At 58.6% G+C, this 57,252-nt stretch carries 51 protein-coding genes and 1 tRNA gene (2 of these 52 cut by a window edge); 24 read left to right on the forward strand and 28 right to left on the reverse strand.

Annotated elements, in window-relative coordinates; translation table 11 throughout:
• The 3 genes from AC2FF8_RS12470 to AC2FF8_RS12480 form a co-directional block, all read left to right on the forward strand.
• Positions 1-6 carry the end of a phenylacetate--CoA ligase family protein gene (locus AC2FF8_RS12470; protein WP_170345772.1) on the forward strand. Its footprint begins 1,212 nt before the window's first position, so only the last 6 of its 1,218 coding nucleotides appear in the window; its start codon lies off the left edge, out of view; it ends in the stop codon at positions 4-6.
• A 122-nt stretch (positions 7-128) separates the two neighbouring features.
• Positions 129-1,793 carry an ABC transporter permease gene (locus tag AC2FF8_RS12475; RefSeq protein WP_480685587.1) on the forward strand — a complete coding sequence of 555 codons (1,665 nt, stop codon included), beginning with the start codon at positions 129-131 and terminating at the stop codon, positions 1,791-1,793.
• A gap of 73 nt (positions 1,794-1,866) precedes the next feature.
• Positions 1,867-2,217 carry a DUF2794 domain-containing protein gene (locus AC2FF8_RS12480; protein WP_480685588.1) on the forward strand — a complete coding sequence of 117 codons (351 nt, stop codon included), beginning with the start codon at positions 1,867-1,869 and terminating at the stop codon, positions 2,215-2,217.
• On the opposite strand, the gene AC2FF8_RS12485 is transcribed toward AC2FF8_RS12480, so the two are convergent.
• The 3 genes from AC2FF8_RS12485 to AC2FF8_RS12495 all read right to left on the reverse strand — a co-directional run bounded on the left by AC2FF8_RS12485 (position 2,214) and on the right by AC2FF8_RS12495 (position 4,783).
• Positions 2,214-2,951, reverse strand: a complete 738-nt coding sequence (locus AC2FF8_RS12485; RefSeq protein WP_425079423.1) for a C40 family peptidase — start codon at positions 2,949-2,951, stop codon at positions 2,214-2,216. The two genes, AC2FF8_RS12480 and AC2FF8_RS12485, sit on opposite strands and share 4 nt — an antisense overlap.
• On the reverse strand, positions 2,948-4,330 hold the full coding sequence (locus AC2FF8_RS12490) for a leucyl aminopeptidase family protein (protein WP_496879841.1): 1,383 nt from the start codon (positions 4,328-4,330) through the stop codon (positions 2,948-2,950). The genes AC2FF8_RS12485 and AC2FF8_RS12490 overlap by 4 nt, the downstream gene beginning before the upstream one ends.
• 63 nt (positions 4,331-4,393) lie before the next feature.
• The gene (locus AC2FF8_RS12495; protein ID WP_170345768.1) at positions 4,394-4,783 is read right to left on the reverse strand and encodes a hypothetical protein; all 390 of its coding nucleotides are present in this window, start codon (positions 4,781-4,783) and stop codon (positions 4,394-4,396) included.
• Between the two features lie 144 nt (positions 4,784-4,927).
• Here AC2FF8_RS12495 and AC2FF8_RS12500 point away from each other — a divergent pair, with 144 nt between their 5' ends.
• Together AC2FF8_RS12500 and AC2FF8_RS12505 are read left to right on the forward strand one after the other, a co-directional pair.
• Positions 4,928-5,578, forward strand: a complete 651-nt coding sequence (locus AC2FF8_RS12500; protein WP_170345767.1) for a carbonic anhydrase — start codon at positions 4,928-4,930, stop codon at positions 5,576-5,578.
• Between the two features lie 101 nt (positions 5,579-5,679).
• Positions 5,680-6,216, forward strand: a complete 537-nt coding sequence (locus tag AC2FF8_RS12505; RefSeq protein ID WP_496879842.1) for an SRPBCC family protein — start codon at positions 5,680-5,682, stop codon at positions 6,214-6,216.
• A 47-nt stretch (positions 6,217-6,263) separates the two neighbouring features.
• On the opposite strand, the gene AC2FF8_RS12510 is transcribed toward AC2FF8_RS12505, so the two are convergent.
• Complete coding sequence (locus tag AC2FF8_RS12510; RefSeq protein ID WP_425079420.1) at positions 6,264-7,181, reverse strand: endonuclease/exonuclease/phosphatase family protein; 918 nt, start codon at positions 7,179-7,181, stop codon at positions 6,264-6,266.
• 284 nt (positions 7,182-7,465) lie between these two features.
• Here AC2FF8_RS12510 and AC2FF8_RS12515 point away from each other — a divergent pair, with 284 nt between their 5' ends.
• Positions 7,466-8,656 carry a S41 family peptidase gene (locus AC2FF8_RS12515; RefSeq protein ID WP_496879843.1) on the forward strand — a complete coding sequence of 397 codons (1,191 nt, stop codon included), beginning with the start codon at positions 7,466-7,468 and terminating at the stop codon, positions 8,654-8,656.
• A gap of 104 nt (positions 8,657-8,760) precedes the next feature.
• Here AC2FF8_RS12515 and AC2FF8_RS12520 read toward each other — a convergent pair whose 3' ends face one another.
• The 3 genes from AC2FF8_RS12520 to AC2FF8_RS12530 form a co-directional block, all read right to left on the reverse strand.
• Positions 8,761-9,783, reverse strand: coding sequence for an aspartate-semialdehyde dehydrogenase (locus AC2FF8_RS12520; protein WP_170345763.1), 1,023 nt, complete (start codon positions 9,781-9,783; stop codon positions 8,761-8,763).
• A gap of 95 nt (positions 9,784-9,878) precedes the next feature.
• Positions 9,879-10,934 (reverse strand): glycosyltransferase family 4 protein, encoded by a 1,056-nt coding sequence (locus AC2FF8_RS12525; protein WP_496879844.1) that lies wholly within the window; start codon positions 10,932-10,934, stop codon positions 9,879-9,881.
• Positions 10,935-10,953: 19 nt separating this feature from the next.
• Positions 10,954-12,126, reverse strand: coding sequence for an MFS transporter (locus tag AC2FF8_RS12530; protein WP_496879845.1), 1,173 nt, complete (start codon positions 12,124-12,126; stop codon positions 10,954-10,956).
• Positions 12,127-12,267: 141 nt separating this feature from the next.
• On the opposite strand from AC2FF8_RS12530, the gene AC2FF8_RS12535 reads away from it, so the two are divergent.
• Positions 12,268-13,410 (forward strand): DUF3095 domain-containing protein, encoded by a 1,143-nt coding sequence (locus AC2FF8_RS12535; protein WP_496879846.1) that lies wholly within the window; start codon positions 12,268-12,270, stop codon positions 13,408-13,410.
• A gap of 4 nt (positions 13,411-13,414) precedes the next feature.
• Here AC2FF8_RS12535 and AC2FF8_RS12540 read toward each other — a convergent pair whose 3' ends face one another.
• Positions 13,415-14,185, reverse strand: coding sequence for an HpcH/HpaI aldolase family protein (locus tag AC2FF8_RS12540; protein ID WP_496879847.1), 771 nt, complete (start codon positions 14,183-14,185; stop codon positions 13,415-13,417).
• A gap of 233 nt (positions 14,186-14,418) precedes the next feature.
• On the opposite strand from AC2FF8_RS12540, the gene hpaR reads away from it, so the two are divergent.
• Both hpaR and AC2FF8_RS12550 read left to right on the forward strand, forming a co-directional pair.
• A complete protein-coding gene (gene hpaR / locus AC2FF8_RS12545) occupies positions 14,419-14,853 on the forward strand; it encodes a homoprotocatechuate degradation operon regulator HpaR (RefSeq protein ID WP_170345758.1) in 435 nt (144 codons plus the stop codon).
• A 608-nt stretch (positions 14,854-15,461) separates the two neighbouring features.
• Positions 15,462-16,160, forward strand: coding sequence for a fumarylacetoacetate hydrolase family protein (locus AC2FF8_RS12550; protein ID WP_496879848.1), 699 nt, complete (start codon positions 15,462-15,464; stop codon positions 16,158-16,160).
• A gap of 3 nt (positions 16,161-16,163) precedes the next feature.
• Here AC2FF8_RS12550 and AC2FF8_RS12555 read toward each other — a convergent pair whose 3' ends face one another.
• On the reverse strand, positions 16,164-17,384 hold the full coding sequence (locus AC2FF8_RS12555; RefSeq protein WP_496879849.1) for a winged helix-turn-helix domain-containing protein: 1,221 nt from the start codon (positions 17,382-17,384) through the stop codon (positions 16,164-16,166).
• A complete protein-coding gene (locus AC2FF8_RS12560) occupies positions 17,381-18,406 on the reverse strand; it encodes a LacI family DNA-binding transcriptional regulator (protein WP_496879850.1) in 1,026 nt (341 codons plus the stop codon). Before AC2FF8_RS12560 ends, AC2FF8_RS12555 begins: the two co-directional genes overlap by 4 nt.
• A 115-nt stretch (positions 18,407-18,521) precedes the next feature.
• Between AC2FF8_RS12560 and AC2FF8_RS12565 the strand changes: the two genes are divergently transcribed.
• Positions 18,522-18,598: transfer RNA gene (locus AC2FF8_RS12565), tRNA-Arg, on the forward strand.
• Between the two features lie 464 nt (positions 18,599-19,062).
• Here AC2FF8_RS12565 and AC2FF8_RS12570 read toward each other — a convergent pair.
• Genes AC2FF8_RS12570 through AC2FF8_RS12590 form a run of 5 tightly spaced genes read right to left on the reverse strand, consistent with a single transcriptional unit; the run spans position 19,063 to position 24,826 of the window.
• Entirely contained in the window at positions 19,063-20,079 is a 1,017-nt protein-coding gene (locus tag AC2FF8_RS12570) for an Ldh family oxidoreductase (RefSeq protein WP_496879851.1), read from the reverse strand.
• 11 nt (positions 20,080-20,090) lie between these two features.
• Positions 20,091-20,720, reverse strand: coding sequence for a DUF3726 domain-containing protein (locus tag AC2FF8_RS12575; RefSeq protein WP_496879852.1), 630 nt, complete (start codon positions 20,718-20,720; stop codon positions 20,091-20,093).
• Positions 20,717-22,405, reverse strand: a complete 1,689-nt coding sequence (locus AC2FF8_RS12580) for a hypothetical protein (protein WP_496879853.1) — start codon at positions 22,403-22,405, stop codon at positions 20,717-20,719. The genes AC2FF8_RS12575 and AC2FF8_RS12580 overlap by 4 nt, the downstream gene beginning before the upstream one ends.
• Positions 22,406-22,409: 4 nt before the next feature.
• On the reverse strand, positions 22,410-23,384 hold the full coding sequence (locus tag AC2FF8_RS12585; protein WP_170345751.1) for a membrane dipeptidase: 975 nt from the start codon (positions 23,382-23,384) through the stop codon (positions 22,410-22,412).
• Complete coding sequence (locus AC2FF8_RS12590; protein WP_170345750.1) at positions 23,384-24,826, reverse strand: aldehyde dehydrogenase family protein; 1,443 nt, start codon at positions 24,824-24,826, stop codon at positions 23,384-23,386. Before AC2FF8_RS12590 ends, AC2FF8_RS12585 begins: the two co-directional genes overlap by 1 nt.
• A 103-nt stretch (positions 24,827-24,929) precedes the next feature.
• Here AC2FF8_RS12590 and AC2FF8_RS12595 point away from each other — a divergent pair, with 103 nt between their 5' ends.
• The 3 genes from AC2FF8_RS12595 (at position 24,930) to AC2FF8_RS12605 (ending at position 30,391) form a co-directional block, all read left to right on the forward strand.
• Positions 24,930-25,823 carry a LysR family transcriptional regulator gene (locus AC2FF8_RS12595; protein WP_425079408.1) on the forward strand — a complete coding sequence of 298 codons (894 nt, stop codon included), beginning with the start codon at positions 24,930-24,932 and terminating at the stop codon, positions 25,821-25,823.
• Between the two features lie 108 nt (positions 25,824-25,931).
• On the forward strand, positions 25,932-29,207 hold the full coding sequence (locus tag AC2FF8_RS12600) for an adenylate/guanylate cyclase domain-containing protein (RefSeq protein WP_496879854.1): 3,276 nt from the start codon (positions 25,932-25,934) through the stop codon (positions 29,205-29,207).
• Between the two features lie 20 nt (positions 29,208-29,227).
• Positions 29,228-30,391 (forward strand): hypothetical protein, encoded by a 1,164-nt coding sequence (locus AC2FF8_RS12605; protein WP_170345747.1) that lies wholly within the window; start codon positions 29,228-29,230, stop codon positions 30,389-30,391.
• Here AC2FF8_RS12605 and AC2FF8_RS12610 read toward each other — a convergent pair.
• Both AC2FF8_RS12610 and AC2FF8_RS12615 read right to left on the reverse strand, forming a co-directional pair.
• Positions 30,388-33,987: a flavoprotein gene (locus AC2FF8_RS12610; protein ID WP_496879855.1), complete on the reverse strand. Its 3,600-nt coding sequence runs from the start codon at positions 33,985-33,987 to the stop codon at positions 30,388-30,390. The genes AC2FF8_RS12605 and AC2FF8_RS12610 overlap by 4 nt on opposite strands.
• 331 nt (positions 33,988-34,318) lie before the next feature.
• Positions 34,319-35,896, reverse strand: a complete 1,578-nt coding sequence (locus AC2FF8_RS12615) for a DUF5928 domain-containing protein (RefSeq protein ID WP_496879856.1) — start codon at positions 35,894-35,896, stop codon at positions 34,319-34,321.
• Between the two features lie 143 nt (positions 35,897-36,039).
• On the opposite strand from AC2FF8_RS12615, the gene AC2FF8_RS12620 reads away from it, so the two are divergent.
• Positions 36,040-36,858, forward strand: a complete 819-nt coding sequence (locus AC2FF8_RS12620) for a sulfotransferase family protein (protein ID WP_496879857.1) — start codon at positions 36,040-36,042, stop codon at positions 36,856-36,858.
• Positions 36,859-37,057: 199 nt separating this feature from the next.
• Here the strand turns inward: AC2FF8_RS12620 and ilvD are convergent, their stop codons facing one another.
• Complete coding sequence (gene ilvD, locus AC2FF8_RS12625) at positions 37,058-38,890, reverse strand: dihydroxy-acid dehydratase (protein ID WP_170345744.1); 1,833 nt, start codon at positions 38,888-38,890, stop codon at positions 37,058-37,060.
• 107 nt (positions 38,891-38,997) lie between these two features.
• Between ilvD and AC2FF8_RS12630 the strand changes: the two genes are divergently transcribed.
• The 4 genes from AC2FF8_RS12630 to AC2FF8_RS12645 all read left to right on the forward strand — a co-directional run bounded on the left by AC2FF8_RS12630 (position 38,998) and on the right by AC2FF8_RS12645 (position 41,937).
• Positions 38,998-39,561 carry a helix-turn-helix domain-containing protein gene (locus AC2FF8_RS12630; protein WP_496873162.1) on the forward strand — a complete coding sequence of 188 codons (564 nt, stop codon included), beginning with the start codon at positions 38,998-39,000 and terminating at the stop codon, positions 39,559-39,561.
• Positions 39,558-39,827, forward strand: a complete 270-nt coding sequence (locus AC2FF8_RS12635) for a CBU_0592 family membrane protein (RefSeq protein WP_496879858.1) — start codon at positions 39,558-39,560, stop codon at positions 39,825-39,827. Before AC2FF8_RS12630 ends, AC2FF8_RS12635 begins: the two co-directional genes overlap by 4 nt.
• A 71-nt stretch (positions 39,828-39,898) precedes the next feature.
• Positions 39,899-40,753: a 3-mercaptopyruvate sulfurtransferase gene (gene sseA, locus AC2FF8_RS12640; RefSeq protein WP_480685610.1), complete on the forward strand. Its 855-nt coding sequence runs from the start codon at positions 39,899-39,901 to the stop codon at positions 40,751-40,753.
• A complete protein-coding gene (locus tag AC2FF8_RS12645) occupies positions 40,753-41,937 on the forward strand; it encodes an amino acid aminotransferase (RefSeq protein ID WP_496879859.1) in 1,185 nt (394 codons plus the stop codon). The genes sseA and AC2FF8_RS12645 overlap by 1 nt, the downstream gene beginning before the upstream one ends.
• A 70-nt stretch (positions 41,938-42,007) precedes the next feature.
• On the opposite strand, the gene AC2FF8_RS12650 is transcribed toward AC2FF8_RS12645, so the two are convergent.
• Both AC2FF8_RS12650 and AC2FF8_RS12655 read right to left on the reverse strand, forming a co-directional pair.
• Positions 42,008-43,330 carry an ammonium transporter gene (locus AC2FF8_RS12650; protein WP_170345739.1) on the reverse strand — a complete coding sequence of 441 codons (1,323 nt, stop codon included), beginning with the start codon at positions 43,328-43,330 and terminating at the stop codon, positions 42,008-42,010.
• 34 nt (positions 43,331-43,364) lie between these two features.
• The gene (locus AC2FF8_RS12655; RefSeq protein ID WP_170345738.1) at positions 43,365-43,703 is read right to left on the reverse strand and encodes a P-II family nitrogen regulator; all 339 of its coding nucleotides are present in this window, start codon (positions 43,701-43,703) and stop codon (positions 43,365-43,367) included.
• Between the two features lie 258 nt (positions 43,704-43,961).
• On the opposite strand from AC2FF8_RS12655, the gene AC2FF8_RS12660 reads away from it, so the two are divergent.
• Positions 43,962-46,136 carry a transglycosylase domain-containing protein gene (locus AC2FF8_RS12660; protein ID WP_496879860.1) on the forward strand — a complete coding sequence of 725 codons (2,175 nt, stop codon included), beginning with the start codon at positions 43,962-43,964 and terminating at the stop codon, positions 46,134-46,136.
• Positions 46,137-46,208: 72 nt separating this feature from the next.
• Here the strand turns inward: AC2FF8_RS12660 and leuB are convergent, their stop codons facing one another.
• On the reverse strand, positions 46,209-47,312 hold the full coding sequence (gene leuB, locus AC2FF8_RS12665; RefSeq protein ID WP_170345736.1) for a 3-isopropylmalate dehydrogenase: 1,104 nt from the start codon (positions 47,310-47,312) through the stop codon (positions 46,209-46,211).
• A gap of 91 nt (positions 47,313-47,403) precedes the next feature.
• Here leuB and AC2FF8_RS12670 point away from each other — a divergent pair, with 91 nt between their 5' ends.
• Complete coding sequence (locus tag AC2FF8_RS12670; RefSeq protein ID WP_496879861.1) at positions 47,404-47,931, forward strand: redoxin domain-containing protein; 528 nt, start codon at positions 47,404-47,406, stop codon at positions 47,929-47,931.
• A gap of 3 nt (positions 47,932-47,934) precedes the next feature.
• Here the strand turns inward: AC2FF8_RS12670 and AC2FF8_RS12675 are convergent, their stop codons facing one another.
• Positions 47,935-48,828 carry a LysR family transcriptional regulator gene (locus AC2FF8_RS12675; RefSeq protein WP_496879862.1) on the reverse strand — a complete coding sequence of 298 codons (894 nt, stop codon included), beginning with the start codon at positions 48,826-48,828 and terminating at the stop codon, positions 47,935-47,937.
• An 84-nt stretch (positions 48,829-48,912) separates the two neighbouring features.
• Between AC2FF8_RS12675 and AC2FF8_RS12680 the strand changes: the two genes are divergently transcribed.
• A complete protein-coding gene (locus AC2FF8_RS12680) occupies positions 48,913-49,821 on the forward strand; it encodes a Rossmann-fold NAD(P)-binding domain-containing protein (RefSeq protein WP_496879863.1) in 909 nt (302 codons plus the stop codon).
• Here the strand turns inward: AC2FF8_RS12680 and AC2FF8_RS12685 are convergent.
• From AC2FF8_RS12685 to AC2FF8_RS12710, 6 genes are all read right to left on the reverse strand, one after another.
• Positions 49,813-50,841 carry an endonuclease/exonuclease/phosphatase family protein gene (locus AC2FF8_RS12685; RefSeq protein ID WP_496879864.1) on the reverse strand — a complete coding sequence of 343 codons (1,029 nt, stop codon included), beginning with the start codon at positions 50,839-50,841 and terminating at the stop codon, positions 49,813-49,815. The genes AC2FF8_RS12680 and AC2FF8_RS12685 overlap by 9 nt on opposite strands.
• Complete coding sequence (locus AC2FF8_RS12690) at positions 50,838-51,668, reverse strand: hypothetical protein (RefSeq protein WP_170345731.1); 831 nt, start codon at positions 51,666-51,668, stop codon at positions 50,838-50,840. Before AC2FF8_RS12690 ends, AC2FF8_RS12685 begins: the two co-directional genes overlap by 4 nt.
• 331 nt (positions 51,669-51,999) lie before the next feature.
• Positions 52,000-52,605 (reverse strand): 3-isopropylmalate dehydratase small subunit, encoded by a 606-nt coding sequence (leuD, locus tag AC2FF8_RS12695; RefSeq protein ID WP_170345730.1) that lies wholly within the window; start codon positions 52,603-52,605, stop codon positions 52,000-52,002.
• A gap of 42 nt (positions 52,606-52,647) precedes the next feature.
• Positions 52,648-53,202 carry an HdeD family acid-resistance protein gene (locus AC2FF8_RS12700; protein WP_170345729.1) on the reverse strand — a complete coding sequence of 185 codons (555 nt, stop codon included), beginning with the start codon at positions 53,200-53,202 and terminating at the stop codon, positions 52,648-52,650.
• Between the two features lie 37 nt (positions 53,203-53,239).
• Positions 53,240-54,643 (reverse strand): 3-isopropylmalate dehydratase large subunit, encoded by a 1,404-nt coding sequence (leuC, locus tag AC2FF8_RS12705; RefSeq protein WP_170345728.1) that lies wholly within the window; start codon positions 54,641-54,643, stop codon positions 53,240-53,242.
• 43 nt (positions 54,644-54,686) lie between these two features.
• Positions 54,687-54,782, reverse strand: a complete 96-nt coding sequence (locus tag AC2FF8_RS12710; RefSeq protein ID WP_224857982.1) for an isopropylmalate isomerase — start codon at positions 54,780-54,782, stop codon at positions 54,687-54,689.
• 115 nt (positions 54,783-54,897) lie between these two features.
• On the opposite strand from AC2FF8_RS12710, the gene AC2FF8_RS12715 reads away from it, so the two are divergent.
• From AC2FF8_RS12715 to rlmH, 3 genes are all read left to right on the forward strand, one after another.
• Complete coding sequence (locus AC2FF8_RS12715) at positions 54,898-56,250, forward strand: mechanosensitive ion channel family protein (protein WP_496879865.1); 1,353 nt, start codon at positions 54,898-54,900, stop codon at positions 56,248-56,250.
• A gap of 164 nt (positions 56,251-56,414) precedes the next feature.
• On the forward strand, positions 56,415-56,774 hold the full coding sequence (gene rsfS, locus AC2FF8_RS12720; RefSeq protein WP_217358180.1) for a ribosome silencing factor: 360 nt from the start codon (positions 56,415-56,417) through the stop codon (positions 56,772-56,774).
• A 44-nt stretch (positions 56,775-56,818) separates the two neighbouring features.
• Positions 56,819-57,252 carry the 5' portion of a 23S rRNA (pseudouridine(1915)-N(3))-methyltransferase RlmH gene (gene rlmH / locus AC2FF8_RS12725; protein ID WP_257599796.1) on the forward strand. It continues 37 nt past the right edge of the window, so only the first 434 of its 471 coding nucleotides appear in the window; the start codon lies at positions 56,819-56,821; the stop codon falls past the right edge of the window.

The following is a 57,252-nucleotide window of genomic DNA, read 5'->3' on the forward strand; positions in this document are numbered from 1 at the left end:
GAATAATGGCCTTTTTCAAGTCTGCGGCAGTTTGCGCCGCAGATTTGTTGACCGATGCACTGGTGTTTCCGAGCTTTTTGGTCGATTAAAGGCGGACCCTTCGCCTTTGCCAATCACAAGCCGGGATGATGGCCGAAATCGAGTTTTCACAGAATGGATCGCGCAATCGCGGTGTGCGTGGTACCCGACTGCTGGCGGGGATCGCCTATGTCGTGGCTGCCGCGTGTCTGTTGCCCATGATCGCCGTGGTCCTGGCGGCTGTGACCGGGGGAACGGACACGATTTCGCACCTGATGGAGACGGTGCTGCCCGGCTATATCGTGACGACCCTGATTCTGGTGGTGTTGGTCGCGGCGGGCACGTTCAGTATCGGCACCGGGGCGGCCTGGCTGGTAACGATGACCCGTTTTCCCGGAGTGCGGTTTCTAGAGATCGCACTGGTCCTTCCGCTGGCCTTTCCGGCCTATGTTCTTGCCTATGCCTACACCTTCATTCTGGATCACCCAGGCATCGTTCAAAGCACGCTGCGTGATGTAACCGGTTGGGGCCCGCGCGACTATTGGTTCCCGGAAATCCGCTCGACCGAGGGTGCGGCGGTCATGTTGATCCTGGTGCTTTACCCTTATGTCTATCTTCTTGCGCGGGCTGCGTTCCTGCAACAAAGCGCGACCGCATTTCTGGCGGCGCGGGCGCTGGGCAACAATCCATGGCTGGCGTTTCGGCGCGTGTCACTGCCAATGGCGCGGCCTGCCATTGCAGGCGGCGTTCTGCTGGCCGTCATGGAGACCATCGCTGATTTCGGAACCGTGTCGTATTTCGGCGTGCAGACCTTTGCCACCGGGATCTACACAAGCTGGTTTTCCATGGCCGACCGAGCGGCGGCTGCACAACTTGCGCTGTGCCTGCTGGTCTTTGCCCTGATCATGGCCGTGGCCGAGCGCACCCAGCGCGGCAAGGCAAAATACTATCAGGCCGGGAAACAGCATGTGGCGCAACCGGCGGCAAATCTGACGGGCCTGCGGGCCTGTGGCGCATTCCTGCTTTGCGCGATACCTGTTCTTTTCGGATTCTTGCTGCCTGTCATCATTTTGGTCGAGATGGGCCTGGAATCCGAACAGAACCTGCTGTCGCAGCGCTATATCGGCTTCATTCAGAATTCGCTGATCCTTGCTGGTACGGCGGCGGTCATCACCGTTTTTGCGGCGATCAGCGTCGGGTTCTTTCAACGTCTGAGACCCGGGCGCGCCTCGTCTGCGACCGCCTATATGGCGCGTCTGGGATATGCCGTGCCCGGTGGTGTCATCGCGGTTGGTTTGATCGTCCCCTTCGCGAGCTTTGACAACGCGCTGGATGTGTGGATGCGGCAGACCTTCGACGTGTCCACGGGGCTGTTGGTTACAGGTTCGATCTGGCTGCTGGTCGCTGCCTACATGGTGCGGTTCCTGGCTGCTGCGCTCAGCGCATATGAGGGTGGCCAAAGCACGGTGCACGCCAATATGGATGCCGCAGCCCGCTCACTTGGTCAGACGCCGTTGGGAACACTGCGGCGTGTTCACCTGCCCATTCTGACCCCGTCTCTGTTGACGGCTCTGCTGATCGTGTTCGTTGACGTGATGAAGGAGCTTCCCGCCACGCTGATCATGCGCCCGTTCAATTTCGACACGTTGGCGGTGCAGGCATATCGATTGGCCTCGGACGAGAGATTGGAGGGCGCAGCTGTGCCTTCGCTGGTCATTCTGGCCGTAGGTCTGCTGCCTGTAATCCTGATCTGCCGTCAGGTCGGCCGACGGTAACACTTGTGTCGTAATTGTAAGACAACAGCGCATCAGGCTTGATTCAAATACGATTTCCGGCAAGGCTGAAGGTATGAATATGCAGCCTCCCAGCCGGCTCTCGGCAAGCGCAGCGCAGATGCCCGTGGCTTTCGACCGGCATGAGATGTCTCAAATCCTATCCGTTTACGGTCGGATGGTCGCCGCCGGGGAATGGCGCGACTATGGCATTTCCAACCTGCGCGACATGGCGGTGTTCTCGATCTTCCGGCGCACCGCGGAACACCCGATCTACCGAGTCGAAAAGCATCCGCGCCTGCGGTCGAGACAGGGAATGTATTCCGTCATAGGTATGGATGGCCGCATCCTGAAGCGCGGCCATGATCTGCGAGCAGTCCTGCGGGTATTGGAGCGCAAGCTGATCCGGGCCGTAAACCCGGATTAGAGCCTTTTGTGGGCTGTCACAGGCCCGTCACCCTGATCCATTATGCGGTGGATCGCCTGATCCATTGGCTCGAATACCACCGCCATATGGCTGGCGTTCGCATGCAGCAGCATGTTGTCGCCTGAAACCCAGGCCACATGCCCTTTCCAGAACAACAGATCACCCCGTTGCGCAGGGGTCCCTTCGATCACGGTATTGCCCAAAGCGCGCTCCTGATCGCCGCTGTCGCCGGGGCAAGGCAGGCCGCAAGCCAAAAGCCCTGCCTGCACCAACCCGGAACAATCGATGCCGAACCGGCTGTTGCCGCCCCATAAATAGGGTGTGCCCAGAAACAGCTTGGCCACTTCGACCGGGTCGTCAGGCTTTGCGGTCATCGGCGCCGTGTGTACCTTTGGGATATAACCAAGTTCGGTTTCAACAAACCGGTCCGTCTCGGTCCTGGCTTGGATTCTGCTTCCGAAACTCAGCGACACCAGATCGCGGCTTTTGAAATCCGCTTCCTGGTAGGCATGCGTTGCAGGCGCCGTGATCCAATGGGTCGCAGGCGCATCCGCCGTCAGCTGATCCGTTCGCAACCAGCCGGTATACCCGTCTTTGTCTGCGATGACCCTGTTCCACCCTGACTTTGTTTCCTCGATCCGAACCGTATCACCGAACAACAATTGCCGGTCGCGTGGTCCGTCTGGGCTGCGCAGCAAATCGACAACGGGTGCGGATATGCGGTGGCGTGTCACAGTCCCAATATCTCTGGCAAGGCCGCCAAAACGGCACGTGGCCCCTGACCCAGACCGCCCTTGGTGCGACCGGGCTCTTTACTGGGCTGCCAGGAATAGATGTCGAAATGGATGTAGCGGCATGCGCCCACGAACCTGCGCAGAAACAGGGCGGCTGTGATCGACCCGGCAAACCCGCCCGACGGCGCGTTATCCAGATCGGCGATACCGGGTTCAATCATCGCTTCATACGGCGCGTGGAACGGCATGCGCCAAACCGGATCAGCCGAAGCTTCTGCGGCATGCGACAAGGCAGATGCGCAGTGCTGATCATCGGTGTAGAACGGTGCCAGATCGGGGCCCACCGCCACACGGGCGGCCCCGGTCAGCGTCGCCATCGAGATCACCAGATCGGGCTCTCCTTCAGCCGCCAGCGCCAGCGCATCAGCAAGCACCAGACGCCCTTCGGCATCCGTATTGTTGATCTCGACCGTCAGCCCCTTGCGAGAGGTCAGGATGTCGCCTGGACGGAAGGCATTTCCGGCAAGCGCGTTTTCGACCGCCGGTATCAGGACCCTCAATTGCAGGGGAAAACCCAGCTGCATGATCATCCGCGCCAACCCCAGCACATTGGCCGCGCCACCCATGTCTTTCTTCATCAGACCCATGGATGCGCCCGGTTTCAGGTTCAATCCGCCCGTATCGAAACATACCCCTTTGCCGACCAGAGTCAGCTTGGGGCCGCTGCTGCCCCAATTCAGCTCGATCAGCCGGGGGGCCTGTTCGGCGGCGCGCCCTACGGTGTGGATCATGGGGAAATTCTGTTCCAGCAAGGCCGCGCCGCTGATCACGCTGCACGCGGCACCGAATTCGCCGGCCAGAGCCTCGGCCGCCTGCTGCAACTGCTCAGGCCCCATATCCGAGGCCGGCGTATTCACCAGATCGCGGGTCAGAACTTCGGCATTGGCCATGGCTTCGATACGGTTGGCATCGACACCTTCGGGCGCAATCAACGCCGCGGTTCCAGCGGATTGAGACGCGTAGCGATCAAAGGCGTAGCCTGTCATCAACCAGCCCAAACACTCCATCTCCAGCCGATCGGCGGGAATGCCGGACACGATATGATAGGTTCCTTTAGGCAGCGTCATGGCTGCGGCGGCCAATGGGAACCTTTTTCGCGCGCGCTTGTCTTCTGTTCCATACCCGGCCAGCACCATTTCAACCGCACCATGCGCGCCTGGCACCAGCAGGGTCTGCCCCATCGCACCTGTAAACCCGTTTGCGGCAACCCAGGCCCGGACGGTATCCGGCTGATCCTGCAACCAATTGTCCAGATCCGGCTGCGCAATCACATGAAGCGGTATCGACGGGTCAGAGGATGGGGCGAAGGACAGGGTCATGGGCGTCTCGGCTGATGGTTTCTGCGCACAGACTAGCCGCGCATGATCTGCCCGCAACCCCTGTCAGACGGAAAGGTCCTGCTGGTCCCAGACGGCGGTCAACGATCGTTCGCCCACGCGGATCAAACGCCCAAGCGTCGCACCCGCCGCAACCGCGTCACCGGCATCGACGGTGTGGGCCACGTCACCCGCCACCCGGGCCAGGGCCGTCATCCCGATCTGTTCGGATATTGCGACCAGCGACCTGGCGCATTTGCGCAGGTCCGCCCATTCGCGCTGACGCCAGTAGCGTTCGCAGTTCGACAGGCGCACGGCAAGCTCTTCGACCGTGCGACACAGAACGTCCAGCGCGTTTTTGTCGCCAAGTTGCCGGTACAGCCCGCTCAGCTGATCCGAGTCCAGACGGACGGATTCCTTGTGTTCAAGCGTGATAATCTTTTCCACCACATTCACCCTAATTCAAACGCCCCCACGGCGCGGTCTTGATCCTGGCAGAAAATTCCTTTGCAAAACCTTGCAGGGAAACTGGATAATGGCTCGAATTTTCTTTGAATTCGGTTTAGATCATCCGTCAGCGACAAGAACGGGGACATTGAAATGGAATTTGCCAAACCTCTGCCGAGCTACCTTGTAAAACGGTATCACGGATGGAAGGCCACGACATATTCGGAAAACCAAGTCTGGTATCGCCGTCTTGCCGATGAAGGGCAACGCCCCCGTGCCATGGTCATATCCTGCTGCGACAGCCGGGTTCACGTCACATCCATGTTCGGCGCTGACCAGGGCGATTTCTTTATTCACCGCAATATCGCCAACCTGGTGCCGCCCTATGCTCCGGACGGGGACCACCATGGCACCAGCGCCGCCATCGAATATGCCGTAACGGCGCTCAAGGTCGCTCATTTGATCGTGCTGGGGCATTCGCAATGCGGCGGCGTGCAGGGCTGTATCGACATGTGCAAGGGGCAGGCGCCGCAGCTGGATGCCAAGGACAGTTTTGTTGGTCGCTGGATGGATATTCTCAAGCCGAAATACGAACTGGTCGCGGATATCGAAGACAGTGTCGAACAGGCACGACAGTTCGAACGTCAATCGGTCGTCGCATCACTGGAAAACCTGATGACCTTCCCCTTCGTCTCGTCAGCCGTTGATCAAGGCGCGCTGAGCTTGCACGGCTTGTGGACGGATATCGGTGCAGGCGGGCTTGAAAGCTATGACCCTTACCAAAAAAAGTTCGTCCCGGTCTGACGACAACACATCGACAAATCCGAAACGATACAGATAGCGGCTCTGATTCAGGGCCGTTTTTGGTATACTCTACTCATTGCATTTGAAGATCGGAGCCTGCCATGAAAGTCATCAAGCGCATCTTCGCAGGATTGGTCGTTTGCATTCTGGTTCTGGTCGCGGCTTCCTATCTGTTGCCGGGAAAGGCAGAAGTTTCGCGTAGCATTGCGATCGATGCGCCGCCAAAAGCCATCTTTCCTTACGTGAATTCGATGCAGGAAACCGAAAAGTGGTCTCCGTGGCTGCACCGCGATCCCGAAACCAAACTGACCTATTCCGGCCCTGCCGCCGGGGTCGGGAACACTCTGAACTGGGCGTCGGATCACCCGCAGGTTGGCACGGGATCACAGAAAATCGTCGAGAGCGTGGAAAACCAACGGGTCAGAACGGCGCTTGATTTTGGTCCGATGGGTACTGCCGCAGCGTCCTTCATCCTCGAGCCTGACGGGGCGGGAACCAGAGTGACCTGGGGGTTTGACTCGGATCTGGGTCTCAACCCTATCTCCCGCTGGATGGGGGTGATGATGGATACATGGGTGGGCGAGGACTATGAACGTGGTCTGACCAATCTGAAGGAACTGGTTGAAACCCAAGGCTAGGCCGCTTGTTTGTATGGAAGCATACGGCGGTGTGCTTGACCGAAGTCCTAGCCCAGTCGAAACCGGGCAAGCTTTCCCAGGTGATCGGATCCCATGAAGGGGCGCAGTTCTACCGTTCCGGTTGTGCCTTTGGGGAACAAAAGGTTGTCTATCGGCAATGGGATTTTCCAACTGCCGAGGTTGTGGGTGTTCAGGACGGTTCCAAAGCTCTGGTTGTTTGCGGCCGCTCCGATCCGTCTGACGCTTTCGCCCCAAGGCACCATGTTGAAATCCCCGGCAATCAGAACCGGCCCTTCAAGTTGGCTGATGCGGTCGGCAATCACCTGGCTTTGCCTGGACTGGTCGTAAGGAAATGGCCAGTTCAGATGAACTGATACGACCCAGATCAAATCACCGCCGGGTGCTTTGACCTGTAACCCCACAAGCCCATAACCTTGCAGACAGAATTCGGAGTTCTCGACGATCGGCAAGGTCGTCAGGATGGCGACGTTTTGTTCAGGGCGGAATTCACAGATCGCCTTTTCGGGGTAATGCTCGAACAGGTTGCTCATGTACTTGCGATTGTGGCTGGAGACTTCCTGCAACGTCACGATCTGTGCATTGGACTCAATGATGTCTTCGGCCAGTGAATACCGGGGCCAGGCTTTGCTCATGAGGTTCTTCTGGTACAGCGTCAGGCAGGATCCGTTGCAATCGTCCGAGGGCGCGGCAACGCTGGCGGCGATGGATCCAATGGCCGCCCCGGCAAAGACCAAGGTGGTCAATGCAAGAAATCTGGCACGCATGAAAAGAAGTATCACGGCGCAGGCCAGAAGCAGAACACCAGCCTGAGGACGGAGCAGAGCGATTGAATCTCCTACGGCAAAGACCTGCCCCGTAAAGCCGATGACGATCAGTGCCATCAGAACGCATGTGCATCCGATGGTCAGGGACTTGGCAATCCTGCGTCTGGTCGAAATTTGCATGCCCTGCCTCTTTTACCCTGCACCGGGCAGTATTTTTTCCGGACTTCCGGCATCCGCCACGAACAAGGTTCAGTTTTAGGTGGCAAGCGTGTCTGGTTTTGTCAACAACTTGGCGATTTTCAACGCGCGCAAGACTGTGCGGCTGCACAGGTTTCTTTCGAAGCTACAAGTAGAGGTGAAGTTTGACTGGCAGACAAGACTGAGAGCGAATCCGATTTGGGTGTTGATAGTCCTCTCTTGAGCCCAATCTGGACATTGACGAGCGGCTATGCGCACCGTGAAACATGTCGCTCACGGAAGATCTGAACCAAATTTTGGAAACTGTGCTGCCAACCGATCCCAGCTTTCGGAGGATCGAAAGGGCCGTGATAGACAGTTGTATTTGTGAAACCAGGCGACACGCTTTGGAGGGCTCCAACGAAGCCTTCCTGATGTCAGCGATGCGTCTATTGGCACTTCCCGACAATGGGCACACACGGCTGATCCCGAACGATGCGATCGAGGTGCTGCCGCTGAGGTTCGTGACCGTAGGGCGTTCCGTGCAACTCATCGGCGCGGCACCAGAGATAACCGCACCTCGAGGAGAGCTGATAGCGGTCAATGGCGCAGATCTGAGCCGGATTGAAGCCGCTGCTGAGCAGTTTCTGGCGGGAAGGCGCCAAAGGAAACGGGTCATCGGACCGATTCTTTTGGCTTGGCCGTACGCACTGGCACGTTTGGGTTTTGCGTCAGGCAGCGGAACGACCGAGTATCGTCTGCGGGACGAAAATGGACAGATAACGAACCTGAAAGTGGCCAATGGACACACCGTTCCCGGATCCGTGCTGTACCCCAGAAACGAGCACGGCAAGGATGATCCAACCTGGCAGCCTGAGGCTTTTGTAGAGATAAAGAACTGGCAGGACCTTGGGCTATCAATTGTGTTGCCAAGCTTCTTCGATCCGAACGAAACTGCGCTGCTTGCAGCCATCTCAGCCGCAGTGGAATGCGTGCGCGCCTGCTCGAACAAACCACTCCTAATTGACGTTCGCGGAAACACGGGGGGCGACTTTCTTCTGACGATGCCCTTGATCGACGCGATCTCGGAAAGTGCAATCAAGCAGATTGTTGTGCTTGTCGATAAATTCACGTTTTCCGCAGCGATCGTGTTTGTAGCCATCCTCAAACATCGATTGGGAAACAGGCTCACACTCATTGGAGAGGAGATGGGTGATGGCTTGACGTTCTTTGCAGAGGGCGGGTTGCTCGATCTGCCGGCCAGCAAAGCGGTCGTTCGATATTCATCAGCCTTTCACGATTGGAAGAACGGAACGACTGACGAAACCACCCCGCCCGAAGTTGCGCGCAAAATCGTAGCTGTAGGAGCACTGAATTTGGATTTGGAATGGGTCCAAGGGTCTGCGGCAGAGGATGCGCAAGGCGAGTTCCATCAACGCGTTCTCAAGAGCATGAGCAATTGGATAAACGACCGTTGAATTCGCACGACGGTCGTCCAGCCCGCAAACCTGGCACTTATCAAAAAACCCGCTGAACAATCAGCGGGTTTTCTGGTTTTCAGGCTTTGGCGAAAACCGGGATGTCAGCCCTTTTTCAGAACCTCGCGGCCCAGAAGTTCCGCGATCTGCACCGCGTTCAGGGCGGCGCCCTTGCGCAGGTTGTCGCTGACGCACCACAGGTTCAGACCGTTCTCGATGGTCGAATCCTGGCGGATACGGCTGATGAACGTGGCGAAATCGCCCGCGCATTCGATCGGTGACACGTAGCCACCCGCTTCGCGTTTGTCGATCACCATGATGCCCGGCGCTTCGCGCAGGATGTCGCGGGCTTCGTCTTCGTCCAGAAACTCTTCGAACTCGATGTTCACGGCCTCGGAATGGCCGACGAAAACCGGCACGCGGACGCAGGTCGCGGTAACCTTGATCGACGGGTCGACGATCTTCTTGGTCTCGACGACCATCTTCCATTCTTCCTTGGTCGAGCCGTCTTCCATGAAGACGTCGATCTGCGGGATGACGTTGAAGGCGATCTGCTTCTGGAATTTCTTCGGCGGCACGTCCGTGGTGGGGTTGTAAACCGCCTTGGTCTGATCCCAAAGCTCGTCCATGCCTTCCTTACCGGCGCCCGACACCGACTGGTAGGTCGAGACCACGACGCGCTTGATCTTGGCGCGGTCATGCAGCGGCTTGAGCGCCACCACCATCTGCGCGGTCGAGCAGTTCGGGTTGGCGATGATGTTCTTGTTCTTGTAGTCGTGGATCGCCTGAGGGTTACATTCCGGCACGATCAGCGGAATGTCCGGGTCATAGCGATACAGCGACGAGTTGTCGATCACCACACAGCCAGCCGCAGCCGCCTTGGGGGCATAGGTCTTGGTTGCGTCCGAGCCGATGGCGAACAGGGCCATGTCCCAGCCGGTGAAGTCGAAGGTGTCGATGTCCTGGGTGGTCAGTGTCTTGTCGCCAAAGCTCACCTCGGTCCCCAGCGAACGACGGCTTGCCAGCACGGCAAGTTCATCGACCGGGAACTGGCGTTCCGCCAGGATGTTCAGCATTTCGCGGCCCACGTTACCCGTGGCGCCGGCGACAACGACGCGATAGCCCATTTCATGTCTCCAATGTTAAGGACGCGCGTTCATAGCCGCGTTGCAGCGAAGAAAAAAGGGCTATCACGGGTGAATTGGCCGAATTGACGTCGATTTTAACCCGAATGCGCGTTTTCGCCTGTGTTCAGCAAAGACCGATAGACCCGCACGATGGCCTCGGCCTCACCTTCGATTCGAAAATGCTGCTCGACACGCTGTCTTGCGGCCTGACCGGATTGCACCAGCTTGTCCGGATCACTCAGCATCTGTTCAAGTGCTTTGGCCAGTGCCGCGGCGTTGTCCTTTTCGATCAAGCGGCCGGTTTCCCCGTCCTCGATCTGGGCGCTGAACGCGCCAACCCCGTGGCAGGCGATTGCAGGCACGCCGGAAGCCATCGCCTCAAGCGGTGTGAGGCCGAACCCTTCGTGACGGGCCGGGGCCACGAACAGGTCAAGGGCGCGGTAGGTTTCAACGATCTCCTCCCAGGGACGCTCGCCCAGGAAGTGCACCCGGTCCGACAGACCGGCAGCTTTGAGTTTGGCCTCCTGTTCCCGTTGGAACGCTTCAAATTCTTTGGTGGCGCGCCCGGTGAATACGATGCTGGCGTCGGGATGGTTCGGCAGAACCTCGATCGCCGCATCCACCAGCAGATCGACGCCTTTCTGAGGTCGAATGCGCCCGAAACACCCGATCAAGGTCCCTTCTGGCAGCCCCAGATTCTGTCGCAGGGCGGTTTTGTCCTCGGCCGGGTGAAACAGTTCGGTGTTCACACCGTGCATGATGACGGTTGCGGGATGTTCCAGAAACGACGCCGCTTGCGGCGTTGTGGCGATCAGCGCATCCATCTTCGAGATCAGCCACTTGGTGAACCCCGAGTGATTTCGTTGCGCAGCCGAAGTGAACAGCAGTTTCAGATTGCGTCGCAGCACATGTTTCAGAAACAGACCCATCAGCATTTCGGTATTGCGCCGCGCATGCCACACCCGGGGCGTCCTGTTCGAAAGGAATGGAACTTTGATCAATCGGATGTGGGGCAGATCATCCGGCAGGCCGGGTCCCGTGGCAACGATCCCGATCATATGCTTCTGGATCGGCAGCAGGCGGATGACGGTTGTGGTGACGCCGGAGAGGCTGTGTTTCAGGTTCGGCGCTATAACCTCGATTTCCTGCACGGCTTGCTCCGCAATTGCTTCAATCCACATTATCCCGGCTGAATAGATAAATCACGCAACCGATGGCAAGGGTTACCGCAAAAAACCCGAATATCGCGGTATAGGGCGCGGTTGTCCCGATCTCAGCGGTGGCGGCATGAATGCGCCCGGTGACAAATTGGGCAATGCCGACCCCTCCGATCCCGAAAAGGTTCAACAGGGTCACGCCTCGGCCCACCAGATGGGGGGGGACGAAGGCCCGCCCATGGGCCATGATGACCGGAAAGCTGGCCCCGGTGAACCCAATGACGGCCAACAGCAGAACGGACAGCCATGTGGCATGGTCAATCCACACGCAAAGCAGGGTCAGCGCCACCACGCCCAGCACGTTGCCTGTGAAGATAACCCACTTCCGAGTGCCAAATACGCGATCCAGCGGTCCGTAGACAAAGGTACCGGCAATCATCGCAGACCCCATGACCAGTGTCGCGGTGCCGATCTGGGTGGTGCTGAGCCCGAAGACATCGTTCAGATACGGCCCGGCCCATAGCCCGCGCAGCGCGGCAGAGGGCGCATAGGCCACCAGCATCAAGGGCATGATCAGCCACAGTGCAGGCTCTTTCAACAGGTCCAGAAGTGAACCCTTGTGTTCCGTATCAACCTTCGCGGGATCACGCAGGCTCAGCCAAATACCCAAAGCAATCGCGGCAGATATCACGGCAAGCCCAACCATGGTGGCGCGCCATCCCATCCATTCGACAGCAAGCGCAGTCGGATAGGAGGCCACGAGATTGCCCACCGAGCCGACGCCCAGCATGACGGCGGCCAGTGTCGCGAATTTCGCGGGCGGGTATTCGCGGGCAAAGATGAAATAGGATGCCATCAGAACCGGAGAGCACCCGACGCCGATCAGGCCCATGGCAACGCTGACATGCAACGGTGAGGTCGCGACCGCAAAAATCGCGGATCCTCCTGCACCACCAACCAGAAGAAGCGCGGCTGCGGTCAGCCTGGGCCCAACCTTGTCCAGCGCCCAGCCAACCGGGATTTGCATTGCAGCGAACACAAGAAACCAAAGGCCCGACGCAAAGGCCAGATCTTCGGGTGTGGCGCCGATGTCGCGTTCAAGATCCAGGCTGAGCACAGCCAGAAATGCACGGAAAAACTGGCTGAGCACATAGCCCAGGCACAAAACCACCAAACCCGCCTGCATATCCCGCCTCTTTTCCGCTCATCCGAAGGGAATGCTTGGCACGCAATGATGCAACGCACAAGCATGTGTACTATGTTTCAGTAGCAGGACTTGGGCCGAATTCCGGCTATCATTGTCAGAAGTCTGATTTCGAGGGGGAAAATGAAAGACCTCCATTCTGCATTTTATGAAAACCTGCCCCTGTTGCGGGATTTCACCCGCCTGGCAGACCCGGCGCAGTTTTCGCCGGTGCCCGACGACTGGTTTCTGGGGGTCGCCGACATTGTCGATTCAACCGGCGAGATCGCACGGGGACGATACAAAACCGTCAACACCGTTGGGGCTGCCGTAATCTCGGCGATGATAAACGCGATGGACGGCAAGTTGTTTCCCTATGTCTTTGGCGGCGACGGGGCGGCGTTTGCGGTCCCCCCCAGCGAAGTTGAAGCAGCGCGGGATACTCTTTCAGCTTTGCGGCGCTGGGCGGAAGAGGAGTTTTCCATGCCGTTGCGTGCGGCGCTGGTATCGGTGGCGGAAATCCGAAAAGCGGGCAGGGACTTGCGTGTCGCCCGTTTTGCTCCGTCCTCCGGCGTGGATTATGCCATGTTTTCTGGCGGAGGATTGGCCTGGGCCGAGGCAGAGATGAAGGCGGGTCGTCATATGATCGCGCCTGCCGAACCGGGTGCGCAGCCGAACCTGACAGGCTTGTCGTGTAGATGGTCCAACAGCCCGGCGCGGCATGGTCAGATCGTGTCACTGGTTGTTGAACCCACCGCGTCAGCAACTGAACGTGATTTTGCCGACCTTGCGCAATCGGTTCTGTCCGCGTCAGAAGAGCTGGAGCGCGCAGGTCATCCGGTGCCGATGAATGGCCCACCCATGACGTGGCCGCCCCCCGGCCTCGACATTGACGCGCATGTTTCGCGCAACGGGAGAAATTTGTTTTTGCACAAGCTCGTTCTTCTGATTCAGAACCTGCTGATCGCGATACTCTTCAAGACTGGTAAAAAGCTGGGACAGTTCGAACCCAAACATTACAGGAATATGGTCAGCAGGAATGCCGATTTCCGCAAGTTTGATGACGGTCTGAAGATGACATTGGATTGTGATCCGGCCACTTTGCGACAGATCGAACAGATGCTGGAAGAAGCGCGCGGGCGCGGCAAAATCCGATACGGTTTGCACGTGCAGGACGAGGCGATGATGACGTGTTTTGTCCCGTCGGCCACGCGGGACGATCATGTTCATTTCGTCGATGGTGCCTCGGGCGGATACGCCCAGGCCGCAGCGGCCATGGTCCGTTGAACGTTCAGTCGGCTTTCCATCGTGCGGCGAGATCACGTGCCGTTTGCGTCAGCAGCATCACATCAATGCCAACCGCCAAGAACTGTGCGCCCATATCCAGATATGCCTGCCGGGCCTCGTCATTTGTGGCCAGAATGCCCGGCGCTTTGCCTGCGGCCTTGATCCGGGTCAGTGCATCTCGGATAACCGCTCGCACCTCGGGCGCCGCACTGTTGCCCTGATGGCCCATATCGGTCGACAGATCGGCAGGGCCAATGAATACGCCATCCACGCCGTCAACCTCCAGAATGTCGTCCAGAGCAGCCATTCCGGCGCCGGTTTCAACCTGCAACAACAGGCAAATCTCCTGATCTGCGGTCTGAATATAATCTCCGACCGATCCGTACATCGTCGCCCGCGATGCCATCGCGCCCACGCCGCGGACACCGGCAGGGGGATAGCGGCAGGCCCGAACCAGCTCTTGCGCCTGCGCGGCGCTTTCCACGATCGGAACCAGAATGGTCTGAGCACCCGCATCCAGAACCATCTTGATCAGCCAAGTCTCACCCACGGGGACCCTCACAACCGCATGAGAATTGCTTGCTTCAAGGGCCACAAGCTGGTCTCGGATCGACCGGATATCGTTAGGGGCATGCTCTCCATCGATTACCAGCCAATCAAAGCCCGCGGTTCCCATCATCTCGGCCGCTGCGGGCTCCGCAAAGCTCATCCAGCACCCGATCTGCATTTCTCCCTTTTTTAGAGCCTGTTTGAACGCGTTCTGCTGCGCAGCCATATTGTTTCCTTTTGTTGCAAAACCTTCGGCGCGACGTGGTCGCGAAAGTGGCCGTTTCCTCATCTTCTTCCGTGGCACGAAATTGTCCAGTTTTAATGCAATTATGTGTAATCGGATTCACGGCGAGAAGGGCGCGTCACGCAAGGGTGGCGGCATTCCGGCGGTTCTTGTGCTTCAAACCGAAAACTGAGGGTTCCCTTGCGTAAATCACGGATTTCGGCGATAATTTTGGCATGACCGACGACCTCCCACTGACGTCGCGATCTTTGCCTATTGCGCTTTTGCGGGCGCGGGAAAAGGTTATGGGACCCATCCGAGCAATGCTGGCCGACGCCGGTGTCACCGAACAGCAGTGGCGCGTATTGCGGGTTTTGAATGAAGAAGGCCCGCAGGAGCCCACGCATATTGCCGAACGCGCCTGTCTATTGTTGCCAAGCCTGACACGGATATTGCAGAAGCTGGAGCATCGCGGCCTGATCTCCCGACGATGCCATCCAGCGGACCGGCGTCGCCAGATTGTCGAGATCGGCGAGCGTGGCGTTCAGATCATTCACGCCAATCAGCCCGCCAGCATGGCGCAGGCGGAACGCATTCGATCCCGCTTGGGGCCGGAAAAACACGAACTGTTGCTGGACCTTCTGAACGAGTTGAACGACCTGGATACCTGATGCGCTTCGCAAAACACTTGTGTCATCTGCCAAGACCCCGCCGGAGATTCTAGGGGCGATCTCCGACGGGGTGGCCAGACTTGGATTTGGGTTAGGCCTGGCCTGAGGCCGGTTGCGTCACGCCTTGCCTGACGGTCCGGCCTGCGCATCGGAGTATATGGCGAGCCGGAAATGTGGCTCTGATTAGGGCTATTTGGCCTTTGGGGGAAAGGCCTTGCACCCATGCTCTCCGAAACAGACTTGGGCAATTGCCGAACGAAAACCTGGCCCGCAAGGGATGACTTTGCGTCATACTGGCCGAATGTTCCCGCATGCGCGGTGTTTTGCTGCCTTCGCACCCCTCAAGATGGATGCACCCTGCAATTCCAATTCAAAACCTAGCCCGACTTGCGCCAGAGCCAAGTTAATTTCCGATCTGCCCAAGTTCCGGTGCATCAATAAAGACGGATGTGAAGCCGCTTTGGAACGGCACTGGCCGTTCAGGTCAGAATTGAGCAGGTTCGCGCTGAAACAACTCGTGGATACTGGCGAAATCCAGCGTGCATTCCCCGCTTGCTGGCAGCTCTGGCAGGCGTAAGATGGCAGCGATGAAAAATTCAGGAACCACGATGTCAAACAGCCTGTTTTCCCTTCCCGATCCCATAACCATCCCTGTCGTCAGCGAGACGGCCGGGTACCCTGTCGGTCGCATTTTCTGCGTCGGGCGAAACTATGCCGCGCACGCAGCAGAGATGGGGAATGAGGTGGATCGCGATGCGCCCTTCTATTTCACCAAATCCGCGCCAAACGCGATCCTGTCCGGCGCGACGGTTCCGTACCCGGCGGGGACGAAGAATTACCATCACGAAATGGAGCTGGCGCTGGCAATCGGAAAACCGGTGTTTCGCGCCTCCGGCGCGCAGGCTTGGGATGCGGTTTATGCCTATGGCTGTGCGCTCGACATGACCCGCCGCGATCTGCAATTCCAAGAACGGGACAAACAGCGGCCTTGGGATCTGGGCAAAGATGTCGAAAACGGAGCAGTCTTCGCGCCGCTGACCCCTGCCACGGACTGGTCGCCTGACGATGCCAAACACATCCGGTTGAGCGTGAACGGCGAATTGCGCCAGGACGCTACTTTGGAAGAGCTCATCTGGAAGATCGATGAAATCGTCAGCCATCTGTCCGGTTTCTACCATCTGCGCCCCGGCGATCTGATCCTGACAGGTACACCGGCCGGCGTAGGCCCGGTTGTGCCCGGCGACATCATAACAGGAGAGATTGACGGGCTGGAACCGATCAAACTGACACTGACTGACGCGGAATAGACCCTATTTAGGGTCTTTCAGCCAGCCCCTTGCGAATTCGACCTGTTCAACGCCTGCCAGCCGGCGTATCCGCTCCAGCTCGGCGTTCAGGCGGCGGCTGCGGGCGTCAGACCATCGCACCCCGCGTTCGGGCCAGAGTGCCTTGACATGCAGCAGGTCGCGATCGCGATGCGCCTTCATGTCGATCCGGCCGATCAACCGATCACCTTCAAGCAAAGGGAAGACGTAATACCCATATGTCCGCCTGGCTTCGGGCACGAAAACTTCGATGCGATAGTGAAAGCCAAACAGCCGCTCGGCCCGGTTTCTGTCCCGAAGCATGGGATCAAACGGGCTGAGCACTCGGATCCGTCCGGGCGGTTGCGGCAAGTCGGCCGCCCGATCCATCAAATCAGGGCGGGCAAAGGTTTTGCGCAGGCGTCCATCGGCGCAAGTGATTTCGATCTCTTCGATGTTTCCCTGAGCCAACGCCGTGGCACACCAGTTTTTGGCTTCGGCGGCGCTGACCGTATCCCAGAACGCGGCCAGCTCTCCGGACGTGGCAAACCCCAACCGGTCCAGTGCCGCGTTGCACAGCCAATCCACGGTCGCCGTCGCATCACAGGCCATGTTCCCGGGGCACAGGCGGGTTTCAATCACACGTTCAGTCAGATCATAGCGTTTCTTGAACCCATCGCGACCCACGACGGTCAGGGCCCCGGAACGCCACAGAAACTCCAAAGCGGTTTTTGACGGGTGCCAGTCCCACCAACCGCCCGAGCCTTTTTTTTCATCCTTGCCAACGTCTGACGAACACACTGGTCCGTGGTCGCGGATGTGTTGCAAGACCGTTTCGAACTGCTGTTCGAACCCATCCCGCCGCCAGTTCTTCCATCGCGCCTTCAAGAGATCCGCATCACGCTGAAAGCGCAGATGCCAGTGCGGATAGAATGACATCGGGATCACGGCCGCATCATGTGTCCAGTGTTCGAACAGCGCTTTTTCCCTTTCATAGAGCCTTTTCAGGTTGGCGCTGCGATACGCAGGCCGTCGGGAAAACAGGATCATGTCATGGGCGCGGGCAACCGTGTTGATGCTGTCGAGCTGCACGAACCCCAGCCGCTGGACAAGGTCCAGAAGCCCGGCGCCCTTGGCCGCGCCCGCGGGCTGTTCGGCCAAAGCGTGACGATCCATGAAAATGGCCCGGGCCGTCCGATTGTCGAGCCGTTTCAGGGGGGTGTTCATCGTCGTTTCAGAGTATCGCCATAGCTGATCTTGGGGGTCAGGGTGACCCGTGTCTCGATTTCAGACTCCGGATCCTTCAGGCGTTCAGCGATGATCTGTGCGGCCTGACGTCCTATGTCCAGACGACAGGCATCCATCGTCGCCAGTTTTCGCGGCAGACCCTGCAAAAGTTCCACGTTGTTGAACCCGGCCAGACCGATCTGCCCCGGAATATCCACGCCCTGTTCCAGCAGGTACAACAGACCACCAGCGCCGATCATGTCGTTGGAATAATACAGGAAATCAAGATCTGGCGACCGTTCAAGCATGGCCTGCGTCATCTCGCGCCCTTTGGCCAGGGCAGAGCCGCCGGAATAGAACTCGCGATCTTCGATCTCGATCCCGTGTTTGCCCAGCACTTCGGTAAACCCTTCAAAGCGTTTTCGGGCGCGGTGATCCAGCGGCATCTTGGTACCCATGAAGCCGATATGCTGATACCCGGCCTTCAGAATCGCCTGCGCCATCTCGCGCCCGGCCCGGCGGTGTGAAATGCCCACCATCGCGTCGACAGGTTTGCCGTCGGTATCCATGATCTCGACCACGGGAATGCCCGCTGAATCCAGCATGGCGCGGGCCGCGTCGGTGTGTTCCAGCCCTGCAATGATCACGCCCGAGGGGCGCCACGAGAGCATCTCGTACAGCACTTTTTCTTCTTTTTCGGGCAGATAATCCGTCACTCCAACCACGGGTTGCAACTCGGTATCTTCGAGCACCTGATTGATGCCGGTCATCACCTCGGGAAATACCATGTTCGAAAGCGAGGGGATGATTACCGCGACCAGGTTGACCCGGCTGGATGCCAGCGCGCCCGCGATCTTGTTGGGGACATATCCCAGGTCTTTGGCGGCGGCCAGAACGCGGGTGCGGGTGGCGTCGGAAACATCCCCCCTGTTACGCAGAACCCGGCTCACCGTCATCTCTGAGACACCGGAAGCCTCGGACACATCACGAAGGGTAAGCGGGCGTTTGGTTTCACTGTTCACGGGAGGCACCTGCGTAGTTGTTTTGTCCGATGCTAGCGTGAACAGGTCGGTGTGTACAACAATTGTGCAAAGGCGATGACAACCCGGAAAATCCCGGTTACAGAAGGCAGGGCGCGGCCCCGTGGCTCAACTGGATAGAGCAGCCCCCTCCTAAGGGGCAGGTTGCAGGTTCGAATCCTGCCGGGGTCGCCAGTTTTCCCAAATGCCCATTTTGAGGACAAATATTCCGTGGTGTGGCAATACGGTGGAGTTACACCAACAATCCACACCACATACGAACAAACTCTGAGGAGCGGAAGGAATCCCGAGCAGCCATGCGGTGTGGTGAAACATGGCGGGTTTGGATCTGGCCGGTTGTGTCAACACCAGCACATGACGACAGCCGATAGGACGACCGTGGGACATCGGTCCTGTCGGGTTTCAACGCGTTGCCAGTTTCTTTGTCTGCCGAACGTTTTCGCGCGGCATGGATCTCGCCGTATCGGATTTCACACACGACTTGCGCTTTTTGCGCCCGGGATACAGGCGCATATCCCGTTGCCTTTCAACGCGCCTGCCAACCAGAGACAGGCAAACCCTTTGACCGAATTGTCCGGTGCAGTCTTGGGGATCGCCACCACTTGGCAACTGCACTCAATGGGCGGTGAACCCGTCGCCTAGCCGGAGCCCAAAATCGCTTCAATCTTTGACAGGGTTGCGGAGTTCACTGCGACTCCCGCTTTGCTTGACGAAAGCCGGTTCTTGCGGCGGCCATCGCCGGGCAGATGCGCACCGTCCTGAGCTCTGATCGATTCAACCAGAGTCGCCATGGCGTTCGAAAACGCGCCGCCGGACGACGCTGCGGGATCAATCGCAATGAAAAACTGCCCGGTCTTTGGGGGGCCACCGGCCGTTCCGGAAAAAGGCGATGCGTTCAACCCAAGTGTAGATCCCGTAAGGGCAGCGGCCATGACTTCGGTCAGCAAAGCAACACCCACGCCTTTGTAGCCGCCGGACGGGGCCATGCTGCCTTTCAGACCGACGTTAGGGTCCGTTGTCGGGTTGCCGTCAGCGTCCAGCGCCCATCCGACGGGAATGGCCCTTCCTTCCCGTGCATGCTTCATCACTTCGCTTTTGGCGATGGTGCTGGCGCTTTGATCAATCAGCAGTGCGGGTTGACCATCCGTACCCGGTGCCGCGATCGAGAAAGGATTGGTGCCAACAACAGGTTTCGATCCGCCCGAAGGTGCGATGGATGCTGGCGCATTGGTGAACCCCAATCCGACCAGCCCTGCCTGGGCCAGCCGATACGTGTGATAACCCAGCACACCGCAATTGTAGCTGTTTGTAATCGCCAATGCGGCGATGCCCTGTTCCTGTGCCGCCGGGATCAGCGCCTCGAAACCCAGATCAATGGCCGAATGTGCAAACCCGGTTTTGGCATCGACCCGGATGAGGCCCGGACGCGGGGTTTCAAGGGCTGGTTTTGCCTGACCGTCCACCTTGCCGCATTGAACATGCTCGCAATAGATCGGGATATACGCCAGCCCATGGCTGGCCACGCCGTCCGCTTCGGTCGCGGCTGTGGCAACAGCCAAAGGGCGCGCGTTTTCTTCGCTTGTGCCGGCGGCCACCAGCGCATTGAATGACAGCTCTTCTATTTCGGCAAGCGAGAGAGTTCTGGTTTCGGTCATCGGATCGTCCTTCAATCGTTGTCTGACACGCCTGAACCAGCGCCAAGCAGTCGGGATTGTTCAGTTGCGGGGGCATAGGTGCGATGCGCCACGGTGTTGAGGAGCTTCCACGCCCCCGGATCCGGGGTGGCGCGGCTGTGCATGGAGCGGGCGGGTCTGATTTGGTCGATTTCGGTTATCCCGACGCGGTTTGCCCTGTCCATTCCGAATTCTTCACAGCTGAGATGAACACCATCAGTGGTCGCGGAAAACCCGTCCAAAGTGATTTCCACAGTCGATTTCCGCTTTTTCGCCATGGTGGCGACAAAGGGCAGCAACAGAAGAGGTGCGGCAACATTGGAAATCAGAACTTTGTCTTGTGACAGGGCGTCCGGGAAATCTGATAATGCCGATCCGGTCATAAGGGGACACAGATCCCGGGCACCGGTCCACATACCGTCCCGGGCCTCTGGGACGTGATGTTCCAGGTGCGGCGCAAATTCCTGCTCAAGCAACTGGGCCAGGATCGCTGGTCCGTCAAACCCCTGAACGCAAAGCCATCGGGTTGCTTTCGCGGCTTCTTCCGCCACACCCCAGGCATATCCAGCCCCACGGGTTGCGCGTTTGGCAGTGGCTTCCACTTCGTTCAACGAGAAGGTCATTGCACAACTTCCGGATAAACCCACAGGTCGGCGTTCGCGGTGTTCAGCTCTTCCGGGTAGGGTGCACCTGAATACATGCAGATACGCACCCACCGATCCGAACGCGGGTCGAAATGCGTCGCCCCAAAGAAGGACAGTTTGGCGCGCAGCATATCAATGGGCATCACCTGGGCGCTGATCGTGTTGTCTCGAATTTCACCGTACGGAGCGATGCGGCTGATTTGCGCGCGGCGCACGCTGTGGCGGTGTTCCGGATGGCGCAACAGAAACTCTGCGATCGGAGTGTCATCAGGCCAGTCCTGCATTGCTTCGAAAGCCAGGGTCGCATCCCGTGCCGGTGCAAGAGGTTGTTCATAATCCGAGATCGGTTCTTCGAAGCGTTCCCCCAGCCGGGGTTCCAGCTTTTCTTCGGACACGTACCAAGCCCGCGCGCAGTTTTCGGCGGCGGCCCAATCCAGGTTCAAAGCCCAGTCAAAGCTGTTCCGGATCAACGCACGCACCGCCGATACCGGCATTGCCCCATCAATCACCTGCGCGGCCGTGTTGGTGTCCGCCATGCAACTCGCAAGCCCGTCAACAAGCGTGCCATAAGGTTCAAGGATCAGAGAGGCCAGCAGTTCTTGGCCTTCTTCGGTCAGCGCGGTTTCGGACCAAAGGATCAGACGGTTCCAGGGGTGGTCCTGTGTCAGGTCATCCTTGGCCAGATACTCTTCGATTTTATCCAGATCCGAATTCAGCGCCGCCAGCTTTTCCATCTGCACCGGGTGTTCAGATCGCCACCAGGCGATTGACTGTTTGCAACGTGCAAAGACATCGCAAAAGACACGTGCTTCATCTGCCGAAGCCGTCCCAATGGACCGAACGCGCGAGATTGCTTCTTCGCGCACCATGATCCAGTTGTTGAACAGTACCGGGTGATTGACGATGAACGGGGCCATACCCAGGCCGGTCGAATTCCCGATGCCCAGCCAACGGGCGATGTCTGGATCAAGCTCTGCGGTCCGATCCCCGCCTTTGACCTGCGCCATATGCTGTACCAGATCGCGCACAAAGGCGCGGGTCAGATAGACTGACAGCATCTCGATCTGGAACGGACCACTGACTTCGGCCCGGCCGGCTGTCTTTTCCCGGTCTGCTGCGCCAAATTTGCCCGACCCATAAACGGCCGTGGTCCGCATCAGGTAACCGACTTTGTAGATCTGTTCGAGATCGGGTTGCTGCCCCGCCGCAAGACGATCCACTACATGTGTCCAAAGCCGCACGGAACGGTTGGCCCGAGACAGGGACAGTTCGGCTTCGCTGACACGTCCGGCTTCTTGCAACGGAACATTCTGCGACAGACGGTCGATATCCTGTGCCGTTGGAATGCCGTCAAACAACGCGAAGGTGGCATCCCAGGCCTCGGCAATCACCCGGTCAGATCGCTGTTCGGGGGGCAGGTCATGGGCAAAGGCGACCAGCGAATAGGCCCGATCGGGGCCTTGCGCGGTATAGACCGCATGGCCCACACCCTTGTTGTCAATTTCAAACGCAGGGCGCGAAAAGCTCCAGTTTTCTTCGGCCATGCGGCGGGTCAGCTGCCGCATAAAGCTGAGCCGACATTGGTGCAACGATCCCAACCGTGACAGCCGCATGACCGTGGATGGGTCACGTCTGGCGATCTCTGTCTGCGCGTGTGGTTCCATTTGGTTACCTTTGTGGGACGAAGTTCTCGGCAAAGAACCGGTACCAGTTCCTGCCCATGATCCCGGCCACTTCGTCATCGTTCAGGCCGGTCGCGCGTAACCCTTTTTCGATGTTGCCAAAGTCTCGGTTGTCCTGAAACCAGCCCGGCATCGGTGGGAATCCCGGAGCCGAGGCCGAGCCTTCGCCATAGTCGATTTCTTTTGTCCAACGCCCCACACGCATCCATTCCACGACGCTGTCGGGCTGATCCTGACACAAGTCAGTGCCGATCCCCAGATGTTCGGCCCCGTATTTGTCGGCAGTGCGGGCGATCATTTCGCAGAAGCTCTCCAGCGTGCAATCGGACTTGTCTTTCAGGTGGTGAGGGTAGACCGAAAAGCCCAGCATCCCACCTTTTTCCGTTACCGCGCGGATGACGTCATCCCGCTTGTTGCGCAGGGCCGGGGACCATTCGTGCGGATTGGCATGTGTAATCGCGATGGGCCGGTCCGAGATTTCAGCCGCCTCGATCGTGGAACGGTCTGCCGAATGGCTCATGTCGACCACAAGGCCCACGCGGTTCATCTCTTTGATGACCTGCTTGCCCATGCGGGTGATGCCGGTGTCTTCGGCCTCGTAGCAACCGGTCGCCAGCAGGGATTGGTTGTTGTAGGTCAGTTGCATGAACCGCGCGCCCAGATCGTGCAGGATTTCGACCAGCCCGATATCGTCTTCAATGGGCGACGGGTTCTGAAATCCGAAAAACACGGCGGTCCGGCCCGTTTCGCGTGCCGTGTCGATGTCGCTGGCCCACCGGCCTTTCATGATCAGATCCGGGTATTGCTCGAACCAGCGGTTCCATTTCTCGAAATTCAGAACCGTTTCGCGGAAATTCTCATGATAGGAGATGGTGACGTGGATCGCGTCCACGCCCCCTTCGCGCAGCTGGCGGAAGATCTTTTCCGACCAGTTGGCATATTGCAGGCCGTCGATCCGCATCAGACGGGGCCGGCGCTGATATAGGCGGTTTTGACGGTCGTGTAGAACTCGGCTGCTGCTTTGCCCTGTTCGCGGGGACCGTACGAACTGTCACCCCGACCGCCGAATGGCACGTGGTAATCGGTGCCTGCGGTGGGCAGGTTCACCGTCACCACGCCGGTGCGTGCGTTGCGGCGGAAATGGGTTGCGCGAGCCAGCGACTTGGTCACGATGCCCGAGGTCAGGCCGAAATTGGTGTCGTTCACGACGCTCAGCGCCTCGTCATAGCTGCCGACCTTGATGACACTGGTCAGCGGTGCGAACATTTCTTCACGGTTGATGCGCATATCGTTGGTGGTGTTCAGGAACACGCCCGGCGACATGTAGAAACCGTCATGGGGCATCTCCAGCCGCTGACCACCACAGGCCAACTCGGCGCCTTCGGATTTGCCCAGATCGACATAGGCGAGGTTTTCATTCAACTGCTGCTGGCTGACGACCGGACCCATCTGAACGCCGTCCTCCAGCGCGTGGCCGACTTTCATCGCCTGTGCACCGGCCACCAGCTTTTCGACGAAGGCATCATGGATGCCCGCGTGGACGACCAGACGCGACGAAGCCGTGCACTTCTGACCGGTGCCGCCGAATGCCCCGCCCAGCGCCAGCGTCACCGCCAGATCCAGATCGGCATCGTCCATCACGGCCAGCGCGTTTTTGGACCCCATTTCCATCTGCACCTTGGTCAGGTTCTGGATGGCCGCAGCAGCAATGCCTTTACCCACGGGAACCGATCCGGTGAATGAAATCGCATTGACCTTGGGGCTTTCCACCAGACGCTGACCGATGGAACGGCCCGAGCCCATCACCAGGCTGAACAGACCCTTGGGGATGTCTTGCCGCGCGATGATTTCGGTCAGGGCCACGGCCGAGGCAGGGGTGATGTTGGCGGGCTTCCACACAACCGCGTTGCCATAGCAAAGCGCCGGGGCGATCTTCCACGAAGCCGTTGCGGTGGGGAAGTTCCACGGGCTGATGATGGCAACCACGCCAACAGCCTCGCGGCGCACGTCAACCTCGATGTCCGGGCGCACGGAATCGGCGTTCTCACCGATCTGTCGCAGACATTCGGCCGCATAGTAGGTGAAGAACTGACCGGCGCGGTAGACCTCGCCCTTGCCCTCGGCCAGCGGTTTTCCTTCTTCACGGCTGAGCAGAGTGCCGAGTTCCTCGGCGCGGGCCATCAGTTCATTGCCGATGGCGTTCAGTACGGCCTGCTTGCGCTCCAACCCGTAAGCCGCCCACTCCAACTGTGCCACACGCGCCTGATCCAGCGTTGCCTCAAGCTGATCGGCACTGGCCTGCGCGAACATACCGACCAGATCGCTCAGGTCCGATGGATTGCGGTTTTCAATTTCGCTTTCGCCCGCCAGCCATTCGCCGGCAATCAGATTCAGTTTGGTCACGTCAGGCCCCAAATTCGCAAAGTTCAGTCTGCGAAAGAATGGAACTTGCTGCCGATATCAGTCAAACTAAAATAACTTTAGAAAACTTCAGAAAGATTGAAACATGGCCGTGAAAGTGGAAATGCTGCGGTGCTTTTGCACCGTGGCCCAAACCGGAAACCTTGCCGAGGCAGCCAGCCGTCTGGGCCGGACACAATCTGCCGTCTCAATGATGCTGAAACAATTCGAAGAGCATCTGGGCAAGAAACTGTTTGAAGGCGAACGGAAAAACCACCTTTCACCGCTGGGTCAGCAAGTTCTCGATCTCGCACTCAAACAGGTGCGGGATTTTGATCAGGCCGTTCAGAACATTGAACTGGCGGCACAGGCCGAGCACGGGTTGATCCGTATCGTATCCGTGCCGTCCGTGGGGGCGTTGGTCTTTCCTGCCCTGCTGGATCATATGACGTCTCGCTTTCCCGGCCTGAAGATCGAGCTGCGAGACGGCGATTCGCAGCAGGTTCTGGATGCGGTTGCCGGCGACACGTCTGATATCGGCATTGCGTCCGGCCATCATCCACTGAACGGGGTCAGTGCAGAGCCGCTGTTTCAGGATCGCTTCGGGCTGGTTGCGGCGTCGGATCATCCGCTGATGACGCGGGCAGAACCGCCAGTCATTTCGGATCTGGTGGCTGAGCCTTTCGTTCGAAACGCCCTGTGTGACTTTATCGAGTCCGCGCCTTTCCGAGAGATTCTGGACGGGGCCGAGGTTACCATTCACAACACGCATTCCCTGATCACGACGGTCAGGGCAGGCCAATGGATCACTGTCCTGCCGCAGACCGTCGCGCAATTCATCCCGGACGCAGTTGCCTTTCGTCCGATTTCGGATTTGCCGGACAGGCGCGAAGTGTATCTTTATGTCAGGGAACGAGCGCGGTTTCGAGAAATCTCCGAGGCCTGCCGTTCATTTGTCCTGTCGAGCGGGTTTGGAAATGCAAGCCAGGTGAACGCATGAAAAATGGATTAACCCTGTTCAAAATCACGAATTAATTTGGTTTTTGCAGACTCGGGCCCGCTGCCATGCTAGGCTCTCGCTTGAAGTGGGGGACTTCAGAGGGGCGATATGTCTCAAGACCTGAGGGGCTGGCTGAGCGCAAATGGATTGAACGAGTACGCGCAGGCCTTCATTGACAACAAGATCGACTTTTCCATTCTGCCAGATTTGACGGCAGAGGATCTGATCGAAATCGGTGTTACTGCTGTCGGCGATCGTCGGCGGCTTTTGCGTGCCATCGAGCAACTTGATTCCACCCACACCGCAGCCGAGCCTGAACCAACGGCACCGCATGAACCCGCGCGGCGGCAGGTCACGGTGATGTTTGCTGACCTGACCGGGTTCACGAAAATTTCCAGCGAGCTGGATGCCGAGGATCTGCACGCGCTGCTCAATCAGTTCTTCAGCAAAGTGGACAATGTGGTCGAAAAATACGGCGGTCGTATCGACAAGCATATTGGTGATGCGGTCATGGCTGTTTTCGGGGCGCCGATCTCACATACCAACGACACCGAAAGGGCAGCACGCGCTGCGGCTGAAATTCACGCGGTTCTTTCGACGTTGTCGCCGCCGCTTTCCTGTCATATCGGCATCTCTTCGGGTCAGGTCATTGCCAGTACAACCGGCAGCCAGTCACATACGGAATACACGGTGACAGGAGATGGCGTAAACTTGGCCTCCCGTCTCACGGACATATCAGCGGCAGGGGAAACGCTGGTCTCACATGACATTCAACGCGCGCTGGGTCCGTTGTTCGTGGGCGACTCCATCGGGGTCAAGGCGATCAAGGGGCTGAACGAACCGGTTGAGGTCTGGCGTCTGGACCGGCTGGCCAGGAACATTCGAACGAGACGGCACAAATTCATCGGGCGCGAGCGCGAGATGTCGATTTTCTCGGCCACGTTCGACCGGTGCCAGCGCCATGGCAAAGGAGAAGTTCATATCGTTCTGGGCGAACCCGGAATTGGAAAAACCCACCTGTCCGAGCAGGTGGCGGAACTGGCCACCAGCCTGTCCTACAAAATCCACAACGGCGTTGTGGTGGATTTCGGTGCGCGCGAAGGTCATTCAGCCATTCAGACCGTCGCTCGCAGCATTCTGGGACTTGAAGCGTCGGATGGGGCGGAAACAGGGGTGGCTGTCGCAAAAGACGCGATCAGCAGTGGCTGGGTCAGTCCTTCCAACGCCGCGCATCTCAATGCCTTGCTTGAGCTTGAGCAAGACCCGGGTCTGGCCGAGGTCTATGCCGTGATGGATAACAAGACCCGTCTGCGAGGACGGCGTCAGGTTCTTGAGGAACTGCTTTCGGCCAGCAGCCAGGAATCGCCCCTGCTTATTCAGATTGAAGACATCCACTGGGCGACCCCTGACATCCTGACGGCGTGTTCGCATATCGCCGCAGCGACGCGGAACATTCCCTGTGTGTTGATGATGTCCAGTCGGGCCGAAGGCGATCCGATCGACAGGGACTGGCAGATGGCGACGGACGGCGCGCTGGTGTCAAAGCTGGAACTGGCGCCAATGGGAGAGGAGCATGTCAGACAACTGGTCGAAGAGTTCCGAGCCATCGATCAGGATTTGCTGGAGACATGTGTCCAACGGGCGGGCGGCAACCCGTTGTTTCTGGAACAGCTGTTGCGCAACACAGACGTACTCAAGCAGGAAAGTGTGCCCGGAAGTATTCAGGGTATCGTCCAGTCGCGATTGGATGCGTTGGATCGCGCCAGTCGAACCGCCCTTCAGGCCGCATCGGTTCTGGGGCAAAGGTTCTCGCCCGAAGTTCTGAATTTCATTCTGGGCGAAGGACATCTGGATACAAGTAACCTGATCCGGTCGGCGCTGATCCGAGAGGCCGGACCTGATCTCATGTTTGCCCACGCGCTGATTCGGGACGGGTCCTATGCTACTTTGGTCAAATCCGAACGGGCCCGTCTGCATCGACAGGCGGCACAGTGGTTCGAGGATCGAGACGCCACCTTGCGCGCCCAGCATCTGGACCGGGCCGGGGCCAATAACGCAGCGCAAGCCTATCTGGAGGCTGCGGATAAATTGATCCAAGCCTTCCGGTTCGACGATGCCAGCCCGCTGATCGAGCGTGCTTTGGAATTGCCGTCCCCGGCGGGTGTCCGATTTGACCTGCTGTGCGCGCGGGGCGAAACGCATCGGTTGCAGGGGTTGTCAAACGAAGCTTTGGACGAGTTCAAGGACGCGGCCAGTTTGGCGGAAACCGATGAACAAATCGCCCGGGCCCATATCGGGCTGGCGCAGGCGGCGCGGCAAGCAAGCCTGTATCAGGACGCGCTGGAAGCGCTCGACATTGCTGAGGCAGCAGCACAGCGCTGCGGGTCTGAGGAAGATGAGGCCCAGATAAGCTATGTGCGCGGCAACGTCTACTTCCCGCTGGGACGGAACAAAGAAGCGCTGAAGGCCAACGAGCGGGCGCTCTTGCTTGCCCGCAAGCTGGAATCCCCGCGCCTTGAAGTTGGGGCGCTGAGTGGGTTTGGCGACGCCAATTTCATGAAAGCCTCGATGAAGACGGCGGCGGGGTTCTATACCCAAGCCGCTGAACGGGCGCGCGAAAAAGGGCTGGTTCGGGACCTTGCGGCCAATCTGCACAATCTCAGCGTGGCGCGCAGCTATACTGGGGATGTCGGTCAGGGCCGAGCAGATGCCAATGAGGCGATTGAAATCTCGCAGACGTATTTTGCCTTCGTTCCGGAATGTGTTGCGCAAACATGTCTTGGTGTGGCCGAAACCTTTCTGGGCAGTCTCGACCGTGCGCTTGAAGCCTTTGGCGTCTCTGCCGAAATTGCCGAGCGCGTGGGCGCAAAACGCCTTGAAGCGCAGGCGTTGGAACACATGGCCAGAACGCAGGTTTATGCCGGGCAGGTCGGGCGCGCACGTGAAACTGGTCTGCGAGCAGTCGAAATCGCGCTTGAACATGGCCGCAACTTTGTTGGACCCAAGGCCCTGTCAGCCCTGGCGATGGCCGAAACGGACCCGGATGAGCAAACACGCCTTTTGAAACTGGGGTCCGAGATCATCGCCGAGGGATGTGTCGGCCACAGCCATCTGCATTTTTTCCCCGATGCCAGCGCTGTCATGCTGGCGCGCGGTGATTGGGATGCCGCGATTGAGTATGCGGATGGGCTTGCCGCGTTCACCGAGAATGAGCCTTTGCCAATGGTTGACCTGTCCATTCGTCAAGCACGGCTATTGGCCGAGAGCGGGAAGCAGAAAATCCCACCGTCACAACATAGCGGATTTGCCGATCTGAATGAGCAGTTTGCAGCGATGGGCATCACGCAATCGTTGCTGGGCCGAGCGGATTTTCTGGTGGAATAGGCGGCAGGGCAGGAGGCTGAATGAGCGTCGAAGGAAAGGTGTGGCTTATCTCGGGTTTGCTGACCTTTGGGTTGGCCGCTTTGTTGCTCAAGCTTTGGATCGAACTGAACCACTTCGAAGGAGACCCGACGCAACTGCCTGACCAGGCTGCGGTAGATGCATATCTGTGCAAGCTGGACGTTGCACCGGACTACCGTTTGAGAACGGGGATTTTCATAAAGTCTTTCAGCTTTCTTGGCGCCAGCGATGTACAGCTCACCGGCTATATCTGGCAGCACTACAAAGCAGGTGAACATGACGCGATCATTCCTGCCGAAGGTGAGGCCGGGTTTCTTCTGCCCGAAGCGGTCGATACGGCAAACGGCCTTATCGAACAGGCCTATCGGTTGCCGCAACCCGACGGCGTTTTGATTGGTTGGTATTTCGAACAAACTCTGCGCCAGAGCTTCGACTACACCAGTTACCCGTTCGACCACAAAACGGTTTGGGTACGGTTCTGGCCGGCCTCTTTTGAGGCCAACGTCGCGCTGGTTCCTGACTTCGACGCTTATCCGGCGACCGGACCGGATGACATCTTTGGGATCGACAACCGGATCGTGATGGGCACGTGGGAGCGTGAAAACACCTATTTCGATTACAAGCTGTCAAATCTGGATACGACGCTGGGCATCCGGCAGAACGCTTACCAGACCAACACGCCCGAGTTGCATTACAACTTCGTCATCAAGCGCAATTTCGCAAACGCGTTCATCGTGCACATGATTCCATTGCTGGTCGTGGTAATGCTGCTGTTCGGTGCGGTCATGACCGTCACGCGCCGCGAGGGTCTGGTAGAGCGGCATGACTTCAGCACGTCCAGCGTGATCGGCACCTGTTCGGTTCTGTTCTTCGTGATCCTGCTGGCCCATGTGCAACTGCGCGAAGGGTTCGCCGGATCGCCCGTGATCTACATGGAGTCGTTCTTTTTCCTCATGTATTTCATGCTGCTGGCGGTTTCGATCAACACCTACCTTTTCGCGTCCGAGGCGGTACCGTCGCTGCGGATCATCCATTATCGGGACAACCTGATTCCAAAGGCCAGTTTCTGGCCTTTCGTGCTGCTGTGTATGGTGGCGATCACGGCCTATAATCTCAGCATCAAGAACAGTTCCGAACCGCCACCGATCAGCACGCGAGAGTGTTAGGCCACCGGTTCAAACCCGGGTTTGGGTTCGCCCTGCGCCATATCCAGCGTATAGTCGCTCACCACTTCAGACGTACCCTCGCGCCAGCTTTTCAGGTACTTTTCCGGATCCGCGATCACATAGGCATAAGCGGGTTTCATCGCCCCCTCGACGACGACGTTGATCTTCTTGCGCACATAGACATTCTCGGGTGAGCCGGGGCCGTGATACCCCTCCAGCCTGTCCAGTTCGCCGAGGCCGGATTCGGTGACACGGTAGACCTCTCCAACCACTTGCTTGCCCATCCCCTGCTGATCCACAAGGGTTGCCATGCGATGCAGATATCCACAATTGGGATTGTCGCAGAATGGTTCCTTCGGGATGATCAGGGGCATCGGTTGCCGGGTGCGCGCCGTTCCCACGAAGTCGTTCAGAACTTTGCTGTGTGCGTCATGATTGGGGAATCCCTGCTTCAGGGATCCATAGGTGAAATACAGGTAAGAGGGTTCTTTGACGGCCACGAAGCTTTCGTCGCGCCCCTGTTCGGGGTCTGCCATCTTCAGGTTGTGATCTTGCGCCCATCTGTCCAGCATGGAACGGATTTCCGGTTCGATCTGCATGCCCTGAACGAACTCGATGCACGGGGTCGCATCCATGTCATCAGCACCCAGCAGAATCTCGACCATCTTCGGCGCCTTGTTCATCACCGCCACATGCAGCGCCGTGAACCCGTGGTCATTGACGAGGTTGACGTCGATATCCCGGTCGATCAGGTCCTGGGCTGCCTCATCGTCGGGCTTGCCCAGATCATGGCCGCTTTCGCCCAGTTCGCCTTCACCGCCCGCTGCATAGTGCAACAGTGAATCTCCGTGGGCCTCGTCCACGATGTTGACGCCGACCACGCCTTCGTCGATGGCGCGGAACACGCGCTTCCATTCGTTGATGTCATCGGCGGCGGCGGCCTCGCGCGCCCATTTGCAGACGCGATACTTCTGGTCGTCCAATTCCTCGAACGCATCCGCCAAAGCTTCCATGATCTGGTCCGGCGTTGCCATCATGCCGATGCCCATCCGGCCGTTCGACAGGCGACCTTCGCGCGGTCCGACGAAATCGACCCCAAGCGTCCTAAGCTTGTCGACGTTGTTCTGCGTGGTGATATTGTTCCACATATTCGTATTGCAGGCGGGGCAGAGGATCACAGGTTTCTTCTGATATTGCCAAGCCACGAAGACCGAGGTCAGAAGGTTGTCGGCGATGCCATTGGCAACCTTGCCCATCGTATTGCAGGTGATGGGGGCCACGATGACGCAATCTGCCCAGTCACACAGTGCCAGATGCGAAGCGCGCACCGGCATGTCAAACTTCAAATAGCGGAAATTCCATTCGTCGTCGTCGCGGTAATAGTCGTTATGGGTGATCTTGGCGTCGATCCGCTCGGCCCCGAAATCGCGAAAGAATTTCTCGGCCGAAACAGACGGGATCAGTTTCACGTTATGCCCCGCATCGACGATGCGTTCGACCAGCTCGGGGATCTTGTCCGCCGCCGACGACCCGCAGGCGCAGAGCAATACGTTTCGCTTTCCGGCGTTTACCTGATTCATCACCCCTTTTGGGTAGCCGAAGGGGTTTTTCTCAAGGCTGGGGGTTTCGTTCAGATCGGATACCGGCAGCCCTTCCTTGCGCATCCTGGCCTGCAATTCACCGACCTGGATCATGTCGACGATGTCTTCCAGCTTTTCGCTTTTGCTGATGCATTTCCCTTTGAAAAACAGATACGGCACGTCCGGTCTTTCCCCAAGCGTCACCAGTTGCCGCCGCATCCTGATCATATTGGGATCCCGCCCGCCCACGTCGATCTGCTTGACGGTCGTTGCCCCGATATTCGAAAGAATGCTGCGCAGCATATAGGACCACGGGTCCTCGTCCTCGTAGAACAGAACCATCGTATTGTGCTTGATGATGCTGGCAACATCACTTGGGTTTTCGGGCGGCTCGACCTCTTCGATCACCAACAATGCAGGGTCTTCGAGATCCCGCAGACCACGGAAAATGTTGCCGCGCGGCGCTTGCCAGACCTGCGAGGTCGCCGGACTCATATCAACTATGGTCACAACGTCTTCATCCTCGTCATAGTCTATGCACAGGCACCAGAACTCTTCCAGCAACGCAGTTTCCCGAAACACGTTGTCCGGCGGGCGGATCGCCTCGATCCCGGTGACGCGATTGAAGTCGATGTTGATCATCAGGTGGCGATTGCTGTTCGTGGTCAGGCTTTTCAACTGCGCCTTGAACCAGTCCTCGGGGGTCTGGATTGATTTGTCGTCACGGGTTCCAAAGCTGTGGAACGAGCTGCTCAGATGCAGGTTCTCGGATTGGCTGAGATACTTTTCGACCATGTCGTGCATGTCTTTGGCGGTGGCGACCCGGCGGACAGTATCCGTGAACGACACCTGGGCCGCCCGCAGCAACTCGTCCTCGTCCACCCTGTAGTCGCCGTGGATGGCGAGGCTTTCCACCAAAACGCCGATCGAGTTCATGTTGGGGGTCGCCCGGCGGAACAGGTTGCGGCGTTTCTTGGGGTCTTTCGCCAGGTAACGTGTGCTGTCGACGTAGTTGCACCGCTGCTTGAAGGTCTTCAGATGCGTCTTGACCGCTGCCCGTGCCGAAAACCGCAACAGGCCGCGGGATCGCATCGAGGTACCGTCACGATCCGACATGGCTTGCCACAACCGTTCGACGGTTGTCACCCAAAGCTTGCCGTATTTTTCAGGGTGCACATCCATCATATGCACCAGCCCCGTGCTTGGATTGCACTTGGCGATGACGGCAAAATGGCCGCCGGGCATATTCTCTTTGCCATGGGCAAGACCGACCTGGAAATTCGCCACCAGAATGTCGTTGTCACCGCCCAGCCGGTTGGATTCGTCGATCGCCTCAAGCAGCAGAGGCACACTGGTTGTGTCTTCGTCCATGAAATAGGCCTGAACCTGAACCCTCTCGCGCAGCCCCTGCGTGTGAATGTAGGTGCAGGCGACGTCAAAAAGCTCGCCCAGCGAGATTCCGTCGTTCACGACAAAGGACGAGGGCAATGCGCATTCGCGGAAGATGTCATTGACTTCGCAGCTGAACCCCAGCGCCGACATGCTGAGAGCGGCCGCCGTGACGCTGCAACAATTGATTGGCTGCTGAAAGTTCTGCAACTGAACGCTGACCAGATCACCAAACATCGTTGCAAAACAGGGTTGCCGGACGCTCTCTGGTATCTGAAGCCAGTTCTTGCTGGACAGATACGCCAGCCGGGTTCCATCCAGCGCAAGCGCTTCAAGGCTGACAGGTATATCCGAGATTTGCAGGTGCTCTTCATAGAAGTAATCACCGACATCCGCGCTGGCCAATGGATTCCCGTTCTGGCGCAGCTGAACCACGCCGCGCAGCACGATATACATGCCGTTCGCCGGCAGAACCGCGTTTCCGGTCACTTCGATACATTCGAATTGTGGGTTGATGACGGCTGGGTCGGCGATCTGCGCCTTGCCCGGAAGGACATCATATATCATCTTCCAGTCTGCGTCGCTTGGGGTGTAAGGTCTGGATTTGGAAATTTGATCTATGGTCACAACTGTGTCCCCCCGGAGTTGCGTTGCAATATTTCAATCTTCGGTCAGCCAGTGCTTCTGGTTCTTCGAAGCTCGGACACCGGTCATTCAGAATAAAAGACCTGCCTGTTTTCCGTACTTGTTCCTGGCAAGGGCCGTGTTGCTGATAGAAAAAGTATGAACAAAATGGCCCAATTGGCTGCACAATATCCGATATTTGAATAAAAATCACGAGTGCAGTTGCGGCAGCTGCTGCTGCCTTGCGTGGCGGAACACTTGCCATCCGCGATTTGGATTGCGCAGGGCACAGGTGCCCAGTTTCAAGCACACAATCTGTGAAGGGCTTTGGGGATCAGTCGAGGAAAAGATAATCCAACTGCATGATGGCTTGGGCTTTGTCTTCACCAACCCCAAGAAACCTGGCAATAACCGCTTCGTTCTCGGCGCGCGGGGCCGTTTCCCGCAGGCGCAGGTAATTGTCCAGCCGAGCGGCACGGATCCGTTCGGATTCATAGCCCAGATCGTTGCGAAGGGTCGGCAGCAAGGAAGCAACGGTTTCCGTTGGGCTGTTGTCTCCGGCCAACCCGACGCGACGCGCGTGGCCGATCAGATAATCGTCCGAGTATTCGCATTCGATCTCAAGCACGTGGGTTTTGGCCTGGTCGCCGCAGAAATCCTCGAGCGCGTCAAGATTGGCCGGGTCAAGGCACAGCGCCAGCTGATCCGACCCGAAACTGTCGAACAACAGGCGCAGAACGGCGCGCCGGTGACGAGAGCGCTTGGTCAGTGTGGATTCGATCCCGCCCAGGTCCGGCAGCAACGTGTTTTCTTCGTTGAACAGGTATTCGACGCAAGGAATATCCGTTTCAGATGCGATCTGATCGACAAGACGTTTGGCGACATGCCATTTCTTGCAGACGATCACGAACAGTTCCCGTTCCGGGCCGAGTACGCTCCCGGCTTCCCAGAAGCGTTGTCCGAACCGGCGGCCGATGCGTCCGCGACCGGTGAGAAACGCGTACAGATTGCGCCCCTCGTTCGAGATCGGGAAATCGACGCCCTCACTTGCATAGAGCGAACCGAGCCGGGCCTTCAACTCATGCGCCTCGGCGCTGATCTTGCGTGCGAACAGATAATCCTGGCCCAGCAACATGTCATAGTGGTCATTGTAGAACGTGACCGGCATTCCATAGTCCGAAAACATCAGGAATGTCGGCGTTCGGTTTTCAATCTCGTTTTTCGGGATCAGGTGACGCACCAGCGTCTGAAAGAAGGTTTCATCAGGGATCCACGTGGTCGAAAAAAACCGTATCACATCCCGGCGCTGACGCAGGAAATCCAGAATCATTTCGACGGTTCTGCGACGCAGGCACCACCATTGGCTGCCGATCATCATCTGAATGTCCTGGGGGATGTCCCGCGTCAGACCGAAGCGCTTCTGCAATTCATAGGCGGCATAGAACAGCTTGGACTGCGTACGTTCGTTGAAGTAGTGGCGATAGATCAACCGGTCTTCTTTCATGCCGGTCTTGATCCAGTTGCTTTCAAAGAAATCGTGGCTTTCGATGAAATCCTTGTCGTGATCGTCGAGGTAACGGTGCGTGTATTCAGCGGTTTTGATCGCCATGCAGTCACCGGACAGCATGTAGAAATGCGTGGCGCGCGGGAAAGTTTCCACGGCGGCTTGCAGGGCGTTCAGCGTGGCCTGCACCAGCGACCATTCTCCCCAGCCGCATCTGACGCGCTTTTTCGCAAAGGTAACATTGGGGTTCTGATCCAGTGCGGACCGAATGCGCTCATAGGCTTTGGCGCTGGCGCTGGCGTCAAAATGGATGGCCATGCAATCGCCGACTGCGGTCAGTTGTTCGGCCTGAGCAATGATGGCCTCAGGGTCCTTGTGACACAGCAATATATAGGCGACTTTTGCCATAGAGATAACGCAATATCCGTTTCTGCCTGATTTCAACCGTGATACTGAGGATGAACGATTGAATAAACAGAATAATTTTGGTTCTTTGTAACCAAAAGCTGGCGTATCGCATCGAGACCTGGCCAGCGGAGGAGGCACAGCAGATGGGGTTTCCCGGTACCTGGATGACCGAGAGCGAAAGCATGGTGTACCGTGTGGTGCCCAAATGTGCCTGCTCGACCATTGGTCAGATCATGTATTTTTCGGATCACGGTCAGTTCTTTGACGGTGATATCCATGATGCCAAGGACGGCATGCACAAATGGGCATTTGATCAGAGCCAGGAGCTGATCTCGAACAACGTGCGCAATCACGCATCCTATTCGTTCACTTGCGTGCGCAATCCCTACACCCGCATTCTCAGCTCATTCTTTGACAAAATCTGCGGCATTCAGCGCAACGGCAAGAGATACCGCGGCAATCTGGTGCCGACGCTGATCTACAACTACGGGATCGAAGTGGGCGGCGACGATGGCAAAGGAGAGTTTGACCAGATCGCCAGCTTCCGCCGGTTTCTGCTGTTTGTGCGTGATACGATCCGGTGGCGGCGCCCGATGGACCCGGACATTCACTGGTCTGCGATGTCAGGCCACGTGTCCACTTTCATCGTGAACGGCGGTCACTATGACCGGATATTCTGGACAGAAGCGTTCAATGACGGGATGCAGGATGTTCTGGACAATGTCGAGCTGAAGCACCCGGTCAAATTGTCCGAGATCCCACGGTTCAATGAATCCGAAGGGCACGGGCCAAAACGTGCGCATCCGGTCGAGGACTACTTTGACGATCTGTCAATGCATCTGGTCTACGAGATCTACAAGCAGGATTTCGAGCTGTTCAAATACGACTTCGAAAACCCGGCCAACAAGATGCCGATCGGCGAAATCGATCTGGACGAAATCCACGCCAAACTGGGCGACTGACCGTGGGGTGCTCCCGCCCGTCGTCGATTTTTCTTGCGAAACATCTCCTCCGGTTGGGCCCGGCGCCGCGCGTTGCGCGGAGCCGGGCCCAAGGCCAAACGTGGCATCAGCAAAGCTGATGGTGCGATTTGGGCGCGGGAGTTCTTGAAGACGGTCGAAATCCCGGCTCGCCGCCTCAGCAAGCCGGTCCCGCAGGCGCTCAGACTTGGCGAACAGCCCCTTTTGCTGCGCTGGTCGTCAGCTTTGCATAGGCCTTGAGCGCAGTGGACACCTTGCGTTTGCGGGGCGCGGCGGGCTCCCACCCCTTTGCGTCCTGTTCCGTGCGGCGGGCGGCCAGCTCTTCGTCTGACACAGCCAGATGAATGGTGCGGTTGGGGATGTCGATCTCGATCGTGTCGCCATTCTGCACCAGGCCGATCTCACCGCCTTCGGCCGCCTCGGGTGATACATGTCCGATCGACAGGCCTGATGTGCCGCCCGAGAAACGACCATCGGTCAGCAGCGCGCAGGCTTTGCCCAGTCCTTTGGACTTCAGATATGACGTCGGATACAGCATTTCCTGCATCCCCGGGCCGCCTCGCGGGCCTTCATAGCGGATCACCACCACGTCGCCTTCTTTTACCTTGCCGGTGAGAATGTCGTTGACCGCCTGATCCTGACTTTCGCACACGTAAGCCGAGCCGGTAAACTTCAGGATATTGGCGTCCACGCCAGCAGTTTTCACGATACAGCCGTCGCGGGCGATATTGCCGAACAGAACGGCCAGACCGCCATCCTGGCTGAAAGCGTGTTCTTTCGAGCGGATCACGCCGCCTTCACGGTCGGTATCCAGTTCCTTGTACCGGTTCGACTGGCTGAACGCCTGTGTGGTGCGCACACCGCCGGGGGCAGCTTTGAACAGCTCCTGCGCCTTGGGATTGTTGGCGACCTTGATGTCCCAGTTGGCGATCGCTTCGCCCATCGTGGCGGAATGCACCGTGCTGCATTCCTCGTGCAGCAGGCCAGCGCGGCTGAGCTCTCCGAGAATCGAGAAGATACCTCCGGCGCGGTGGACGTCTTCCATGTGCACATTTTCGGTGTTGGGCGCGACTTTGCACAGGCAGGGAACGCGGCGGCTCAGGCGGTCCATGTCGGTCATGGTGAAATCAACGCCACCCTCATGCGCGATGGCCAACAGATGCAGAACCGTGTTGGTCGATCCGCCCATGGCGATGTCGAGGCTCATGGCGTTTTCGAATGCTTCGAAGGTGGCAATCTCGCGTGGGAGAAAACCTTTTTCATCCAGATCATAATGGCGCTTGGTGATCTCGACGATGCGGCGGCCTGCCTCAAGGAACAGCTCTTTGCGGTCGGCATGTGTCGCCAGTGTCGAGCCGTTGCCAGGCAGGGCAAGGCCCAACGCTTCGGCCAGGCAGTTCATCGAGTTCGCAGTGAACATGCCCGAACAGGACCCGCAAGTCGGGCAGGCATTCTCTTCGATGTGCTGAACCTGTTCGTCGGTGAATTTGTCGTCTGCCGCGGCGACCATGGCGTCAACGAGGTCGATTTTCTTGGCATCCAGATCAGCGATATCGATCTTGCCGGCCTCCATCGGCCCGCCCGAGACAAATATGGCCGGGATGTTCAGGCGCATTGCGGCCATCAGCATGCCGGGGGTGATCTTGTCGCAATTCGAAATGCAGACCATCGCGTCGGCACAATGCGCGTTGACCATGTATTCGACCGAATCCGCAATGACTTCGCGCGAGGGCAGCGAATACAGCATGCCGTCATGGCCCATGGCGATGCCGTCATCCACCGCGATCGTGTTGAATTCTTTTGCAACGCCACCGGCGGCCTCGACCTCGCGCGCAACCATCTGGCCCAGGTCCTTCAGGTGGACGTGACCGGGCACGAACTGGGTGAACGAGTTGACGATGGCAATGATCGGTTTGCCAAAATCATCGTCTCCCATGCCGGTGGCACGCCAAAGGCCGCGTGCGCCAGCCATGTTGCGGCCATGGGTTGAGGTTCTGGATCGGTACAATGGCATGATGCTGTTTCCCTGTTGCCTCGGGTTGCATGTCTTGGGGTTCGTACGTTATAGCGCACGTACCACATGTGCGCTATAACGCACAAGAGGATTCGCGGGACGATGAGATGGACTCTGACGAAATAACGCTGAAACTGCGAGACGTGCGTGCGGCATCGGGCCTGAGCCTGTCGAAAGTGGCCGAGATGACGGGCGTGAGCAAAGCCATGCTGGGGCAGATCGAGCGCGGCGAATCCAGCCCGACCATCGCAACGCTGTGGAAAATTGCCAAGGGGTTTCAACTGCCGCTCAGCGCGTTGATCGATACGATGAACGGGGATCCTTCGGTTTTTCAGACCGTCACTTTCCCCGGCTCGATCGAGGTCAAGATCGTCTTTCCCTTCGATCCCGCTCTGGGGGCCGAGACATTCCACGTCAACCTCACACCGAACCAAAGCCACGAGTCGCCCGCCCACGCGACAGGCGTGACCGAGGAGGTCTTTGTTCTGAACGGCACGCTTGAGATCCTGCGCGGAGACGAGTGGGTTTCCCTACAGGCCGGGCAGGGGTTGCGTTTCGCGGCGGATCTTCCGCACGGGTATCGCGCCGGTCCAAAGGGGGCGGCCTTTCTGAACATGCACCATTACGCCCAACACACCGAGTTTGTAGAGAACGGCAAGGCCCATTCATGACCGCATTTTTCGACAGTCTGACCATCGTTGACGCCATCGGCTCTTTCGGGGCCCTGATCGTGGTCGCCGCGTATTTCGCGACACAGATGCGGATAATGAACTCGGATGATCTGGCCTTTCCGGTGATCAACCTGGTTGGCTCGGTGCTGATCGTCTATTCCCTGCTCCAGAATTTCAATCTCGCATCGATGTTGATCGAGGGGTTCTGGATTCTGATCAGCCTCATTGGGATTATCCAACATTTCCGCCTGCGCAGCGCCAGGTGAGCGCTATCCAGCCTTGAACCCCTATGCTGCCGGGTATAGGGAAAAATCAAGCGCGCTTAGGGGAGGCTTTGATGCAGGACGATCCAAAAACCCTCGTATCCACCGAATGGCTGGCCGCGCATATGAAGGATCCGGATCTGCGGATTCTGGACGGGTCGTGGTACTTGCCCGCGCAAAATCGTGATGCAAAGGCCGAATATGATGCAGGCCACATCCCCGGTGCGCGGTTCTTTGATATTGATGAGATATCCGATCACCGTTCCGACTTGCCGCACATGGCGCCTCCGGTCGAGAAATTCATGTCGCGCCTGCGCGCGATGGGGGTGGGCGATGGTCATCAGGTCGTGGTCTACGATGGCGCCGGGCTGATGTCGGCCGCGCGGGTCTGGTGGCTGTTCCGTCTGATGGGGCAGGAAAACATCGCGGTTTTGGATGGTGGATTCCCCAAATGGCAGGCGGAAGGGCGCGAGGTTGAAGACCTGCCGCCGGTCATCCGTGATCGTCATATGACCGTTCGGGTGCAAAATCAGCTTGTCCGGGACGTCACGCAAGTGTCCGCCGCCGCCAAGCTGGGTGATCATGAGATTATCGACGCCCGCTCGGCCAGCCGGTTTTCCGGGGCCGAGGCCGAACCGCGCGAGGGGCTGCGCTCGGGGCATATCCCGGGTTCACGCAATGTCCCCTTTGGCCAGTTGCTGAACGCCAATGGCACCATGAAGTCGCCGGAAGAATGCCGCGCCATATTCGAGGCGGCGGGCGTCGATCTGTCGAAACCGGCGATCACTTCGTGCGGGTCCGGCGTGACTGCCGCGATCCTGAGCCTTGCGCTGGAGCGCATGGGCAAGAAAGACCACTCGCTTTATGACGGCTCATGGGCTGAATGGGGTGCCTTCCCGACCCTGCCCGTCGCAACCGGAGAGACCTGATGTTCGAGAACCTGAAACCGCAGCCTGCCGACAAGATCCTGGCGCTGATGCAGATGTACCGCGAAGACCCGCGCGATCAGAAGATCGACCTGGGTGTCGGCGTCTACAAAAACGCAGAAGGCATTACCCCGGTCATGCGCGCCGTCAAAGCGGCCGAGCAGCGCATCTGGGAAGAGCAGGAAACCAAAGCCTATACCGGGCTGGCCGGCGACCCGGCCTATGCGGATGCGATGATCGGTCTGATCCTCGGCACCTCGGTTCAGCGCGGCAATATCGCGGCCGTGGCGACACCGGGCGGCACCGGCGCCTGCCGTCAGGCGTTCGAGATGATCCGCATGGCGAATCCGTCGGCCCGCGTCTTCGTGTCGAACCCGACATGGCCGAACCACTTGTCGATCCTGAACTACCTTGGGATTGAAACGGTTCAATACCGCTATTTCGATAGTGACACACGTGGCGTCGATTTCGACGGCATGATCGAAGACCTGAAGACCGCCAAGGCGGGTGACGTGGTTCTGCTGCACGGTTGCTGCCACAACCCGACCGGCGCCAACCTCAACATGGTTCAATGGCAGGAGGTCGTGAACCTGATCAACGCACTTGGCCTCGTTGCGATGATCGACATCGCCTATCAGGGCTTCGGCGACGGTCTGGAAGAGGATGCGCAAGCAACACGTCTGGTCGCGTCTTCGGTCAAGGAATGCCTGATAGCGGCGTCATGTTCGAAGAATTTCGGCGTGTATCGCGAACGCACCGGTTTGCTGATGGCCATCAGCGCCGATGCCGGGCGGACCGCTTTGAACCAGGGTACATTGGCATTCCTGAACCGCCAGAATTATTCGTTTCCACCTGACCATGGCGCACGCGTTGTGACCACGATCCTGATGGACGAAGCCCTGCGCGCCGACTGGATGGCCGAACTGGAAGAGGTGCGCCTGTCGATGCTGGGCCTGCGTCGCCAACTGGCCGATGAACTCCAGCGCCTGAGCGGCTCGGACCGCTTTGGTTTTATCGCCCAGCACCGCGGCATGTTCTCGCGCTTGGGTGCGGCCCCGGAACTGGTCGAGAAACTGCGCGTTGAACACGGCATCTACATGGTCGGCGACAGCCGCCTGAACATCGCCGGTCTGAACGCGACAACCGTGCCGATTCTGGCCAAGGCCATCATTGACGTCGGCGTCTGACTATCAGACATTCCCAAACAAGAAACCCGGGCACGAATGCCCGGGTTTTTTTGTTTTGGTTGAAGTGGGCTCAGCCTTTCGAGAACTCGGGATAGGCTTCCATACCCAGTTCGCCCATGTCGAGCCCGTTGATCTCTTCTTCCTCGCCGACCCGCAGGCCGACGGTGGCCTTGAGGATCGAGAACAGGATGAAGCTGACCACGAAAACGAAGAGACCGATGGCCGCGAAGCCGATGATCTGGGTCACGAAGGATGCATCACCGTTGGTCCATGCCACGATGAAGGTGCCCCAGAAGCCTGCGATCAGGTGAACCGGGATCGCACCGACCACGTCATCGATCTTCATACGGTCCAGCATCGGAACGGTCAGGACAACGATCACACCGCCGATTGCGCCAATGATCAGTGCCTGAAACAGCGACGGTGCCAGTGGTTCAGCGGTGATTGACACCAGACCGGCCAGCGCACCGTTCAGCACCATGGTCAGGTCGACCTTGCCGTACATCACCTGCGTCAGGATCAGGGCGGCGACGGCACCGGCGGCGGCGGCCATGTTGGTGTTGGCGAAGATACGGCTGATATCGGCCATGTCACCAATGGTTCCCATTGCCAGCTGCGAACCGCCGTTGAAACCGAACCAACCCAACCACAGGATGAACGTCCCCAGGGTAGCCAGCGCCAGGTTCGAGCCGGGGATGGGCACAACTTTGCCTTCCTTGTTGTATTTACCGATACGCGGGCCCAGGACGATGGCACCGGCCAGAGCGGCGAAACCACCTGCGGCATGCACCAGGGTCGAGCCGGCGAAGTCGCTGAAGCCCATCTCGGACAACCAGCCGCCACCCCACTGCCAGGACGCTTCGATCGGGTAGATGATGCCCGTCAGGACGATCACGAAAAAGAAGAAGGGCCACAGTTTGACGCGTTCGGCCATGGTGCCCGACACGATGGACGCGGTGGTGGCGCAGAACATCAGCTGGAAAAAGAAGTCTGAACCGACCGACGCATAATCCAGCGCGGTTTCGGTGTCGGCCAAACCAACCGGCTCGAGCGACGTTGGCGAGAACGCGCCCAGAATGCCTGTGATGGTCCAGCCATCACCGGGGTACATCAGGTTGAAGCCGACCAGCCAGTACATGATGGCCGCAAAGGAAAACAGGCCCATGTTCTTGACCAACTGCATGGCCACGTTTTTCGAACGCACCAGACCGGCCTCGAGCATGGCAAAGCCCGCGGCCATCCAGAATACCAGAAAACCGCCGACCAGAAACAACAGCGAAGTCAGGATGTATTGCGTATGCTGTGCGGTCTCGCCTGCGGCCTCTTGCGCCAGGCCCATCTGCGGCAGCGCGGCAATCGCGGCGGCAGGGATGAGAGATTTCATCAGGTTCATGTGTCTTCCTCGAATGAGTGTGATTGGGCGCGCTTTACAGCGCGTCCTCGTTGGTTTCCCCGGTCCGCACGCGCAGCGCCTGCTCGACATCGAGGACGAAAATCTTGCCGTCGCCGATCTTGCCGGTCTTGGCGGTTTTGGTGATGGTCTCGACGATCTGGTCGGTCATCGCGGCGGGCACCACGATTTCCAGCTTGATCTTGGGCACGAAGTTCACCGCGTATTCGGCCCCCCGATAGATTTCGGTGTGGCCGGATTGCGAGCCGAAGCCCTTGATCTCGGTCACCATCATGCCGCGCACGCCGGCCTCGGTCAGTGCCTCGCGCACCTCCTCCAGCTTGAACGGCTTGATTGTCGCAATGATCAGTTTCACGTCTTTCCCCTCTGGTTCTCCGGTGGAGCCGGTTTGTTTGCACCCGCAGAAAAATGCGCGACTGAACGTGGTAAGAAACGGCTCTTGGGGGCGAAAGGGCTGCCAAATGGCGGAAAGTTGCACATTTTTTGCACATGTCGGGTGCATTGATTAAATAACAGGCGGTGTTGTGAGGGGAATTTTCGGAAAATCGGACCTCTACATACTCAGGTCAGCGGGGTATGGTGGCGCAAAAGAAAAACCGGGCAGAGTTTGAGCATGACTGAGTCCAAGCGACGCAAGCCGAAATTGGTTGCGGATAGAAGGTACCCGTCAAAGGGCCGTAAACCGTCGGCGTCCAAGCGCCCGGCGGGCAAGAAGGCGACGGCCCGCAAGACAACCACGCGCAAAACCGCGCGCAAGAAGACGCGCAAGAGATCGGGCGGCAAGGGCGGCGGGATCTTGCGTCGCTTTTTCCGCTGGGTCTGGCGTATGGTCTGGGGTCTGACCTGGCGGGTTGGCGCAGTTGTGGCCATTGTGATCGCTTTGGCAGTGGGCGTCGTCTATACCTCTTTGCCGGACCTGGACGCCTTGTTGGACGGGCGTGCGCGCGGATCGGTCACGCTGCTGGACCGGGACGGCAAAGTGTTTGCGTGGCGCGGCGACCAGTTTGGCGGGGTGATCACGGCTGATACGGTGTCCCCGCATCTGAAAAACGCCGTCATCGCGACCGAGGACAAACGCTTCTATCGCCATTTCGGTGTCAGTCCGCGCGGTGTGGCAAGCGCCGTACGCATCAACCTGAGCGAAGGGCGCGGCCCGTTGTCCGGGCATGGCGGGTCGACCATAACGCAGCAAACGGCCAAACTGCTGTGTCTGGGCGTGCCTTATGATCCGACTGAATGGGAATCCGAGGCTGCCTATGAATCCGATTGCCGTCAGGGATCACTGTGGCGCAAGGCCAAAGAGGCTGTTTACGCAATGGCGATGGAGGTGAAATACTCCAAGGATGAAATTCTGACCATCTACCTGAACCGGGCTTTCCTTGGTGCAGGCGCGCGCGGGTTCGAGGCCGCAAGCCAGCGATACTTTGGCAAGTCCGCGGCCGAAGTCTCGCCGGCCGAGGCAGCGATGCTGGCCGGGCTACTGGTTGCGCCCACACGCTATGCGCCGACGAACAATCTGCAACGGTCTCAGGACCGGGCCCGCCTTGTGATCGGTCTGATGGAGGATCAGGGCTATCTGACCACTGCGCAGGCCAGCGAAGCACGAGCGCGACCTGCGCAACTGTCCGAGGCGGCAGCTGCGCGGGCCGGGGGGTACTTTGCGGATTGGGTCATGGCCAGCGGGCCCGAGTTCTTTACCCGCAACACGACCGAAGATGTGGTGATCCGGACGACCTTGGATCAGCGCATCCAGACTTCTGCGGAAGAGGCGCTGAAGTTCATCTTTCAGGAAAAAGTCCGCGAAGGATCAAAGGCGCAGGCGGCCATTGTCGTGATGTCGGCAGACGGCGCGGTACGTGCCATGGTTGGCGGGCGCAAGACACGCGTGTCTGGCGCGTTCAACCGGGCGACACAGGCGTTGCGTCAGACGGGATCGTCGTTCAAGCCGTTCGTCTATGCCACCGCGCTGGAACTGGGATATTCGCCGCTGGATACGGTGATGGATGAACCCTATTGCGTCGATATTCCGGGGTCAGGCCAGTGGTGCCCCAAGAACTATACCAACAAGTATTATGGGCGGGTGACCTTGGCCGATGCGCTGAAAAACTCGCTGAACATACCGGCGGTGAAAGTGGCCGAGATTTCCGGCCTGGACAATGTTCGGACGGTCGCCAGCGGCTTTGGGATTGCCAGCGACCTGGCACAGGGGCCCGCGCTGGCGCTTGGTGCCTCTGAAAGCACGTTGATCGAGATGACCGGCGCATATGCGGGCATCCTGAATGGCGGGTCACAGGTTGAGCCTTACGGGCTGACCGAACTGAAACTGCTGGGCGACGAAACACCCGTCATGGTCACGACAACCGGTATTGGCGAGAGGGTCATCAATGAAAAGGCTGCCAGACAGCTGACCTGGATGATGGAACGTGTGGTCTCTGAAGGAACCGGCGGGCGGGCCAAATTGCCCGGCTGGCAGGTGGCGGGCAAGACCGGAACGACCCAGGCCGCGCGCGATGCGTGGTTCATCGGGTTCACGGCGGATTATGTGGCCGGGGTCTGGATGGGATATGATGACAACACGCCTTTGTCCGGCGTAACCGGGGGCGGGTTGCCTGCCGAGATCTGGAAGGAAACCATGCTGCGCGTGACCGAGGGGATGACACCCACACCCTTGCCGATGATGGCGCCGGAACCACCGGTTCAGGTCGCCCAGCCGCAGCCCCGCCGAAAGCGCGGAGGTTTTGCCAACGACATCAACAATCTGCTTAAGAACATTTTCGGCGGCAACTAAAGCAAACTCGAAAACGACAGAACAAAAAAAGGCGGTGCACCGGGCACCGCCTTTTCTTCTTTGTTTCGTTGATTAGACGCTTGCGTCCAATGCAGACAGGATCGCGTCGCCCATTTCGCTGGTCGACACGGGCTGAACGCCCTCATCCGCCAGCAGATCGCCGGTGCGCACACCGTCGGCCAGAACTTTCTCGATCGCAGCTTCCAGCCGATCCGCTTCCTCGCCCTGATCAAAGCTGTAGCGCAGAGCCATCGCAAAGCTGAGGATACAGGCGATCGGGTTGGCTTTGCCCTGACCTGCGATATCGGGGGCCGACCCGTGTACGGGCTCGTACATCGCCTTGGGGCGTCCATTGGCCATCGGCGCGCCCAGCGACGCCGACGGCAACATACCCAGAGACCCGGTCAGCATCGCGGCGCAGTCCGACAGGATGTCGCCGAACAGGTTGTCGGTCAGGATCACGTCGAACTGTTTCGGCGCGCGCACCAGCTGCATGGCACCGTTGTCGGCGTACATATGGCTCAGTTCGACCTCGGGGTAGTCAGCGGAAACGCGGTTGACGACTTCGCGCCACAGGATGCCCGATTCCATCACGTTGGCCTTTTCCATCGAGCACAGCTTTTTGTTCCGGCGCATCGCCAGTTCAAAGGCCGAGCGCGCGGCGCGTTCAATCTCGGATTCTGTGTAGCGCTGGGTATTGATGCCAACGCGTTCATTGCCTTCCTCGAAGATGCCGCGCGGTTCACCGAAATAGACGCCCGAGGTCAGTTCGCGCACGATCATGATATCCAGACCGGCAACGATGTCTTTCTTCAGCGACGAGAAATCGGCCAACGCGTCAAAGCACTGGGCCGGACGCAGGTTCGAATACAGGTCCATTTCCTTGCGCAGGCGCAGCAGGCCGCGCTCGGGCTTCAGGCTGAAATCCAGATCGTCGTATTTCGGACCGCCAACGGCGCCGAGCAGAACGGCGTCGACCTCCTGCGCCTTGGCCATCGTCTCATCGGACAGAGGCGTGCCGTGGGCATCATAGGCGGCACCGCCGACAAGGTCCTCGCTCACGTCAAATTGAAGACCGCGATTGGCGCCGAACCAATCAATGATTCTGCGCACTTCGGCCATAACTTCCGGGCCAATTCCGTCTCCGGGCAGGATGAGGAGCGAGGGGTTGGACATCGACAGTCTCCTTGCGTTTTGTTGCACAGGGCCTAGCGTCTGCGTTGCATCGGGTCAATGAGACGAACCTGCCAAATCAGAGGGAAATCACATGCTGACACCTGGAATTCCGGTTCCTGCGCTGAAAATCGATACTGTTGCCCATGGCAGCTTCGATCTTGACGTGGACAAGGGCGAAAACGGGACGCTGGTGATTCAATATCGCGGGCTGCATTGCCCGATCTGCATCAGGCAGATGGCCGAGGTCGAAGCGGCGCTGGATGACTTTGCGGCTCTGGGCGTCGAGGTCATCATGATCACCACCGATACAGCCGAGCGCGCGACGCAAGCCGCCGACAAAGCCGGAGCGTTGCGCCTGCGTGTGGGTCACAGCCTGCCGCTGTCTGCTGCGCGCGACGATTGGGGACTGAACATCTCGATCAAGCGCGAAGGCAGCGCCGAACCGGACCTGTTCGCAGAGCCCGGGCATTTCTACATCGCACCCGACCGGACGCTGTACTATGCGTGGCAACAGACCACGCCTTTCGGTCGCCCGTCCATGGCGGATATTGCGGGTGGTTTGAAATTCACTCTGGGCAACAACTATCCCGCGCGCGGCACTTATACCGGCCCTCTTTGATCGTCAGAGACTGGCTTTGAGCCCTTCGGCCAACAAATCCCAGACCCTGCGAATGCGTGGGGTCTGGCGCATGGCCTGAGGTGCGGCCAGCCACACCGGAAGAATCGGGATGTCCACATCCAGCGGCAGGATTTCCACGTCGGGGTCGGCTTCGGCAACCTGTACCTGACTGAAGCCTATGCCACAGCCCGCCCGGATCAGTTCCCAATAGGCGCTTTGCAGGTCACAGCGGGTGGCAAAGCTGCCGCGGCTGGCGGGCCATCCCTTTTCACGCATGGCCTTGATGATTTCCTGGTTCGCGTCAAACCCCACCAGGTCATGCGTAAACAGTTCTTCCGGCGTCTTGGGGCGCCCCTTCCGGTCCAGATAGGACTTGGCGGCACAAAAACACAGCGGCACATCCCCGAGATAGCGGGAAATGAGATCTACCTGCGCAGGGCGATACATACGCACGGCGATATCCGCCTCGCGATAGAGCAGATTCTCGGTGGTGTCGGTGGCCACCAGCTCCAGCTGAATCGTGGGTTCCTGCTTGCGGATGGACGCCAGTATCGGTGGCAGCAGGTGATGCGAGGCAAAGACCGATGCGGTGATACGCACCGAGCCTTCAAGCTGTTGCGATTGCCCCGCGGCGGCAAGACTGAACGCGGTCATGGCGCTGTGCATTTGCTGGGCCATCGGCAAAAGCTGTGAACCCGCTTCGCTGAGCTTCAGACCGCGCGCGTGGCGATCGAAAAGCGAGACACCCAGCTCGTCCTCGAGATTTTGAACCTGTCGCCCCAAAGTGGGTTGGCTGCGATTGAGATGCCGTGCGGCGGCAGACAGCGATCCGGTCTCGGCCACGGCCAGAAAGCATTGGATCAGAGACCAATCTGCATGTGTCAGTGCTTTATCCATTCATAAATGAATACACGTTCTGCGTTCTGCGGCAATTCCTTGCGCGAAGTGAATGGGTAGATTGATCTCAGTCAGGAGGCAGACATGGCACGATCAGCACTGGTATTGGGCGCATCAGGTCGCTTTGGACGCAATGCAGCACATGCATTCAGGCACGCGGGCTGGGACGTGACAGAATTTGACCGCAGGTCCGATTCGCTGTCACAGGTGGCGCGCGGCGTGGACGTCATCGTGAACGGATGGAATCCGCCCTATCCCGATTGGGCGCGCGATGTGCCTGTGCTGACCAAGCGGGTGATAGATGCGGCCTCAGATACGGGGGCGACCGTGATTGTGCCGGGCAATGTCTACGTATTTGGCGAAGATACGCCGGGTCCATGGTCGGGCGGGACGCCGCATCGGGCCACCAATCCTCTGGGTCGGGTCCGGATCGACATGGAAGAGGCCTATCGCGCGTCGACCGTGCGCACCATCCTTTTGCGTGCCGGGGATTTCATTGACACCAATGCATCCGGAAACTGGTTCGATCAGGTCATGATCAAGCGTTTGTCGCGCGGTCGGTTCGTTTATCCCGGTGATCCGGAGGCGCCGCACGCTTGGGCCTTTCTGCCTGATCTGGCCCGCGCCGCCGTCGCGCTGGCTGAGATTCGCGAAGACCTCCCCCGATACTGCGATGTTCCATTTGAAGGGTATGCTTTGACCGGGACGCAGATCGCTCAATCGCTTTCGCATGTCACCGGCCGGACGGTTGCAGTGCGGCGCATGAAATGGTGGCCATTGCAATTGGCCCGCCCATTCTGGCGCATGGCCCCTCATTTGATCGAGATGCGGTACCTCTGGCACGTGCCGCATCAACTGGATGGCGGCTATGTGAAAGAATTGCTGGGCTCGTTTCCCAAAACGAATTTGGAGGATGCCTTGCGTTCCGCCATTCCGCCCCAACGGGCCGCTTCATCGCCGACAACCGGGAACAGGGGCGAGGTTCTAGGGTAGGATTATGTCAACCCAGACCAGTCGATGCCTGCTGGCGCGTCGGGCACTGTCGTACAGCGTGTCACCTTCCACGGGCCAGACAATGCCGGTTTCCAAGATTTGCAGATCACTGGACGGCAACACATAGTCAACGCGCATTTCCCCGGTGGCTTTCCATTCGACTGTTGCTGATGAACCCGATGGGTCCTTTGGCATCGGGTCCTGCACCTGGGGATCGGTCAAAAGCGCGCGAATGGCCTGCTTGTGGCCTTCTCCGCGGGTCGGGTCGAGATTGGCGTCCGCAGCTATCACGAAGGGGCTTTGAGGAACTGGCCCCAGACCGCCATTCAGCAAAACCGACCACAGGCGAATCTCATCCCTGTTGCGCAGACCATTGCGATCTTCGGGGCCGTCAAAAACCGGTGGGGCAGCGTGAAAGGTCATCAGGCTGAAACGCCCATTCGGGGTTTCGATCGGAAGCACCCAATGCACGGTCGAGGACAGGCGCTGAATGTCGTGCGCAGCTTCAGACGGGAAGGGAAGGCCGTTTTTGCTTGGTAAAGTGGCCCCAGGCAGGTCTTTCCACCGCAGATCGGTGTAATCCTGAACGTCATCGGTCAGGATTTCGAAACGGGACAACACCGCTACCCCTCCGTGGCCGGTGAACTTTCCCCAGCCCTGTGCGTCGCCGGGACCTTGCGTTTGGCCATCGCCGTCCAGATCCAGCAGTGTTTCCAGCCCTGCATTTGGTCGGGCGGAAAAGTGATAGGGGAAATCCAGACCGGCATCGCGCAGTTTTTCGGACAGGGCGCTCAGGGCTGCGCCTTCCAGATCCCAGTCGATGCCTTGCAGGGCTATGACATCAGGTCGCGCGGCGGAAATGACCTCGACGACAGCGGCAACCTGCGCATCATCCCGCTGAATGTCGCGCAGCAGCAGGCCGGGGCCGTTTCTGCTGAGTTCAGTGTTGTAGGTGGCGATGCGATAAACCTCTGCCTGTGCCGAGAAAGGCAGCAGCAGCAAAGCAAGGGCGCGGATCATGCGGCCTGCGTTGTCTCGCTTGTCGAATAGGCGCGGCGCTTTTCCACGATCAGACCTGCGATGCGAAGCGTCGCCATGCCGCGCATGATCATGCTGGCGGGCAGGAAGGCCCAGGCGCACATGGTCCAGATCAGCGTCTGCGGATTGCTCAGCGAGATCGGGGCGACAACGCTGCTCATGAGCTTGATGACAGCGGGGATGACGAAGGGAAGCAGAACACCAATACAGATATTCAGGCGTCCGTCACGTTGCAGGCGGGTAACAACATCGCCGCCCTTGGTGGGATCAAACAGCGGTAGATTGGTCCACACGTTGAAGGCGCCATTGCCCGTGGGCCAGCCACGCACCTTGACCGCATAGGCAAAGCTGGCGACTGTGACCAAAGCAGCGACGTAGGCTACGCTGGCTGCGATCCGAACCAGTTCGATCAATGGCTGGCCCGCATCCAAGGGGAGCATCAGCACGATCAACCGAACCGGGGAATAGGGGAAGTCCGCGACATTCGCGACGGCCAGACCCACAGCGTAGGCAAACGTGGTCAGTTCAGTCGGTTCATAGGCGTTTTTGCAAACCAGCGTCAGAAAGGTGACCATCGACATCAACCCGACAAATCGCAGACGGTTCACCGGTGGAGCATCGCGAAATTCAATAAAGCTGGGAAAGGCAGAATTGTACTCGGCGAACGTCAGGATGAACGCGAGAATCGCGAGGAAGACCAGAATCTCGGTCCCGTTCGTCGATGATACAGGCAGGTACAACGCGGGTGTCAGCACCATCAGTGCCACAAGTATTCCGCGTATCGCCGCCCCTGTTGTGCGCGCAATCACTATCCGAACCCTTTTTCAAACCGGATAAGCCGATCTTCGCCGACTTACATTCCAACTTGTTCCCATCGTCTCGAGTTTTGACGGATGCCTCTTTAGCGCCAACATGGACGATAAGCGGCATTTCGCTCAAGACAGGGTGCAGAAAACACGTGATTTCGGGCAAAATGATGGCGCAACTGGTGCGGGATTGCATCATTTTCGACGCAAATCCGACGTGTATCTCAAAGTGAGATCAAGATGTTGTGGTTCTGTGAAAATCAACCCCAAGAATGAGAGCGGGGCCGCCTTGGCGACCCCGTTAGGTTGTATGTCCAAAGAATCGGCTCGGGCCTTACACCCAGGGGCGGGCCTGACTTGCGTGATCCTCGAATTTGTCGATGTGGTGATTTTTCTCCATGGTCAGACCGATGTCGTCCAGACCGTTCAGCAGACAGTGCTTGCGGTGCGGGTCGATGTCGAATTCGATCACGACCCCGTCCGAAGTGGTGATCTGCTGATCTTCCAGGTGCACGGTCATGCGGGCGTTCTCACCCTTATGGGCGTCTTCCATCAGGATCGCGTGATGTTCTTCTTCGACCACGATCGGCAGGATGCCGTTCTTGAAGCAGTTGTTGAAAAAGATGTCGGCAAAGCTGGTCGAGATCACGACCTTGATGCCGAAATCCTTGATCGCCCATGGCGCGTGTTCGCGTGACGAGCCGCAGCCGAAATTGTCGCCGGCGACCAGAATTTCGGCCTCGCGATAGGCGGGCTTGTTCAGGACGAATTCTTCATTCTCCTGCCCGTCATCATGATAGCGCATTTCATCAAACAGCACGACGCCAAGGCCGGACCGTTTGATGGTTTTCAGATGCACTTTGGGGATGATCATATCAGTGTCGATGTTGATCAATGGCATCGGGGCGGCCACCCCGTGGACTTTTTCAAACTTTTCCATGTCTACACTCCTGCAGGAGAGGGCCGCGCCCGTGTCCTGCGATTAAGCTTCTTTCGCTTTGGTTGTTTCGTCCTTGGGTACGTTTTTCAAGAAGAGCGCCATGAACACCAATCCGAACCCGTTGAACAGCATCTCGATTCCCAGCAGGATACCCAGAAGGCTCAGCAAGGCGGCGGGTTCGCTGCTTGCGTAAGACCAGATGATACCTGCGAGGATGATCGACAAGATGCCCGAGATCATCGTGGGCCAGAAAAACTGTGTTCCTTTCATCTGGAACGACAGAATGACCCGTGCAATGCCGCCCGCCATGAACAGGATCAGCATCACGGTCGCCAGCGTCAGCGTTCCCTGTAGCGGGTGATCCAGAAAGGACCAGCCCAGGAACAGCATGACCGCGCCCATGATGAGTGACAGAATCTTGTTGCCGGTGCCTTCGACGGTGAATCCGCCGACCACCTGCAACGCGCCCGCAATCAGCAGTAGCGCACCGGTCACGACCGTTACGGCAAGCGAAGCCGCAATCGCATTGCCCAGCGCAAAGATGCCGAACGCTATCGATAGAAGCCCCAACAGGAGCCATTTAATCCAGTCACTCATGTCTTCAATCCCTCAAATATCTAGATATGAGGGCAGCTTACATCAATTCACGGACGTCTGTCAGCCGTCCCGTGATTGCCGCTGCGGCAGCCATTGCCGGGCTCAGCAGGTGTGTGCGCCCGCCGCGACCCTGACGGCCCTCGAAGTTACGGTTCGAGGTGGCGGCACAGCGTTCACCCGGTTGCAACTGGTCCGGGTTCATCGCCAGACACATCGAACAGCCTGCCAGACGCCATTCGAATCCGGCCTCTTTGAAGATGTCGGCCAGGCCTTCTTCTTCGGCCTGAGCGCGGACCAGCCCCGAGCCGGGCACGACCATGGCGCGCATGCCGTCCTTGATCTTCTTGCCTTTCAGGATCTCGGCCGCGGCACGCAGGTCTTCAATACGTCCGTTGGTGCAGGACCCGATAAAGACGGTGTCGATTTCGACATCGCTCAGCTTCTGACCGGCTTTCAGACCCATGTACTCGATTGACCGGCGGGCCGCCTCGACCTTGCCGCCTTCGAAATCCTCGGGGTGCGGCACGGTTGCCGTGATCGGCAGAACATCCTCGGGGCTGGTGCCCCAGGTGACGACGGGCGCGATGTCTTCGCCACGCAGGGTGATGACCTTGTCGAAATGCGCGTCTTCATCGGTATAGAGCGTTTTCCACCAGTTCAGAGCGGCCTCCCACTGCGCGCCCTTGGGCGCATGCGGACGGCCTTTGACATATTCGAACGTGGTTTCATCCGGTGCGATCAGCCCCGCGCGTGCGCCACCTTCGATGGCCATGTTGCAGACGGTCATGCGGCCTTCCATCGACAGGTTGCGGATGGCTTCGCCGCAATACTCGATGACATAGCCGGTGCCGCCAGCAGTGCCGGTCTTGCCGATCACGGCCAGGGTGATGTCCTTGGCGGTCACGCCCGGCTGCAATTTGCCGGTGATTTCCACCTTCATGTTCTTGGATTTCTTCTGGATCAGTGTCTGCGTGGCCAGAACGTGTTCGACCTCGGACGTGCCGATGCCGTGGGCCAGCGCGCCGAAGGCGCCGTGCGTGGCGGTATGGCTGTCGCCGCAGACAACGGTCATGCCGGGCAGGGTCCAGCCTTGCTCGGGGCCGACAATGTGCACGATGCCCTGACGGACGTCATTCACCGGGTAATAGTGAATGCCGAAATCCCGGGCGTTCTTGTCCAGTGCTTCGACCTGAATGCGCGATTCGGGGTTTTCAATACCGTTCACCCGGTCCGGTGTGGTGGGTACGTTGTGGTCCGGTACGGCGATTGTCTTTTCCGGTGCGCGCACCTTGCGGCCCGCCATGCGCAGACCTTCGAAGGCCTGCGGGCTGGTGACTTCGTGCACCAGATGGCGGTCGATATACAGCAGGCAGGTGCCATCATCGGCTTCGTGCGCGACATGGGCATCCCAGATCTTGTCATAGAGTGTTTTGGGGGACATCGGTCCTCTCCCGTGTGTAATGAGAAATGGCTGGCGAGTTGGCTCAGGCGACGGGTAGGCGTGCCAGGACCGTGCGGGCAGCCCCAAAGAACCGTTCGCGCAGACGCGCGCGGTCTTCCAGATTCTGTTCTTGGGCCACATTGAGTCTCATGCGGTCCAGATATACTGCGCCCTTGCTGCAATCAAGGTTCAAAACCGGTGTCAGGCTTGCAACGCCCGGCGTTGCTGTCCAAGCTGCGGTGCAGGAGGCGCGCATGAACCAAGATCTGATCCCCGGCTCACTGTCTGACCTTTACAACAACATGGTCGCGGGGTTCTCCTCGGAATTTCAGGAACTGATCGAGTTGGTGATTACGCCGGGCTGGCGGCAGTATCAGTTGATCATCATCCTTTTTCTTTGGGCGCTGGCTTTCCTTCTGAAAACTCTGACACAGCCGCGATGGGATGCCTGGACGCGTGCCCGCACCGGATGGCCGAAATGGCGGCTTCGCATCATGGTGCAGATGATGCAGCGGCTGACACTGGTCTATTTCGTGCTGCTGTCCTGGTTCCTGTATCAGGTTATGCAGCATGTCACCTGGCCTTCGCGCAGTTACCTCATTGGGATCATTGCAACTCTGGCAACTGCGTGGCTGGCTATCGCATTGGTCGCGAGGCTTGTCCGCAACCGGACGCTGCGCCGGATATTCAAGTGGGCAATGTGGGTCTATGCAACGCTTGTTGCGTTGAATCTGACGGATGACGTGGCCGAATTCCTCGATGGGGTCGCGATTTCCGTCGGGGACCTGCACATTTCGTTGCTGGGCATTCTCAAGGCCATCCTGCTGATCGGAGTCCTGTTGACGCTGGCCCGCATCGGCACCCGCGCGGCCGAGCGTGGCTTGCAGAGCAATGACGACATCACCCCGTCCATGCAGGTGTTGTTGGCCAAGGGAATTCAGGTGCTGCTGTACGGTGCGGTCTTTCTGGCCGCGATCCGCACGCTGGGCTTCGATCTGACCGGCATAGCGCTGCTGTCGGGCGCAATCGGAGTGGGCATCGGGTTCGGCCTGCAAAAAGTGGTGTCGAACCTGATCTCGGGGATCATCATCCTGATGGACCGGTCGATCAAGCCGGGCGACGTGATCTCTCTGGGTGACACGTTCGGTTGGATCAACGCGCTGGGCGCACGCTATGTCTCGGTCGTCACGCGGGACGGGCGGGAATACCTGATCCCGAACGAGGACCTGATTACCAACCAGGTGGTCAACTGGTCGCATTCCGACAAATTCGTACGGTTGGATCTGGATTTCGGCACCAGCTATGAGGATGATCCCCACAAAGTGCGTGCAACGGCGATCCGGGCTGTAAAGGCGGTGACCCGCGTGCTGAGTGGCGGAAAACATGAACCGGTTTGCCATATCACCGGCTTTGGTGACAGCAGCGTGGATTACGTTCTGCGGTTCTGGATCAGCGATCCGACCAAGGGGCTGACCAATATCAGGGGTAATGTCTATCTTGCGCTATGGGAAGCGTTTCAGGACGAAGGCATCTCGATCCCCTTCCCGCAGCGCGAGGTTCGGATTTTGCCCGAAAACGCAAACATGCAACAAATCGCAGAAGAGTGATCACCTGTGGACGGGGCCGGACGCGCTTTCATTGAAATGTTGCATTCCCCTTGTTACCTTATTAGTACCCCGGCGCCGGGGTTTGGCGGCGCGCAGCAAAGGAGGACTATGTCCTGTCTCTACATACACAGGCGGGTTTGCCCGCCGAAGACGGGGCCGGTGTAATGGCCCGCTCTCAGTCAATCAGCGACAAGCTGCTTGAGCGTATCCTTTCCTCACTTTCCGATGACAAGGCCGAAGACGTCGTGCAGATCAACCTGCAAGGCAAGTCGTCTGTCGCGGATCACATGGTGATTGCTTCGGGTCGGTCGACCCGTCAGGTCTCGGCCATGGCGGAAAAGCTGACGGATCGCATCAAGCAGGAATTCGGTTTCACCTCGAAGGTCGAAGGCAAGGATGCCGGCGACTGGGTGCTGATCGATACGGGCGACGTGATCGTCCATATCTTCCGCCCCGAAGTGCGCGAATTCTACCAGCTGGAAAAGATGTGGCTGCCTCAGGGCGGCAGCGCCTCGGCGAACTGAGGCGCCATCCCGGCCCGTATTGAGGGGCCGGAGGCGAGAGAGATATGCGTATCAGCATAGTTGCGGTCGGGCGATTGCGCGCCGGACCGGAGAAATCCCTGCTTGATGATTACCTGACCCGCTTTGACCGGACCGGCCGTGGCCTGGGTCTTGGTCCTGCGAAGGTGATCGAGGTTGAAGACAAGAAAAACGCAGGCATGGGGGCCGAAGCCGCGTTGCTGCGCAAGGCGCTGCCCAAGGGCGCGGTGATCTGTACGCTGGACGAGCGCGGGCGCGTGATGTCTTCGCCCGATTTTGCCAGGAAACTGGGTGGTTGGCGCGATGCGGGGCGGCAGGATCTGGCGCTGATCATCGGCGGGGCCGACGGAATAGACCCTGCTTTGCGGGCAGAAGCCGACTTTTCCCTCTCGTTCGGGTCGATGGTCTGGCCTCATATGCTGGTCCGTGTGATGCTGGCCGAGCAACTGTATCGGGCCGC

This window comes from Ruegeria sp. YTSA144 (genome assembly GCF_059610125.1).

Excerpts from the sequence above, each read along its gene's own strand:
- AC2FF8_RS12530 (WP_496879845.1), bottom strand. The coding sequence starts at position 12,126 with ATGCAGGCGGGTTTGGTGGTTTTGTGCCTGGGCTATGTGCTCAGCCAG.
- AC2FF8_RS12550 (WP_496879848.1), top strand. The coding sequence starts at position 15,462 with ATGTCAAACAGCCTGTTTTCCCTTCCCGATCCCATAACCATCCCTGTC.
- AC2FF8_RS12585 (WP_170345751.1), bottom strand. The coding sequence starts at position 23,384 with ATGCGGATCGACGGCCTGCAATATGCCAACTGGTCGGAAAAGATCTTC.
- sseA (WP_480685610.1), top strand. The coding sequence starts at position 39,899 with ATGCAGGACGATCCAAAAACCCTCGTATCCACCGAATGGCTGGCCGCG.
- AC2FF8_RS12620 (WP_496879857.1), top strand. The coding sequence starts at position 36,040 with ATGGGGTTTCCCGGTACCTGGATGACCGAGAGCGAAAGCATGGTGTAC.
- AC2FF8_RS12475 (WP_480685587.1), top strand. The coding sequence starts at position 129 with ATGGCCGAAATCGAGTTTTCACAGAATGGATCGCGCAATCGCGGTGTG.
- AC2FF8_RS12510 (WP_425079420.1), bottom strand. The coding sequence starts at position 7,181 with ATGCAAATTTCGACCAGACGCAGGATTGCCAAGTCCCTGACCATCGGA.
- AC2FF8_RS12570 (WP_496879851.1), bottom strand. The coding sequence starts at position 20,079 with ATGACCGAAACCAGAACTCTCTCGCTTGCCGAAATAGAAGAGCTGTCA.
- hpaR (WP_170345758.1), top strand. The coding sequence starts at position 14,419 with ATGACCGACGACCTCCCACTGACGTCGCGATCTTTGCCTATTGCGCTT.
- AC2FF8_RS12615 (WP_496879856.1), bottom strand. The coding sequence starts at position 35,896 with ATGGCAAAAGTCGCCTATATATTGCTGTGTCACAAGGACCCTGAGGCC.
- leuB (WP_170345736.1), bottom strand. The coding sequence starts at position 47,312 with ATGTCCAACCCCTCGCTCCTCATCCTGCCCGGAGACGGAATTGGCCCG.
- AC2FF8_RS12675 (WP_496879862.1), bottom strand. The coding sequence starts at position 48,828 with ATGGATAAAGCACTGACACATGCAGATTGGTCTCTGATCCAATGCTTT.
- AC2FF8_RS12680 (WP_496879863.1), top strand. The coding sequence starts at position 48,913 with ATGGCACGATCAGCACTGGTATTGGGCGCATCAGGTCGCTTTGGACGC.
- AC2FF8_RS12600 (WP_496879854.1), top strand. The coding sequence starts at position 25,932 with ATGTCTCAAGACCTGAGGGGCTGGCTGAGCGCAAATGGATTGAACGAG.
- AC2FF8_RS12605 (WP_170345747.1), top strand. The coding sequence starts at position 29,228 with ATGAGCGTCGAAGGAAAGGTGTGGCTTATCTCGGGTTTGCTGACCTTT.
- AC2FF8_RS12480 (WP_480685588.1), top strand. The coding sequence starts at position 1,867 with ATGAATATGCAGCCTCCCAGCCGGCTCTCGGCAAGCGCAGCGCAGATG.
- AC2FF8_RS12500 (WP_170345767.1), top strand. The coding sequence starts at position 4,928 with ATGGAATTTGCCAAACCTCTGCCGAGCTACCTTGTAAAACGGTATCAC.
- AC2FF8_RS12670 (WP_496879861.1), top strand. The coding sequence starts at position 47,404 with ATGCTGACACCTGGAATTCCGGTTCCTGCGCTGAAAATCGATACTGTT.
- AC2FF8_RS12635 (WP_496879858.1), top strand. The coding sequence starts at position 39,558 with ATGACCGCATTTTTCGACAGTCTGACCATCGTTGACGCCATCGGCTCT.
- AC2FF8_RS12715 (WP_496879865.1), top strand. The coding sequence starts at position 54,898 with ATGAACCAAGATCTGATCCCCGGCTCACTGTCTGACCTTTACAACAAC.
- leuC (WP_170345728.1), bottom strand. The coding sequence starts at position 54,643 with ATGTCCCCCAAAACACTCTATGACAAGATCTGGGATGCCCATGTCGCG.
- AC2FF8_RS12595 (WP_425079408.1), top strand. The coding sequence starts at position 24,930 with ATGGCCGTGAAAGTGGAAATGCTGCGGTGCTTTTGCACCGTGGCCCAA.
- AC2FF8_RS12555 (WP_496879849.1), bottom strand. The coding sequence starts at position 17,384 with ATGAACACCCCCCTGAAACGGCTCGACAATCGGACGGCCCGGGCCATT.
- AC2FF8_RS12650 (WP_170345739.1), bottom strand. The coding sequence starts at position 43,330 with ATGAACCTGATGAAATCTCTCATCCCTGCCGCCGCGATTGCCGCGCTG.
- AC2FF8_RS12630 (WP_496873162.1), top strand. The coding sequence starts at position 38,998 with ATGGACTCTGACGAAATAACGCTGAAACTGCGAGACGTGCGTGCGGCA.
- ilvD (WP_170345744.1), bottom strand. The coding sequence starts at position 38,890 with ATGCCATTGTACCGATCCAGAACCTCAACCCATGGCCGCAACATGGCT.
- AC2FF8_RS12505 (WP_496879842.1), top strand. The coding sequence starts at position 5,680 with ATGAAAGTCATCAAGCGCATCTTCGCAGGATTGGTCGTTTGCATTCTG.
- AC2FF8_RS12490 (WP_496879841.1), bottom strand. The coding sequence starts at position 4,330 with ATGACCCTGTCCTTCGCCCCATCCTCTGACCCGTCGATACCGCTTCAT.
- AC2FF8_RS12535 (WP_496879846.1), top strand. The coding sequence starts at position 12,268 with ATGAAAGACCTCCATTCTGCATTTTATGAAAACCTGCCCCTGTTGCGG.
- AC2FF8_RS12520 (WP_170345763.1), bottom strand. The coding sequence starts at position 9,783 with ATGGGCTATCGCGTCGTTGTCGCCGGCGCCACGGGTAACGTGGGCCGC.
- AC2FF8_RS12580 (WP_496879853.1), bottom strand. The coding sequence starts at position 22,405 with ATGGAACCACACGCGCAGACAGAGATCGCCAGACGTGACCCATCCACG.
- AC2FF8_RS12700 (WP_170345729.1), bottom strand. The coding sequence starts at position 53,202 with ATGAGTGACTGGATTAAATGGCTCCTGTTGGGGCTTCTATCGATAGCG.
- rsfS (WP_217358180.1), top strand. The coding sequence starts at position 56,415 with ATGGCCCGCTCTCAGTCAATCAGCGACAAGCTGCTTGAGCGTATCCTT.
- AC2FF8_RS12515 (WP_496879843.1), top strand. The coding sequence starts at position 7,466 with ATGTCGCTCACGGAAGATCTGAACCAAATTTTGGAAACTGTGCTGCCA.
- AC2FF8_RS12645 (WP_496879859.1), top strand. The coding sequence starts at position 40,753 with ATGTTCGAGAACCTGAAACCGCAGCCTGCCGACAAGATCCTGGCGCTG.
- leuD (WP_170345730.1), bottom strand. The coding sequence starts at position 52,605 with ATGGAAAAGTTTGAAAAAGTCCACGGGGTGGCCGCCCCGATGCCATTG.
- AC2FF8_RS12575 (WP_496879852.1), bottom strand. The coding sequence starts at position 20,720 with ATGACCTTCTCGTTGAACGAAGTGGAAGCCACTGCCAAACGCGCAACC.
- AC2FF8_RS12685 (WP_496879864.1), bottom strand. The coding sequence starts at position 50,841 with ATGATCCGCGCCCTTGCTTTGCTGCTGCTGCCTTTCTCGGCACAGGCA.
- AC2FF8_RS12540 (WP_496879847.1), bottom strand. The coding sequence starts at position 14,185 with ATGGCTGCGCAGCAGAACGCGTTCAAACAGGCTCTAAAAAAGGGAGAA.
- AC2FF8_RS12660 (WP_496879860.1), top strand. The coding sequence starts at position 43,962 with ATGACTGAGTCCAAGCGACGCAAGCCGAAATTGGTTGCGGATAGAAGG.